The following is a 57,157-nucleotide window of genomic DNA, read 5'->3' as shown; positions in this document are numbered from 1 at the left end:
AGATGAGCAAGGACGAGGTGATTTTAATTAACCAGTCTGGTCGCGGTGATAAAGATATCTTTACCGTTGCGGATGCGCTGGATGATGATCACTGGAAAGAATTTATTAAGGTAAAGGCCGAGCATTATGGCGCTGAATGATTACATAGCAAGCCGCAAGCAAAATAAAGACTTGCTGCTGATGACCCACGTGGTATGCGGCTACCCCTCTTTTGACGCTAATTTAAAAGAGCTGGAAATCATGGCTGAAGCTGGGGTGGATTTCGTAGAACTGCAGTTTCCTTTTTCTGAGCCCTCCGCGGATGGCCCGTTATTTGTGAAAGCCAATCAAATTGCTGTCGAAAGTGGTGTGACCGTAGAGCAGTGCTTTGAGTTTATGGCTAAAGTGAGTCAGCGCTTTGATTTTAAAGTGTTGATGATGGGTTATTACAATACGGTATTTAAGATGGGCCACGAAGCTTTTGTGGATGCATTAAAAGCCGCCGGTGGCTGTGGTTTTATCGTGCCCGATTTACCACTGGAAGAAGCTGGCACATTGCATGAGTATGCCAAAAGCCAAGACATCGCTCCTATCGTTTTGATGACACCTACCAATACCGATGAACGTTTGCAAACTATTGCCAAGGCAGCTGATGGTTTTGTATATGTAGTAGCTCGCCGTGGTGTAACTGGTGGTAAAACTGAAATGGATGCTGAGGTAGGTGAGTTTCTCGATAAATGTCGTGACATTTCACCTGTTCCGACGGGTGTCGGCTTTGGTGTTTCTGCTAAAGAAGATTTGGATTTCTTAGCCAAGCATGCTGACATGGGCATTATCGGCACCGCAGCACTAAAAGCCTGGGAAGAGGGCGAAGAAAAAGCGCTAAGGGAGTTTTTTGGAAGCCTAGGCCTCCTCTAAAAGCCAAGCCTTTTAGAGAGCGCCGCAGGCGGGGTCAGAACAGAAGGTTCTGACCCCACTCGAAGCCAAAAACTCAATGCTCCAGCCAGCAAAACGAAGTTTCAAACACTTATCTCGCCAGAGATAAGTTTCTCAGTCTCTTCAATAATAAAACTCTCACCATCAACAAAAGCCCACAAGCACCATGCACCCAAGCATCCTAAAAGCCCTAAACTTCCAAACCCCACCAAAACTCATCATGTTCGACTTAGATGGCACCCTAGTAGACAGTGCCTACGATATCGCCGCTGCTGTAGACAAGGTGCTAGTCAAAAACCAACACCCCGCTGCCGGTGAGCAAAGAATTCGCCAGTGGGTGGGTAACGGCGCCGAGCGTTTAATACGCAGAGCCTTAGTCTGGTTACAATGCCTCGAATCTAAAAAAGAACTGACGGGCGATCTATTTGAACAGGCAGCTGATAAATTAGATGAAAGCCAAGTACAAAAATACTTGCAGCAGTTTTTATTGGCCTACCAAGCTGTACCCATTGCGAAGACGGTGCTTTACCCAGGTGTAGAAGAATGTCTGCAAACTTTGCATAAGCAAAAAATAAAGATGGCTGTTATCACCAATAAGCCAATCGATTTAACTTGGCCGATTTTGAAGGGTTTGAACATAGATCACTACTTTGAATTAGTTCTAGGTGGCGATAGTTTGCTGGAAAAGAAGCCACATCCATTACCCTTGTTGCACGCTATGGAAGTGCTTTTAGCACGTTCGTGCCAGTGCATAATGGTTGGGGATTCGAAGGCGGATATTTTTGCTGCCCAGGCAGCAAAGGTGAAAGTGGTCGCGGTAGATTATGGCTACAGTAATGGCACGCCCGTACAAACATGGCAACCAGATTGTGTGACTAGTAATCTTTCCGAAGAGAAATAGATTCGGTTTTGTTGCTATTGTAATTAATCGTAATGTCTTTAGTAGGGCACAGATTTTTTAAAAACGACATGACGCCTAAAACTTCTTGCTTAGTTGAATCAGGCGTCAGTTCATTCCTAGTTGGGTTTTTTAAACCTTGACTGACCTTTTATTCCTTTTCTTCTCCTCAACACGAAAAAATTTGATATACCTAAGTTGTCTTCGAGGCATGTTTAGGGATCTGAAAATAGTTTTCGAGACAATTAATTTCACCGGGAAAATAATGTACTAGCGCCGGTCTCTTTTAAATTAACACAAGGAGATGAGCTATGAGTTATATAGTTTATATTTTAGAGTGTGCCGACGGCAGCTTTTACACTAATCACACTGATGATTTAGAAGCCCGACTTAATGAAATTAACGAAGCTATCAATACGCGTTGTTATACTTACAAACGATTACCAGTAAAGCTGGTTTATAAAGATCAATTTCCGTCAAAAGATGAAGCCAAAAAATCCGAGCGAAGAATTAAAGCGTGGGATCGTGATAAAAAGCAGGCGCTGATTGATGGCGAGTGGGACAAGATAACCAAGTTAGCGAGACCCAAAAACCAAAAGCTTCATTGAAGAAACAAACCCCGGGGTCAGAACCCAAGGGTTCTGACCCCAATTCGAAGCCTTGAACCCAATCGCTGCCATCGAATAATAGTAGTGCCCCGGTAGTAAAGCTTAACGCGGCTTCAACACAGTGGTCATCCGATTTCACCCAGAAGGCGGCAAAAGGAACTTGCCCATAGGACCCCGGCTGATATTCCCTCCAGCCGGTTTTTTTATTTTATAGGGGCTTGAAAAAGGCAAAAGAGAAGTCTTATGCCTAAGAGCTTTATGGGTAAGGCAATTTTGCAAAGATCCCCCTCTTCTCATTCTATAAAAAAGCCAGTAAACTTTCGCTCACCTTCGATCTGCAGTCAATTTTAGTCTGTGGACAATTGTTAATTGCAGGCACCTTCAATTTGCGTGCACCTTAAGGAGCTAAGGCTGTGAATAAGCCTATGCATATCAACTACCACGCCCTCAGCTGGCGATGGCGCCCCTAAGCGAACCTTTAGCAAAGATCGTTATTATCTTTGCACCTCTAAAAAAACATTTACACATTAATTATTTAGCCGCAATACAAACGACGGCTAGCCCCTATAACTACACTCGAGCTTTGTGTGCTCTATATGTAGCTATTGGGTTTTTAGCAAGGCAATATCATGAGCTCTATTGACGTGAAAGCGCTGGCTTCGGCCGGTTATAACCGTGTACCTGTTCAGCGTGAAGTGCTGGCCGATCTGGATACTCCCTTATCCAGTTATTTGAAGCTGGCCCAGGGACCCTACAGTTACCTCTTTGAGTCGGTGCAAGGGGGCGAAAAATGGGGGCGTTATTCCATCTTAGGTTTGCCCGCACAAACGATACTTACTGCGCGAGGTGACCTGGTAGAGGTACGTCGGCAAGGAGAGCTGCTTGAAAGTTACACTTTAGCGGATCCGCTTAATTTTGTAGAAGAGTTCAAGGAACGCTACCGTAGTCCTGATATACCAGGCTTGCCGATGTTTACCGGTGGTTTGGTGGGCTATTTTGCTTACGATTGTGTGCGCTATGTTGAGCCCAAACTAAAGCCTTTGGTGAATGAGGATACCATCGGAACGCCGGATATTTTGCTGATGGTTTCAGAAGAGATATTAGTCTTTGATAACTTGGCCGGAAAAATAATCTTAATCAATCATGCTGAAATCAGTGGTGATGAAGCCAAGGATTTGGCTGCTATTGCAAAATCCGAAAAAGCTTTGTTAAAGCTAGAAGAAAAACTACGTGCTGCCACGCCCGCCACCTCAGCAATGTCTTTGCAAGCGAAGGGTGATACTGAAACAGATTTTCGTTCAAGCTTTGGGGAGCAAAATTTTCACCAAGCCGTGGATAAAATTAAAGACTATGTCTTAAGTGGAGATACCATGCAGGTGGTGGTATCACAGCGACTTTCGCTGCCCTTTGAAGCTGAGCCTTTAAATCTATATCGTGCATTACGCAGTTTAAACCCATCACCTTATATGTATTTTCTTGATCTCGGTGACCACCACGTAGTGGGTTCAAGCCCAGAGATTTTGGCGCGCTTAGAAAATAATGAGGTTACCGTAAGGCCAATTGCAGGAACCCGCCGTCGTGGTAAAAACGAAGAAGAGGATCTGGCACTAGAGCAAGATTTAGTAAGTGACCCTAAAGAAATTGCTGAACACTTAATGCTTATCGATTTAGGACGTAACGATGCAGGTCGTGTATCAAAAATTGGTAGCGTAAAGCTTACCGATAAAATGGTCGTCGAGCGGTATTCCCATGTTATGCATATCACCTCAAACGTTACCGGTGAGGTGCGTGAGGATATTAGTGCCATGGATGTTCTGCGGGCCGCATTGCCAGCAGGGACTCTATCTGGAGCGCCGAAGATTCGGGCGATGGAGATTATTGACGAGCTGGAATCGGAAAAGCGTGGGATCTATGGTGGTGCTGTGGGCTATCTTTCTTGGAATGGCAATATGGATACGGCTATTGCGATTAGGACTGCAGTGATTAAAGATAAAACACTTTATGTACAAGCAGGTGCTGGAGTGGTTGCGGATTCCAAGCCTGAGCTCGAATGGAAAGAAACTATGAATAAGGCTCGCGCTATCTTTCGGGCTGCCGAAATGGTGCTCTAGCGCAGCTCTGAATAATGCAGATTAGCTCATCGAGCAGATAAACGGCGCAAAACCTTAACTCGGTGAACCGTTTATAGGGAATTCAGTTCGGATTAAGCGGTCTGAGTGAAGTATAGGGTGTATCTACTTTGGAAGGAGAGTTCGATGAGAACCTTAGTTTGTGTATTGTTAGCCTGTTTTGCGTTCAGTGTTTCTGCCGAAGAGCTTAACTACAATGTCGTGAATATCAACGCCAGCGCCAAAACGGAGCTGGCCAATGATTTAATGGAAGTAACTTTAAGCAGTTACCACCAAGAAGAAAAAGCGGAGCGTGCCTCAAGTCAGGTTAATCGTGATATGGCGTGGGCAATAGATTTGCTAAAAAGAGCCCAAAACATAAAGTATCAAACTCGGGGCTACAATACCCACCCCAATTACAATCGAAGCAATCGCATCACTTCTTGGACGTCGAGTCAGCGCGTGGTTATTGAGAGCGATGACTTTGCTGCCATGGGTAATTTGTTGGTCAAATTACAAGAGCGCTTGAAAGTGGAAACCCTGCGTTTTACCACTAAGGATGAGACGCGTGATGCCGAACAAGACGAATTAACAAGTCGCGCATTAGCCGCTTTTAAGAAAAAAGCGGCTCTTGTGCAAAAGGCGATGGATGCCAAAGATTATCGTGTTGTCAATATGTCGATTAATCAGCAAGGGCATCACAATCCTCCGTTTTTACATGCTAGGGCAGAAATGAAATCAATGACGATGGATAGTGCGGCGCCTCATGTTGCAATGGAAGCTGGTGAATCTACCCTAAGCACCCAGGTGCATGGTTCGATTCAGTTGGTGTATTAATTTAGGGGCCGAGCTAGCCGTTGCCTAGGTCAGTTATTTTTCAGTCAGTTGGTCTTTAGGCCGCGATACTATTAGGCAGTTTCATTGAAACTGCCTTTTCTTTTTGGGCGCCCTTATTGTTACACGATTATGGGGAGTTCTCAGCGAATTTGAGCTCTCCCCCAAACATTAAAGCCCAATACTTTAGGTGTGGAGGGCAGGTAGGCACTATCTAGCTGTTTTATTTCAAATCCGCTATCACGTAGCATTTCAACAATTGGGCGATTCATATTGCAGCCCCCGGCAAACTTGCACCAGGTAGGGTTATATTTATCTTGTTTGCTGCGAACATGATGGTCAGGCGCTCGGCCGTGCTCAGCAAAGAGTAAATCGCCGCCTGGTTTTAAGACGCGGCGCATTTGCTCTAGAGCTTGTTGCCAGCCAGGAATCGTACAGAGGGTAAAGGTCAATACAATTGAATCGGCGCTGTCGTCTTCTAAGGGGATTTCTTCACCCGGTAGGCCTAACCACTCAACGTTAATAGGTGACTTGGCGAGGTTCTTCTGAGCTTTGCGGCGCATGCCTTCAGAAGGTTCTAAGCCCCACACCATATCAACTTTATCTTGCTCATAAAAAGGTAGGTTAAGCCCGGAGCCCATACCTATTTCTAAGACTTTGCCATAGGCCTGCGGAACGACCTTTTTGCGCTGATAGCGCATAGGTTTGGTATTGCAGGCCAGATCCAACAAGTGGGGAAGGACATATTTATCGTAAATGCTCATGCTATCGCCTTATTATTGTATTGCCGTTGCGTTTACTGATGGTTAGTTTTTGGAGCACTAATATACCATAGCTTAAAAAAGCTACAGTGACATGACGATTACTTTTCGTTGACAGAAGCTTGCCAGCGCTCCAGTTGGGCAAGACCTTCTTGTAAGGGAATACTGGGATAATGATGATCCCTTAGGTAGTGAATAAACTTCAGGCTATGAAACGCGTCAAACCAGTTATGGAACTCCGAAATAAGTTTGTCTGCTTTTACATTTTGCTGTTTTAGATGACGTAAAAACTTTTGTAGGCCCTGGTTTTCTAAAGCTGATTTTATTTTCGGATCTAGATCGGTCGATAGAATTTTCAAAGGATCCTGCAGCAGGTCTTTTAACGTATAAAAACACATGGGATGGTAGCTGGCGTAATTGCAGATGAGTAGCTTCTTTTCGATAATCTCACTGACGGCAGGGCCGGTCCCGAAAGGCGCCCGCTGGGAGAGTCGTGAATCGATATGAATTATTTGTTGGCCTAGAAAAGCAACATTCCCTTGCTTTGCAAGCTTGTTTAATAAGTAGAAATCTTCACCGGCAGCTCGTGGTGGAAATCCTCGTACTTCACAATAGGCCTGGTAGTGAAAGGCTAGGCATGAGCCTATGGTATAGAATGCGTAGGGTGATCCAGCCCAAGCGAGTCCTTGTTGATAATAATGTAGGCCCTTTTCGTAGAGCTTTGTACCCTCTGTGATAGCTTGCCTTGTTTGCTTATCTAAGGATTTATCGTCACAAGGGCTATGCTCAAAGGCAAAATGCGCAGCTACAACATTCGATTGGCCGTGGCCAGCTCCTTCGAGTTCACTGCTGTCAAAATAGTTGCAGGGCCAGGCGCAATCGGCATCGCTACTGTAAATCCAAGGGCTATTGATTTTCCCAGCTGCGATTAAATGCGCGATGATGTCGGCTGCAATTTTTCGGGCGAGGCCTACGCCTTCCTTGTGGGGGATGGCAAGGCCTTGGCTAAAACGATCTATAAGCAAGAGGGCGCTGTGATTTGGCCATTGTAAAAGATGTAAATGGTTTTTCTGCCAGCATTCTTTCCCGCTTTTCTTTGCCTTGTCCCAAAGAGCCTTGTTTTGACTTCTATCATCTTGACTGTCCCCTTGGTTGACCACTAAAACCAATAGGGTATTTCCTTGTGCAGTGCAAAATCTTTGGCAGTTTTCGATCAGCGATGACGGTTCATCTTTCGCTGGGATAAGCATGGCCCTTTGAAAACTTGCGGGCCAGTCTTGTAGCAATTGCGTTTCACTGGCCGCGTAGCGTTGTAGGTATTGTTGTACGCTCTTTTTCATAGCGACTAATTCATGGCGGTTTAGTTCGCAGCTGCGATTAGTGTAGGGCGGATCGAATCGGTAGTTTTTCAACAATTGCCGCTTCAATATCTAATAACTCATCTAGGCGGCTTGCTACGCTGTCTTGAGGGAAATACAAGCATGCAAGATCTTCAAAAAGACTGTCATGTTTTGCTTCACTGGCGGCTATGTTGCGATAAAACTTTTTTAAACTACCTTCGGGCAACGCTTCGGCTACCAAGCCAAAGCGCTCGCAGCCACGCGCCTCGATGACGCTGCCGAGCAATAGGCGGTCTAGAAAATAGGCATCACTGCCTTTGCGAATCGATTTACGAAACTCATTTACGTAAGCGTCTTTACTATCGGCTTGAAGTGTTAAGCCGCGCTCGTGCATGATCTTCACCACCTGCTTAAAGTGCACCATCTCTTCAATACTTAAATCGATCATGGCGTTTACCAGCTCAATTTTGTCTGGATAGTGGCTGAGCATGGAGTTAGCCATACCGGCGGCTTTCTTTTCGGCTGCCGCATGGTCAATTAAAAAGCTGTCTAAATCCTGTAGGACGGCATCGGTCCAAGCTGTTGGGGTGGCAAAGCGTAGCTTGCTCATGGTGATGGCTATTCCTTGGTACAAAAGGGGGCATTATAGCCAGTTGCAAGGCAAATTTGCGCTTACAGTTGGCCCAAATGGCTGCTTTATCTCTAACAGCGCCCTATAATGGGCGGCAAAACAGGTGTTTTGTGGCTGTGCTGCTGTCTAAAAAACAAGCGCTGTGATCTTCACTGCTAGCTTCAACACTCGCTAAACCCAATTGTGCATAATCTGTACTGCAAAGGTGAAACAATGATTATTAAACCAAAAGTTCGTGGCTTTATTTGCACCAACGCTCACCCTAAAGGCTGTGCTGCCCACGTCAACCAGCAAATTGATTACTTGAAAGCGCAAGGCCCCATTGAAGGTGCCGCCAAAAAAGTATTGGTGATCGGCTGCTCTACGGGTTATGGCCTTGCTTCACGGATTGCCGCGACTTTTGGCTCTGGCGCTGATACCTTGGGTGTCTGTTTTGAAAAGCCGCCAACCGAGCGCAAAACCGCATCAGCCGGCTATTATAATACGGCGGCATTTCATGCCGCTGCTAAAGAGGCTGGGGTTTACTGCGAAACCATCAATGGCGATGCCTTCTCAAATGAGTGTAAAGCTCAAACTATCGAGATGATTAAAGCCGATATGGGCAAGGTGGATTTGGTGGTATACAGCTTGGCATCACCTCGCCGTACAGATCCCAATACTGGTGAAACCTATAACTCAACCTTAAAGCCGGTGGGTAAAAGCTATACCGCGAAAAATCTAAATACTGACAGTTTGAAGATCAGTGATATCACTCTTGATCCAGCCAATGAAGAAGAAATCGCCAACACCGTTAAGGTTATGGGTGGTGAAGATTGGGAAATGTGGATGCAAGCTTTGGCTGATGCCGATGTGTTGTCCGAAGGCGCTAAAACGGTTGCTTATACCTATTTGGGTGAAAAGTTAACTTGGCCTATTTATGGTCACGCTACCATTGGTAAAGCAAAAGAAGATCTAGATCGTGCAGCTTTAGCGATTGCTTCCGCGCATGATGGCTTGGCTGTACAGGCCAATGTTGCGGTTTTAAAAGCGGTGGTTACACAAGCTAGTTCAGCGATCCCTATCATGCCTTTGTACATTTCTTTGATGGCCAAGGTGATGAAAGAAGAGGGAACCCACGAAGATTGTATCGAGCAGGCCTATCGCTTATTTACTGAGTGTTTGTACAATGATTCGCCGCGCTTGGATGATGGTAATCGTTTCCGTGTTGATGACAAAGAGCTGCGACCTGAAACCCAGGCGAAAATCGAAGCCCTTTGGCCACAGGTTACCGAAGAAAACTTGTTTGAGCTGACCGATTTTAAAGGCTACAACGAAAACTTCTTGCGTCTATTTGGTTTTGGCTTGGACGGTGTAGATTACGAAGAAGATGTTGAAACCTTAGTTGATGTCGAGCTGAAATAAGCCAACTCTACATTGATGACACAAACCACTTAACGGCCGGTCATTCCGGCCGTTTTGCTGTAAAGCAAAATAAACTATGCTGCTAGGCAGAGAAAATAACAGCTGCCTACGACAAAAAATGATAAGTGTATAAACACAGTTAAGCAGCGCCTGTAGATTGTGAGAGTTTGATTAGGTAACACCATGGCACAGATGGAATCCAAATTGCTCGAGATTGAGATCGAGCCAGGCACTGCCAGTAAGCTTAGCCCCTTGTTGCGTCGTGTCACCGCCCCCAATCCGAGCGTGATGACCGGGCCCGGCACCAATAGTTATATCGTCGGCAATAAAGAATTGGCCGTCATCGATCCTGGCCCAAGCATCAGTAGCCATGTATCTGCCCTATTAGGCGCCTGCGAAGGCGCGAAGCTACGTTGGATCATAGTGACCCATACTCACCCTGACCATTCGCCTGCAGCGATGCTTTTGGCCGAGGCGACAGGTGCAGAATTAATTGGGGCGACCATAGAAGATGATGGTCATCAAGATACTAGCTTTAAGGCCGATCGTGAGTTGAGTGATGGGGATTTATTTAGCAACGATGAATTTACCTTGCGAGCGGTGCATACGCCTGGTCACGTGGGTAACCATTACTGCTTTTTTCTAGAAGAAGAGAAGACGCTTTTTACTGGCGATCATATTATGCAAGGCACCACTGTAGTGGTGATACCACCCAGCGGTGATATGGCCGAATACCTGCACTCATTGGAAAAGCTCAAAGAATTGCATGCTGAGTTTCTGGCGCCCGCTCATGGCCACGTGATGTTGGATGCAGAGTCAGTCATTCAAGGTTTGATCGATCACCGTATGGCGCGTGAAGCAAAAGTGCTGGCGGCATTTGAGCGCATTGCATCAGGCACTTTGGAGCAGCTGCTCCCTCTTGTATATGACGATGTTGACCCCAAGGTTTTGCCCGTGGCTAAAATTGCCTTATGGTCACATTTGCTGAAATTAGAAACAGATGGTCGGGCGCAAAAGCACGCAGCTGAAACAATAGATCGTGAAGTTTGGACCCTGCTGTGCTAAATAAAAACTGCCCTAGACTGTAACGGAGAAAAAGATGAAGTATCGCCAACTTGGTAATACCGATGTTGATGTTAGTCTGATTTGCTTAGGTACCATGACCTATGGGGAGCAGAATACCCAGCAGGAAGCTTTTCAACAAATGGATTATGCCTTTGAGCAAGGCGTGAATTTCTTTGACGCTGCAGAGATGTACCCTGTTCCACCAAGACCAAGCACCCAAGGCAGTACTGAAACAATCGTGGGTAACTGGCTGAAAGAGCGTGGTCTGAGAGATAAAATTACCTTAGCCAGTAAAGTAACGGGGCGCGGTGATAATAACCCAGGAATGGAGCATGTACGTGGCGGCCCGCGCTTGAGTGCCGATCATGTCCAACTAGCCTGTGAAGGTTCTTTAAACAGGCTGCAAACAGATGTTATCGATCTGTATCAGGTGCATTGGCCTGAGCGCCCTGCTAATTTCTTTGGGCAGCTGGGTTATCGACACCGTGAAAGTGACGATATCGCCATTCACGAGACTTTGAGCGCGTTGGCCAAATTGGTGGAGCAGGGCAAGGTCCGCTATATCGGTCTTTCTAATGAAACGCCTTGGGGCGTGATGGAGTATCTACGGTTGGCCAAGGAATACAACTTGCCAACCGTTGTGAGTATTCAAAACCCCTACAATTTATTAAATCGTAGCTTTGAAGTGGGTTTGGCTGAAATGTCGATTCGTGAAAAGGTGGGCTTATTGGCTTATTCACCATTGGCGTTCGGCGTTCTCAGTGGTAAATATCTCGGCGGCAAGCGACCAGCCGGTGCGCGCTTAACCTTGTTCGAGCGCTTTTCCCGTTATACCAATGCTAATTCCACGGCGGCTACTGAGGCTTACGTGAGTTTGGCAAATGAGCTGTCGCTAGATCCTGCACAGATGGCTTTGGCCTTTGTGAATCAACAGGCGTTCGTAAGCAGCAACATTATCGGCGCCACCACTATGGAGCAGTTGCGTAGCAATATCGCCAGCGTGGACGTTGAGCTCGATAAAGAGGCGCTAAAGGCTTTAGATAAACTGCATAGTAAATACCCTATTCCTGCGCCGTAGCAATTTTGGCTATGCCGCTCTAAAAGAGCAGGACTTGGGGGTGGCTCTTCTGCTCCCAAGGCGCAACTCGTCATTGTGGTGCTGATCTTTAAATGATCAATCTTCCCCCTGTCTTTGGCTACAGCGCCAAATTTGATTCGATACGCTGATATTTTGCTGTGAATTGTGGCTTTATCCGCGCGACATGCACCGCAAGCCTTGTGCCAAAGCGGGGGCGCCAGTAACATTACCGCTTTGCCATTTTAGTAGCCGGAGTAAACAATGATTCAAGGTAGTATGGTTGCCCTCGTCACCCCAATGGATGCCGCTGGCAACTTGGATTGGGACAGCCTCGCCAAATTGGTCGACTGGCATGTAGAGCAGGGCACCAATGCCATTGTGGCTATGGGTACTACCGGTGAATCCGCTACTTTGGCTGTACAAGAACATATGGCGGTAGTAAAGGCTGTTATCGATCAGGTAGCTGGTCGTATCCCCGTTATCGCCGGTACCGGCGCAAACAGCACAGCTGAAGCGGTAGAGCTTACTGCTGAAGCTAAAGATCTTGGCGCAGATGCCTGCCTATCGGTAACGCCGTATTACAATAAGCCAACCCAAGAGGGCTTATACCAACACCATTTGCATATCGCCAAGGCCGTAGAGATCCCTCAAATTCTATATAATGTGCCGGGTCGTACTGGTGTAGACATGTTGGCTGAGACAGCTCTGCGTCTAGCTGAGGTGGATAACATTGTTGGAATTAAAGAAGCTACTGGTGATATGGATAGGGCAAAGGCCATTATCGATGCCAAGCCTGCTGACTTTGCGGTTTATTCTGGCGATGATGAAACGGCTGTCGAGTTGATGCTAATGGGCGGACATGGTGATATCAGTGTAACGGCGAACGTTGCCCCTAATTTGCTGTCCAAGCTTTGCCAACTTGCTATAGCCGGCGAAGTCGAACAGGCGCGCGCGCTGCAAGAAGAGCTTATGCCGCTGCACCAGTCAATGTTTGTTGAATCCAACCCGATACCGGTGAAATGGGCGGTAGCGGAGATGGGCTTGATGCAGCATGGTCTGCGTTTGCCTATGACCCATCTAGCAGAGCAATATCATGCACAGGTACGTTCAGCGTTGGCAGCGTTGAAACTGATTTAATTAATAGCTATTGGGTTTTCGAACCCTGAAGGCATGCTGCTAGGCTCAGTGTTAGAGTCATCAGTACAGAACAATAAGAGCCTAAATCTTAGGACCAAAACGAAGGATAAACAGCTAATCATGTATACAAGACCTTTTAAGCCCCTATTGCTGGCGGCAGCTGTTGTAGCTGTTAATGGTTGTAGCTATCTGACTGGGGACGATGGCATGTTTCGTGATCGTGGCAATGACTACCAAGATGCGGTAGAGATTGCGGCGATGAAAATGCCCGAGCAGGTTGATAAAGCCTCTACCCAAGAGTTATATGTGATTCCTCCTGTGTCGCGTGCTAATGCTCAAGCGGATGAAGAAATTACAGCTTTAGACTTTGCCGTTCCGCGTCCTTTGCCACTCGGTGCTAGTGCTTTTGGTGAACACGTTAAAATTCAAAAATTAGCTGACCGTCGCTGGATTTTGGCAGGCTTGCCGCCCAGTGAAATTTGGCCGAAGGTTCGCCACTTCTTAGGAAGCAATGGCTTGCGAGTGGTCTATACCGATGCCATCAACGGTATCATCGAAACGGGTTGGTTGCAGTTTAAAGAATCCACTGAGACCAAAGATCGTTATCGCATCCAGATGGAGCAGGGTGTTCAGCCTGATAGCACTGAGATTCATGTCTTGCACCTAAGTGTGCCTTCTGAGGTAAAAGGTGATGGCCAGGTAAATTGGCCCAAGCGCTCGATTAATGCAGAGCGTGAAGCTTGGTTGGTTGATGAGCTTGCGGGTAACTTGGCTGCACAAGGTGACTCGGGTGGCGCAACTTCATTGCTCGCACAAACCATTGGTGGTGGCGCAAAGATTGCCATTAAAGATGTTGATCGCGAACCTGTACTGAGTATGGCATTAGGATTAACCCGCGCTTGGGCGACGCTTGGTCATGCGGTCACTCAGCAGGGTATGGTGCGCTATGATGAAAACGCTAATACAGGCGTTTACTACATTAATTTTGGCACGGTTAATACCGCTGAAGAAGAGCAGGGTTTCTTCTCTCGCATGTTTAGCTTTGGTGATGATGAAGAGGAAGTCGAAATACCTGTTAGCGAAGAAGTTGCAGAAAAATCACCCTATACTCTGAATGAAATCTTAAGCAATCTACCGCTGCAAGATCCAGATGTGGCTAACTTGTTTCCAAAACTGGAAGGCAGTGACGAAGCTCGCAAGCTAGAAGATGTGCCTGGTTATCTATTGATTATTGCAGGTGAAGACGGCGATCTTCAGGTTCACATACGTGATGCTTACGGTCAGCGTTTAGCTCGTAAGGACGCCGATGATTTGCTGAAGCACATTCGTCGTAATTTGATTTAATTATGGAGTCGATGTGAGGTTTGCATCACTCGGAAGTGGCAGCCGTGGTAATGCCACGGTTGTTCAAGCGGGCCGCAGTTGCGTATTAATGGACTGCGGTTTTACTATTAAAGAGACCGAAAAGCGCTTGGCCGCGCTTGATCTCTGCGCTAGCGATATTGATGCTATCGTAGTCACTCACGAGCATGGCGATCATATCAAAGGTGTTCCTGCATTCGCTCGTAAACATGGCATGCCGGTGCATATGACCCCAGGTACTTATCGTGCTCGCGACCTGGGAAAAATTCCTGAACTCGTTCTGATTGAAAATTATCAAAGTTTTCAGCTTGGTGATTTGCATATTGAACCTGTTGCCGTTCCGCACGATGCGAGGGAACCCGCGCAATTTATTTTTAGCTACCAGCAACTACGCTTGGGGGTGCTTACAGATTTGGGCAATGTGAGTGCTCATGTTGAGAAGTGCTACCAAGACTGTGATGCGTTGTTGCTTGAGGCCAATCATGACTCTATGATGCTGGCGATGGGGCCTTATCCTCCATCGCTCAAGGATAGGGTTGGCGGGCCATGGGGGCATTTAAATAATCAGCAGGCTTTGCGATTTGTTAAATCGCTCGACTTAATTCGCTTGCAGCAATTGGTGATAGCTCATATTAGTGAGAAAAATAATGCCCTGAGTAAAGTTCAGGAAGTCTTTCAGGACTTTAAGGGGCAGCTAGAAGAGTTGCACTTTGCCAATCAAGATGAAGGCTTTGATTGGGTATATGTGGGGCAAGCGCTAAGCGAGAAAATTGCCGAGCATTCATAATCAGTTGCTAGTAAGTACAAAGGCTGTCGGAACAAGGAGCGGCATCATGCCAATGGGTCGATCACAGCTGCTGCTAAAATCGTTTAAACTTCTGTCGCTAGCTGCAGTGCTTATCCTGGCGCTGCTTACCATTTTTTTATATGTACTAAATTACAATTACTCTCTTACAGCAAAGCTGCTTGGACTTTGGCGCAATGACATCAAGCATCTTGAGTACCAAGCTTTCGAGTTTAGTTCAGAACAAGGGTTTTGGTGGCTAAAGAGCCCTTCTTTTTCATTTCAGCATCAAGCTGGTGAGCTATCTACCGAGCAACTCAACATTAAGTTCAGGCCTTGGCATTATTGGCCAAAGGAAATTCAGCTGAATCGTTTAGAGTATCGATTGCTAGATGTATCTGCAGAGCAACAAAATGATGCGGCCATAGAAGATAAGCAAACGCCTCTCAGTCAGACCTTTGAAGATAGCTTGCAGCAACTGCGTGATTTGAAGCCCTTTAAACTGCGAGTGGATACACTGCAGTTATCCCACGAAGAAAATAGCTTATTGGCCAAGCTAGATTGGCAGCATGGGGAACAAGAGAATTTTCAACTGTCGGGGCAGATCAGTGCGGCAGAGGTAAGACCTGAGCCCTTAGCATTCGAATTGCAAGTACAACAAAGCTGGCAAGAGGATAAACCTATTATTGCTGGCAGTTTTGGTTTGCAAGACATTGCTTCGGCCAAGCTCACCGCTCAGTTTATAGACAAACAATATCAAATTGATTGGCAAGGTCAGTGTTCAGTCAGCAAGCTTTTGATCCTGGCGAAAGAGCTTCCATATTCTGAATTAGCGGATCTAGATAGCGTTCGGGCAATCAAAGGCGAGGACATCAGTGCTTTCGGTAAGATTCAGCTCGATAATGATTTTACGCCGCTTCAATTTAGCGGGGTGATCCCGCCCTTTAGCGAACAATCTATTGAACTAAAAATAGCCGAGCTTGAACTCGAGGGTAAGTTTGTTTTACAAGAAAAGCTTGAATTACAGTGGCAGCCGCAGGAGCTGTCATTTGCCTTGGGTCAGACTTCTGTTTTTGTTGACGCCAACAAGCTCGGTAAACTTCAGCTAAGGCTATCATCACAACAGACTTGTAACTTAGACAGCTGCTTGATTGATGTGCAGGGAAACTCAAGCAATAGTGACTTACAGGCTTGGCATTCCTTGGGCCTGTTGCCAGAAAATACGAGCGGATATGTAGATTCGTTAGGCTGGTCTGGCCCCCTTCAAATGCGTTTAGCAGAACGCTCATTACAATGGCGCGGTGATAGTAAGATGTTGCTTAGTGAGCTGCATTTAGCCCCATCAGAAATCTCGCAGACAAAAATCGAAATTAACCAACTAGAAGCCAATGCAAATATGCAGGGTGGTTCATTCATGGTTAATGTAAGTCTGCCTAAATTAAGCATAGAGGCAAAACAGCTGAACTTAGCCCCTGACTTACTTAGCGAGCGGGTAACCGTATTACTCGAAGATCTTACGTTCGACATGGCCAAGTCATTTGAATTGAGTGGAAAGTGGAGCTTGAACGTAGGCCTGAGTGAGCTTCAGCAAACGCGTGTAGCAGGCTTGTTGGCTGATGGCGAGTTAACATTTGATGGCCGGCAATGGCTATTTAATGGCCTGCTTGCCAGTGATATGGCTCGTCCTATTTTGGCCGTTCAAGGTTCTCATAGGTCGCTAAAGAATACAGCTGAAGGGAAATTACAGTGGCAAATGAAATTGGACGATTTTACGGCCACAGACGGATTGGCGCAGCGTTTTGCACATTGGCCGCTAGATGGGAACCTTCTTAATGGTAAGCTGGATGCATCGGGCCAACTCTCTTGGCAGCTAGGTTCAAAATTTCATTGGAATACGACTGGCGTACTTACGTTTGAAGAGCTCGGCGGTGTCTATCAAGACGTCGGTTTTCTGGGCCTGCAAGGGCAGCAGCACTGGCAACTAGACTCCCGCGAGTCGGTAGATATTCATGGTGCGATAGCTCTGTCGAGTTTAGATATTGGCTTAGAGCTTAAATCATTAGCGCTGCAATACCAGTTAAGTGAGTTAGACGCCATCACTGTAAAAGATTTTAGGGCCAACTTACTTGATGGCAAGCTTTCAAAGCAAGAGCTGCAGTTGCGCTTTGAGGATGGCTTGCTGTCCAGTTCTAAGGGCTACTTGGATATAGAGCAAGTAAAGCTGCAAAGTTTACTGTTAGCGGCGGATTATGACGGCCTCGATGCCACTGCGACTTTGAGTGGTCGCTTACCCTTTGCGATAAAGGCAAATCAGTTGTTTATCGAAAAGGGTAAATTGTCTGCAATAGAGCCTGGTTATATTCGTTATTCTGGTTTAGCGGACAGCGGAAACCCTTTAATGGATGTGGTGTCTGAAGCTTTAAGCAACTACCACTATGAGCAGTTAACAGCGGATGTAGAGTACGATGACAGTGGTTATTTGCAAATGGCCGTAGTGTTGCAAGGCAAAAATCCTGAATTTCAAGATGGACGCCAAGTGAATTTGAATTTAAATATCAGCGATAATGTACCCAATCTCATTAAAAGCCTTCAGGCTGGGCGTATTGTCACAGACGTGATCAGTGAAAAGCTAATGCAGTAGCGATTTTGCTGTAAGATCAATCGAGTTTTGTTTAATGGAGCTAAAAGATGAATAGAGCTTTGTTTGTTTTGGCGATGGTTTTTGGGCTTGCGGCTTGTACCCCAACGGTACAAGTCGCTGTGCCTGATAAGCCTATCGAAATCAATCTAAATGTAAAAATTGAGCATGAAATCAAAGTTAAAGTCGACAAAGAGCTTGATGGTATGTTTGAAGAAGATAGCGGACTATTTTAACGGGGGAGCTATGAAAAAATTAATGATTGCGGCCTTAGCGGCTTTATTTTCAGTACAGGTTTTTGCAATTGATTTAGCAAGTGCTAAGGCGAAAGGCCTGGTGGGTGAACGTAGTGATGGTTATTTAGGTTATGTTGTTAAGCCTGCTAGCACTGATATTCAGCAGTTGGTTAAGACTATTAACAATAAACGCCGTGATAAGTTTCGCCAAACAGTGGGCAAAACTGGTGCGACCTTAGACCAGGTATCTAAACGCTTCGCCCAGCGTGCGTATGAGAAAACCGCTAAAGGTAATTATGTGCAAAATGCCGCTGGCCAGTGGGTCAAGAAATAAGGCCGTTCACACTGTTCAATGTTTGCGCAGTTCTCTCTCGCCCCCTATATTTAATGGGGGCTGACAAACACCCCAAAGCTGTGAACAGGTTTATCCACAGAATCTGTGCATAACTGAGTTGTGGGTAAATTCGCATAACTGGGTTTTTGTATCTGGTTTCAAGCGGAATAAAATCTTATACTGCTGATCGGCTTTAAAAGGACTGTGATGCCAATGCTGTTTGGCTCACTTAAGCAATTAAAACAGAATAAGAGCTATTTCAGGGGATGCTATGAGTGGGGATGATCGCCGGCGTTTTGAGCGAAAACCGACTTCTATTCGTGTCGAAATTACTCATCCTGCCTTTGGCACTATTATTGGGTTTGCTAGAGATGTCTCTGACGGCGGAGCATCCGTGCTGATTGAAAATCAACCTTTGCCTCCTGTTGGAACCGTGGTGCAAGTGCGATTTAAAAAGCTGGTGGGAAGTATTAATAGTGAGCCCACTGCGATGAGGGTAATGCACCAGCATCGCAATGTGGTCGGCTTAATGTTTGCGCCTCATTAGCGCCACTCTCTTAGCGATTTCTAAGGGCAGCTCTTCGCTTTAACTTCTATTTCTTGTTTGGCTCGTAAAGCGGCCACCTGGCTACAGTCCACAGAGCTGTTTTTATCAAGATTAACTTCTTTCAATTGTGGTAAGCGGTTGAGTTCTCCAATATCGCGAATATGATTTGATGACAAATCTATTTGAGCAAGACTGACAAAGATCGCTAAGCCGGTAAGCTCAGTAATATCCGCATGGCTGCAATTCAAGTAATCTAGCTGTCCCGCATGCTGTATTTGCTCATCATTTATGCGTTGACTTACGCAGTTTCGCAAATTCTTATCGGGAATGTCATAGGCCCTGAAGACTTCACGTGCCTGCCCAATGGCCTGCTCATTAATGCTCAAGCGGTAGCCATCGCAAGCTGCTAAGCCTGCTGCTGTAGCTGCGAGTAGCAGAGATCGTAGAAAGGTAGATTTGCGTGCCATTTGGGCAACCCTTATTAACAAAATTGACCACATGATAGGCGCTTCCAATAGGGAATGCTATTGATAGCTGGACTATACTGAACAGAGAACTAAATTTTGGCTTAAGCAATCTGTTAATTAGCCGCTAACGAATGTGAAGATACAATGTGATAAGCAGTTTATGTCCAGCGAAATAGAATTATCAGAATTACGACGGTTTGAGCCCTTCGACTCCATGAGCGAAGACCAGTTGTCTATTGTTTGTAACCACAGTCAGCGCCGAGTTTTACGTTCTGGGGAGGTGGTGTTTTGCGCCGGTGATAGAGATGCGCAGGACTACTTTCTGCTAAAAGGGCAACTGCAGCTAGTGTCTAATGATCAGAAAAGCCGTGTGTTCAGCGACGAAGACCCGATGGCTTACCGTCAGGTGTCAAAATTGCGACCGAGACAATATACGGTTTCTGCAATGGGTGCAGTAGAGCTTTTGGTGGTTAAGTCCTTTGATTACGACAGCCCCAAGAGCAAAAGCATGGATTCGCCTGATTATCTTGAGGCGAGCCTTTTAGATTATGGTGTTGATGAGGTTTCGGAAGAATCGCAGGGCGATATTGATTTATTTCGCGAAGTGCAAGCTGCATTAGAAAGTGATGATTTAAAACTGCCTAGTCTGCCCCAAGTAGCTATTCGAATTGGCGAGCTGGTTGAATCAGATTTGGCCAGCGCAGAGTCCGTAGCCGATTTAGTGAACACCGATCCTGCTATAGCGGCGAAACTGTTACGCATTGCGAATAGTTCCCTATACGGCTCTTTAGGGCGCTGCGAAACAACTCGCGATGCCATTGTAAGGCTTGGCTTGGGCGCAACTCGACAACTGGTTATGGGATTTGCGCTACGTGATTTGTTTAATAGCGACGATAAAGCATTGCGAGCTAAGTTACGGCAGAGTTGGATAGAAAGCCTTGAAGTTGCTGCTTTAGCGATGGTGATTCGCGAAATGCTGATTGCCCCTACTTACTCATCAGAGGAAGCTCTGCTTGCAGGTTTGTTGCATGATATTGGTGTGGTGGGCCTCTTAGGTTTGTTCTTGGCTCAACCGGGCCTACTCAAGGAGGATGCGGATATCGATGGTCTCATAGCCGAGTTTAAAGCCGATGTGGGTGCAGAGATATTGCGTAAATGGCAAATTGCCGATCAGTACATAAGTGTTACTGAGCAAGCTGAAAACTGGCAGCGCACACACTCTGCATCAGCCGACTTGTGTGATTTAATACAGGTAGCCATTTTGCATCGCTACCTTAATAATCGAGTACCACTGCCGATGGCCAGGCTAACCGAAGTCCCTGCTATAAAGAGACTCCCCCTTAAGGAGAGTTACTCGCCAGAAACCTCGCTGGAAATTTTAAAGCAGGCAAAGGAAAAGATCTTAGAAATAAAAGGTCTATTTGATTAATTAAGGTCTTTTTTCAGCTAGTGCAAGAATTCTAAATCTAATGCTTAGCGCCAAGCCATACTGAGTGACTCGGTATGGCTGTTCTCTGGAACTAACCACACTTCTACTCTTCGGTTTTTAATTCGTTTGGAGCTGCTATTGGTGGCAACCGGTTTGAATGCGCCAAAGCCTGCTACTGGCAAGGTACTAATTCCCTGGTGGCGCAAAGCGGACTTCACTGCTGATGCGCGAAGTTTAGAAAGAATGTGAGCGCGACGCTCACTTTGTTTTTCATCGCCAAAACCAATGAGCAATAAGCGCATGTGGCGATTTTCGGCAAGCTGTAAAAACTGGCTCAAACGAATAATATCTTGGCGGGCTTTATTGTCTAAAGATGCGCTGCTTGGTTTGAAGCGAAAATTTAGGCTTAGGCGTTTAGCGCTGTGCGTTAACTTTAGATATTCATTCGGACCCTGACGATCCTCTAGATTATCTACCGCTACAGGGTTTTGTGAAATGAATCCTACCTCTTCAACAACTTCCTGTCCCATCCGTCCATGTACAAAGGATAAAAAATCACTGACAGCCCAGTTGCGAGAAGAGGGGGCGGTGTATAAATGTAAACGACGGGCTAAGGGGTAATCTTCTGTTGCGATAGTCATATGCAGTGGTTGTAGGGCAACAGTATTTTCATCTGATACCGAAAGCGCTTTGGCCTGTCGGACTGATGCGAGACCGACAAAACCAATTCCTTGTGGATCGGCGGTTACAGTATCAGAAAGTAAGTCATTCGATTCAAAGCGTTTAGCGGATTCAGATAAAGGAATCTTTTTAGCTAATACTAGATTTTTGAAGGTGTCCCAAGTGCCCGAGTTGTTGTCTCGGGCATATATATTGATAGCACCGGAGTAGTTCGAACTCAGTTGGTTCCAGTTATGAATTTCACCTGAGAAAACTCTGGCTATCTGCTGTACGCTGAGCTGAGAAATCGGGTTGCTTGGATGAACGATAACCGCGATGCCATCAATAGCGATGACGTGCTCGGCTTTAAGGTTGAGCATATCCCCAAGTGCTCGTAGCTTTTTAACCTCTTTGCCTTTGATGGGGCGGGATGACATGGCGATATCAGCGCTATCGTTATGTAAAGCTCTAAAGCCTGTGCTCGAGCCATGCGCGGCGATATCTATATATACTTCTCTACCTTGTAGTTGTCCGCTAATTTTATATTCATTTTCTACATTGCTGGGTAAAATACGCACTTCTTGTACGCCATTATGTTCAAGGTAAAGCTTGGCGAGGTTGGGCCCTAAGCTTGCACCAATTGTGTTGGAGCCTTTCATGGTGAATAAGGCTTGCTGAGTAGGATTAAACGCCCAATTTTCATTGGCGTACAGCTGGCCAGCCAAAGATAGTAAAATGAGGGAAAAGCAACAGCTAAACAGTTGGCGTAAAGAAATCATATTGTGTGTATCTCGGTATGTATTGAGACCTCTTGCCGAAAGCAAGCAAAATTTCGGTTAAGGTTCTAAGTAATAGTTTAGTAAACAGGCATAGCAACTATTGTTTGTATGCAGACATTGATGTGTCTGGGGCTAACTTAAGCATCTTAAATGACAGTTTTATGAAAGTTCTGTGAATAGGGCGAAAGCTTGCTAGCCAATCGTCAATTGCCGATCAGTGGAGTTAATAAACGATCAATGCTTAATGATTTATCGCTAAAAAACCTTCGGGGTATTGTGGTTTTTGATTCTACGTTAACAGGACGAGCACAGCAGTTAGCGGAAGAGTTTCAGCTGCCTTTGTTTGAACAATATGAATTACTGAGGCAAAAAAGTAAGGCGCGCACGGCGTACTGCAAAGAACTGCTTAGAGAATCGCCGGAGCAACGCTTTGTTTATTTTCTTACAGCAGAAGGTATACAGCTGCTTGATTTGAGTAATGCCATGACGATCATGGTGGACTTTTGCCACGGTAAAGCCAATCATCGAAGAATTTACGGTGGCGGCACCGGGCAAATGATTGCCAAAGCTGTCGGGATAAAAGCTAAACTACGCCCTCGAGTCCTCGATGCCACGGCGGGTTTGGGGCAAGACAGCTTTGTGCTGGCCAGTCTTGGCTGCCAGCTCACCATGTTAGAGCGCTCTGCTATTGTGCATGTATTGCTAAAAGATGGCCTGGAACGTGCCGAAATAGAAGCGCGCGATGACGCTGAGTTAAGTGAAGTAATCAGCCGGATGCAGCTGATCAACGCAAATGCCCGAGACCATCTACTTGCCCTTGCGAATGATGCCATAACTTTGGAGCAGCGCCCACAAGTGGTATACCTAGACCCAATGTTCCCGGAGCGAAAAAAGTCCGCCCAAGTTAAAAAGGAAATGCAGAGCTTTCACCATGTGGTAGGCAATGACCTAGATGCTGATGATCTACTGGAGCCTGCTAAGGCCGTGGCTTTGGCGAGGGTGGTGGTTAAACGCCCTAAAATTGCGCCTTTTTTGGGCATGCAAAAGCCCGATCACCAACTTATAGGAAAGAGCAGTCGTTACGATATATACATCAATCAAGCGCTAGAAAAATCTTGATCATTGAGCGGTGCTGGCTAGTGGTATATAAAGTGCAGAATTCGCCCAATTAGCAGGCGTATTTGTGCCAGCATGGCAATCACAAAACCCATTAGAACAACGGCAATGCTCAATAGCAGTACTATTTCTCTACCTAAAGACTCCTGCAGCAGTTGGTAGCTGCCATAAATTGCCACTAGCCCCACAAAAAATAAGCCTGCACCCAATCGAAATTGCTTAAATATCTGTCTTTGGGAGGCAGTGTAGTGCTTATATAGCACCGCTTTTAGGGCCAGCCAGTAGTATTTGAGGTTTTTAGGGCCTGGATCAATCATTGGCACACAGGTTTCCTTGCGCTGAGACGGCGTTGATACATATCAACGCCCATACCTAAGTTTAGTAATAATCTGGGCTTTATCGAGCCTAACCCTATGTACCCAAAGGGCATAAAGGCCGAATGAGTGTTAGCAGGCCTTAGTAGTGCCATTTCTCGACTCTACTTCGCCTCTTGTGGATTAAGAGATAAAGAGCTTACCTTGCTTTAAAGCATCGGTAACAAACAAAAAAACTTGAATTGCCTGGAGGCGCCACTATGCACCCCGTGTATCGCCAGCTGTGTTCAGATCATCGCCACATACAACGATTGCTCCACTGTATGAGAACCATCATTAATCCATTGGGCGCCGAGGGCGTGAGCCCTGAACGATTAGAGTTGCTGCTGGATATTGTCGAGTATATTAAAACCTATCCAGAATACTGGCACCACCCTATTGAAGATCAAGTGTTTTCTCTATTGCTACTCAAACGCGTGCCTGAGAGTGAGTTGTTGCGAGAAATTATTTGCGATCATGGTCGCATGGAAAAGCAAACCGCTGAGTTGGAACACTTTTTACGCAGTATTGCTCAAGGTTGCGTGGTTCCAATTAAAAATTTAAAAACCCTGGCCGAGTTGTATATTCACAACCAAGCCGACCACATAGAAAAAGAAAATAAGTGGGTTTATCCGCTTATGGAGCAGCACTTGCAAGATGAAGACTGGCAGTGGATCGCCGAGAAGCTGCCTGCTATAGAAGATCCGCTATTTGGTGAAAAGCGTCGAAAAGACTACGAGAATCTGTACAGTAATATCGTTGCCGCAGAGCAGGATTTACTGCAGTTAAGCCGTAAGGCGGCTTTGTAGCGACTTACTTCATCCATTGGCGGGCTTTTGCTTGATCGCTATCTTTGGCGTCAAGCCAGCGCTCGCCATGCTCTGCGCATTCTTTTTTCCAAAATGGCGCTTGCGTCTTTAAGGCGTCGATAAGAAATTCACAGGCCGCGAAAGCATCGGCTCTATGGGCTGAGCTAACAGCCACCCAAACGATTTTGTCACTTGCTTGCAATGCTCCAACCCTGTGGATGATTTTTGCTCTGCTGATTGCCCAGCGATCTGATGCTTCTTGCAACAGCTTGTTTAATACGGCTTCGGTCATGCCTGGGTAGTGTTCCAACTCTAGGCTGCTGACGCTATCGCCTTCGTTGAAGTCTCGAACTTGCCCTAAAAAGCTGACGAAGGCACCACATTCACTATTGTTTTCTCGCAGGTACTGATATTCCTGTGCGATATCGAAATCTTCGGTCTGTACATAAGCTTCCAATAAACTGCTCATCGCTAGCCTCCCGTTACTGGTGGGAAGAATGCTAATTCGTCACCGTCATTAAGTTCTTGCTCGGCAGATGCGATGGTTTGATTTACAGCAAGCATTAATTTGCTATCCGATAGTGTGCTGGACCAAGGCTCGCCGCGTTGTTTCAGTTGTTCTATAACATCTTGCACGGTACATGGCTTTGCGAATACTAGCTGTTCGCTATCGAGCCCAAGTACTTCTCGATATCTGGCAAAATACAATAGTGTGATCATGTCTTTATTCGCTCTCCCAGTGGCCAGATTTTCCGCCTTTCTTCTCTAGCAGCTTGATCTCTTCAATGATCATTCCTTTGTCAATTGCTTTGCACATATCGTAAAGGGTAAGAGCGGCAACCGAGGCTGCACTTAGGGCTTCCATTTCCACCCCAGTCTTGCCGCTAACTTTGCAAAGGCTTTCGATATGAACGCATTGATTGCTAGGGTCTAACTCGATATCAATGCTGACTTTGTTAAGCATCAAAGGGTGGCAAAGTGGGATAATATCAGAGCATTTTTTTGCAGCTTGAATACCGGCAATTCGCATGGTTGCCAGTACGTCGCCCTTAGCGGCAGTTTGATCGGCGAGGGCGCTTAAAATGGCGTCGCTGCAAGCGACTCGGGCATAAGCTCTGGCCAGTCGTTGGCTATCGTGCTTATTGCCGATATCCACCATATGGGCTTCACCCTTGTCACTTAGGTGGCTAAATTCAGACATGGCAAATCTCTAAGTTAGGCTAGGCCGAACATTATTCAATAGTCCGGCCGATGAGTCCATAACTCAAATATCTCGCCTTTTATAGCTAAAGTGGTAGGGCTTGCATGTGCTAGATAATCTTAGAGTAGCGAGGTTGTTGACTGCTGGCGATTAGTTGCGCGTCTTGCGGTCGCTTAAGATAAGCATCAAATACCATGCAGACGCGGCGAATAATCAAACGCCCAGCGGGGCTTACCTCTAGTTGATTGTCGTCTAGCCTGCTCAATAAGCCGTCACTGTAAAGTGGCTTGAGTTCGTTTAGCTCAAGGGCAAAATAAGCGCGAAAGTCGATATCAAACTCATCGCCGATAGCATCGAAATTCAGTTCGAATTGGCAGATTAGGCGATTGATGACATGCTGGCGTAGCAAATCGTCCTTACTGAGCTCCAAGCCTTTGGCAATAGGCAGCTCTCCATGCTCTAGGGCTTTGCTGTAGCGTGGTATATCTTTTAGATTTTGTACAAAGATATTATCGATGGCGCTAATGGAAGAAACGCCAAAGGCGAACATGTCGCAACCGCCATAAGTTGCATAGCCTTGGAAGTTTCGTTGCAAGCTGCCATCGTGCTGAGCCTTACAGAGCTCATCATCTGGCTTGGCAAAGTGATCCATTCCAATATACTGGTAGCCATTACTGCACAGGGTGTCGATGGCTAAATGCAGCATGGCGAGCTTCTCTTCTGCAGCGGGTAGGGCGCTGGCATCCATCTGCTTTTGGGTTTTAAACAAATGCGGCAAATGAGCATAATTGAATAGGGATAATCTATCTGGACCTAGCTGTATCACCTTGTCCAGTGTTTCGGCCAGAGTTTGACAGTTTTGAAAAGGCAGTCCGTAGATTAAGTCCATGCTGATAGAGTCGAACTGTTCAGTTCGGGCCCTATCGACCAGTTCTTTCACTTCCTGCACACTATTGAATCGGTTTACGGCAGTTTGCACGGTTGGGTCAAAATCCTGAACCCCCATACTTAAACGGTTAAAGCCAATTTCTCTTAATAGGCTAATCGTGTCGCTGTCTGTAGTGCCAGGGTGTAACTCGATAGAATACTCACCATCATCGCTAAACTGAAACAGCGACTTACTGTGATCCATCAAAGAGCGCATCTGATCGTGACTGATATAGGTAGGTGTTCCACCACCCCAATGAAGTTGTTTGACCTTCCTATCCGAGTCAATCCAGCGCGCCAGTAAGCTCATTTCCTGATGTAGCTTTTCCAAGTAGGGTTCGGCGCGTTTTTTATTTGCAGTAACTATTTTGTTGCAGCCACAGTAGTAGCAAATCGTGTCGCAAAATGGGATATGCATATACAGCGACAAGGGCCTGGCCGCTTGGTTGCTGCGCGCAATGGCGGCTTCTAGCTCCGCTGTGCCAAAGTTGTCGTTAAAGTGGGGCGCTGTAGGGTAGGAGGTGTAACGAGGGCCCGCTAAATCATGTCGCTTAATGAGCGACTCATCCCAGCTAATATCTGTCATTTTGGTCCACTTGCTTAGAGATCATAAAATCGCCAGCTTGAGCTGGTCTATTGTTGCCATTTTATGAGCTTGGCTTGTTTAGCGTGCTGATTTACATCAAGACTTGGTGGAGTGCTGTATTAAATTTGAACAGCACTTTATCTGAAAACTGAATATTAGACTAAAGACGTGCTGGTTTTTTGCCCTTTAGCCACTATAATTCGCGGGCTTTTTATTTAGGCTGAGTTGTACTCTGCCATTCGCTGCTGAGGTTGATGTTTATGAAGCGTATGGGACGCAAAATCAAACTGTTGATTACAAATCATCGTGTAATCACCCAAGGGCGTTTAGGTGCCCGTCTTAAGCAAGGGGATATATCTAGGCAGGGACGCTGGTTTTAGCAAGTAGGGCTTAGCTTTAGGCTTTGGCGCCTTTGCTAAAACAAAGACGCCGTGCCACATCCCTAAAATCGATAGGATGCTGAGAGTGCGAATAGACGCCAGTCCTTCTGAGTGGCAAGCGGGTTACTATTCTCTAGGCTTGATAGCCAGCCGGTTCCTTTGACCTTGTGAAATTCCGCCCTTAGCAGAAAATTGTCGCTAACATCCCAGCGTAAGCCTAAGGTCCAGTCCTTTGCATAACGTGAATGAGCGGGCAACCCTGTAGCTGCCGCAAATTGCTCTCCATTTCGATCATTCTTATCCCAAACTAGGTCGTCATAGCGAATGAATGCTTCCCAGGCAGGAGCTAGGCGATAATCATATTGTAGAAAGTAGCTGTGCCCAACGGATTTGACATTGGCAGGCAATACCGATGCGAAAAGTTCTAGTCGGCGATTGGCAAACTCGCCTGTTAGGCTCCACTTCTCTGCATTGTACTGACCAAAAATTAATAAAGGCTTAAAGTTAAAGCCTGCAGATTCGATCGGATCAACTTCAGCCGGCTCGTAATTAACATCAATAGAGCCAGCTGCAAGACCGACGCGCACTCGATCTAAGTCGTAACTGTAAATTGCGCGTGCGAACCAAGTGCTTCTATCGCCCTCAAGTCCACCTGGGTTATCGGTAAAGAATATTGCAGGCTCCAAGTCAGGGTCTCTGGTTCTAGGCTTTACTGATAGTAATTCGAAATTCAAACCACCATCGCTAAACTCCTGCTGGTAATACAGGCTGGCGCCATCTGAGCTCAGGGCTAGGTTGCGGTTAACATCAAAATAGATAGATTGCGGTAGTAGGATACTTGGGCGTGTATGTACAACATCGCGGGTGTCGTTGTACATGCCATATGGATTGAGCAGGCGCCCTAATTTCAAGCCGGCATGCGCCGAGTCACTGCGCCAGAAATTATAGTCCAAGAAGGCATAGTCTACTCTTACTTTGCCATCATCTGTTGCACCGGCATCTCGCGCGAGAATTTGACCTGCCAGTTTGAGGTTAGGGCTTAACTGCCAAAGACCATTCAAACCTGCCTCGTAGAACTCAAAGCTGGTATCTTCTGAGTTGCCAAAAAAGTTATTGTCGTCACTGTGCAGTACGGTTTGAGTGACAAAGCCGTGAACTTGAATGTTTCCTAGATCAGTATCGAAATTCACCGCCATCGCTGGGGCGGCCGCTATCTGTGCCAATACTGAGAAGGCTGTGATGGCTGTTTGCAATCCTTTCATTGAATTTCTAATACCTTAACGTTTTGGTCAATATTGTGTTGCTGAATGTAGCCGATGGCGTTTTCTGTTTCGGCAATTAATTTCAGCATCTCAGTCTCTGAGTCGACTACCGTGGGTGCTAAACCAGTCCCTGAGTAGACCCGGCGCTCCCATATTCGACGTAGACTGTATGGATAAGTTTGCAGCACATCCTTAGCAAAACGAACGTGCAGGGGATCTTTGTCTTTAAGTACAAAGACTTTGATTTGCTTACCGTCCTTCCATGTGGTGGTTCGCATCCCAAAAATAGATTTTAAGCGCGGAGCCGAAAGGCTAGCGGCATCGACTTTTTGATGAGCAATCACCGCAATATAGGGTGGGTTTGCAACGGCGCTCTCGAGAATACATAACATCAGCAGCAGGCTGCTAAGTAAGTATCGCCGCAAAGACTCGCAGGCACTGCCAAGAAACGCGGGCTTATTTCTAGTTGCTATTTTTTGCATAGTCCGTATTTTTTTTAATGGCTGTAACTTTTTTTGAATTTTTACTTTTTTTATCTAAGTGAAGAATGTCTTCATCCTTTAAAAGCTGCTCGGCGGGTTTGCCGATATAATAGCCTTGGGCGTAGTCGATGCCGAGTTCTCTGATGAGCTCAAGAGATTCTGCATTTTCCACAAATTCGGCAACCGTTTTTTTACCCAGGCCCTGTGCAACATTATTGATGGCTTGCACAAATAGGTAATCTTCCTTGCTGGATGCTAAATTGCGTACAAATGAGCCGTCGATTTTTACATAATCGACAGGCAGCTCTCGTAGGTAAAACCAAGAGGCGTAACCTTTACCAAAGTCATCAATAGAGAACAAATAGCCCATACGCTTACAGCTATTGATGATATCGGCCGTAATGTGAACATCTTCAACCGCTGCGGTCTCAGTAAGCTCAAATATAATTTTTCCGTGAAGGCTGTCACGGTTCATGGTGACCTGAGTAAGGCTTTGTATGAATTCTCCGCTAGCCAATGCCTTGGCGGAGATATTGATTGCTATGTGTATATCTTGCCCTTCGCTTTGGAATCGAGACAAATCTTTGATTGCCTGTTGCACAACATATTGGTCTAACTCCATAATCAAGCCAGTTTGTTCTGCGATGGGGATAAATTGCCCAGGCGGAATAATATTTCCACTTTCGTCAAGCATGCGAACTAAAGCTTCATAGTGAGAAATACTATCGTCATTTAAGTTGTAAATTGGCTGGTAATAGAGCACCAAGCGTTCTTCATCTAATGCGCTTCGAATTCGAGCTTGCCAGTCAACGGTTTTTACCAGCTCGCCTTTGCTGCTGCTGGAGGCAGAATACATTTGCCAATTGCTGCGACCATTATTATTGGCCTTGGCCTTATACATGGCTAGATCCACATTGGCCATTAACTCTTCAACACCTTGCCCATGAGCTGGAAACTTTACGATTCCGATACTGATGGAGATCTTGTGCTTTAAACCGTTTAAATCTACCTCAATACTGCCGACGATATCGCAAAGTTTCTGCGCCAAGGTAATAATGCCTTCGTCGTTAATCTCTTCAACTAAGAGTGCAAACTCATCCCCTCCGAGTCGGGCGAACACGTCAATATTGCGTACGCCTAGAGATAGATGGTTTGCTACTTCGCAAAGCAGTCTGTCTCCAGCTGGGTGCCCTGAGGTATCGTTAATGACTTTAAATTGATCGATATCGAAGAAGAATAATGCTCCAGCGCGTTTATTACGATGACTGCGTTTTAAAATCTGTTCAAATTCACGCTGGAAGTGGCGGCGATTGAAAAGCTTGGTAAGGTGATCATGGTCCGCAAGCCAGGCTAAATTATCTTCGGCCGCTTTGCGACCGCTAAGATCAATGCCTACTGTTAAGATCATTTCTTCTTTGCCTGGCAGCAAGCTATGCTTCCATTGCATGTAATAGTTTTGCCCGCGTAATGACAACTCGCCCTCATGTTGAAAGCTGTTGCCTGGCCCTTGGCTTAGGCCTGCAATACCGTGATTTACAATGTCGTTACCATTAAAGCCAAAGCAGTCCATAAAGTTTAGTGGTTCTTTGCTTTGATTGTCGGCGCTCATGGCAACCCCAAGCAAATTACAGCCCTCATTATTAATGAGGTGAATCTTGCCATCTTTGTCTTGGGTTAGGATGATAGCCTGGACGTTATTGATCAATGTTGTAGCGAAGTTCTTTTCTGTCAGAAGTTCTCGGCTTCGTATTTTTAGTCCCCGGGTTCGAAGCTTTATTTGCTCATCCATTTCGGCGAGCTTTTCGGCTAGATCTACGCTGGAATCCTGCAAGTTATGAATTTCATTGCGCAGTAAAATCGAGCTTTCTGAAACCTTAGGGAGTAACTCAAGTCGATTCCTGTCATTGCGTGCTAATTCTGGAAGGACTGTAGCCACTTTTTTGAGTTGGCTCATTGGGCGCCAAAGTATCCACAGAAGTGCGATCTCCGCGCTAATTAGAATTACTAAGGCCGCCCACAGCAATGTCTGGATGGTGGAGTTCAATTCATTTAAAGGAACACTAACATCCTCAATAATTAGAACCGAAGCTTGCTCTGATGGACGTTGACCGCTTAAATTTATTGCCGCGAGCTCCAAATTTTGTTCTTTAAACTCTAATACTCTTCGCTGGTTAATTAGGTTTTCGAACGCTGTTTCTGAGCTGAGAGCTTGTAAGGCTTGTTGTGCGCTCTGGCCACCTGTTAGGGCGACGATGTCGTGCTGCCAGAAGGGAAGGCCACGAAGAGTGGTTTGGGAACTATTCGGCGCGCCATTTTGCGGAATTAAAATTCCCACGTCGGCCGCGGTAGACTGTTGAAATTCGATCACGGCGTCGACCAATGACTTGACGAGGATCATGACACCGTTTTGATTGGTATCAATAAGAACTGGTACAGCGACGACCTGCCAGCACGAATGTCGGCATAAGATTTTATCTAGCGGCGATTCGGATAAGTAAACAGCGTTGAGCCACTCTTTAGGAAGTAGCGATTGCATCGTTGGGAGGCCAAGGTGTAGCCATGGTTCTTGCTCACTGCCATAAAGCAAAACGGCATCAACTTCCCATTCAAAATTCAATTGATCCCAATTTGAATGAATAGTATCACTTAGACGTTCTCGCAGAGAGTTCGGTTCGGTTCGCTGGGAGGCTTGTCCTTGTAGATGGCCAGCAAGGTGTAATAGTTGGCCTTGGATGGACAGCAAGGCGGTATCAATAGAACGTTGACGATCCTTTAAAATTCTCTCTCGTTCCTGAACAAAGGTCTCTTCAAGATTCTTTTGGCCAAAGCTAGTAATTAGGCCGATTCCCAAGAATAGAATTAGGCTAACGCTAATAGCTACTTGCCACTTTAAACTTAAAAAACCCGCTCGCATTTAGCTATTTCCGCTATACCTATAATTCGCTAATTGTTTAATTTCGACTATATCCCAAAGCACTACACTTGTTAGTGCAAGGTTAGCTGAAATCTACTGGTTTCCTAACCTAGTTCTTGCCTCCCTGTTTTCTGAGCTGACGTTCAACAGCGTTAACAATCAAGCCATTCTTTAATCTTAGTTCTTTTTAGACTTTATTGACTGATAAATTATATCCGATATATGTCGCTTACGCTCGTGCCTAGCAGGCTACACGCTAAAAAGTGGCGCTACTTTCCGCCTGCGGCGTAGAGGCTTTTGGCGACACTTGGTTACAATGACCTAGGTGTCGCAGGAAAAAGTCATGATATTGATAGTGCTAAAGAATGACTTTTTAGAACTGTTATCTTCTAAATTGCTATTCCAGGCGTCAAATTCCTTCTGACTTACAAAGTTGTCCTGCAAGGCTTTTTCCATCATTACAGTGTGTTGTGATAATAACAGCCATAATTGAAAGTCATACGACTGCAAACTTTTAATTTCAATCTCTACGTTTTCGATACCCGCTGCTTTAAATTGGCCTGGCAAACGCCGTGCTGAATAGCCATTGTTTAAAAACTCGTTTGCAAAGTAGTGACTTAGCCGGCGCTCTAATTCATCAAGCCCATTGTTTACCGACATACTTGCCCAATCTGTTTCCACAATTACCATTCGTCCGCCTGGTTTTGCAATGCGTAGCATTTCTCGTAAGGCTTTCTCAGGCTGCTCTAGATGCATGAATAGGCGCTCGGCCCGAACTGCATCAAAGCTATTGTCTTCGAAGGGTAATTCGTAGCTATTGGCGTGCTGGTGTTGCGTCCTGTCACTGCATTCCTTTTCCTTGGCTAGCTTATCGGCTTGCTCGACCATTTCTTTATCATAATCTACACCGATAATATTTTTAATTTGGGGGTGCAGTTGGGCAATGGTGGTGGTGTCAATGCCGGTGCCGCAGCCTACGTCGATTAATGAGTGGATGTTGTTTGCCTGCAGTTTTTCATAACTATTTAATTTTATTGGTGCAAACATTTGCGCGGCTTGGCTTAAATAATCTTGGTTTACATAACCTTTGTTTTTGTTCATCATGGATTCTGCTTTGTTGATAAAGTGGAAAAAGATAAACCATATCTTAAAAAAATAATATTACTTTGACATAGCTTATTAAAAGTATTGTTGTAGTCTGTGAAAGAGTAGGATCTCCTTGGGGTCGACTGTGGGTGTTTGTTTTCACAATCAGTTTGGAGGGAGTAAGATGACGTTGCTAGACCATTTTAAAAAATTTTATGATGTAAAAAGAGCTTTTAGTCCACAGGATTTGGAACAGTGTTATCGAATTCGTCATAGCGTTTTTTGTCGCGAGCTTAATTATTTTGACGCCGATGACTACGAGATGGAAGTTGATGAGTATGATGCCCACTCTGAGCATGCGCTATTGTTACATAAGCCAAGCGGTAGAGCTGTTGCCTGTGCTCGAATTATCGGTGGCAGCATGGAGATGCCCGAGAAGCAATTACCTTACGAGACAGTTTTTAAGGATCACTTAAATCGTGAGCTATTTGACCCTGATGTTTTTCTGCCGGGAAAAATTATTGAGTTTTCTCGATTAGCTGTATTGCCGGAGTTTAGGGGGCAGGTGCGCCGGGATGCTACCCTTCCAGAAAATGCTGATCTATTGGAAGCTTGTAAGGCTCCTGTGGTGCTTTTAGGCCTGTTTTCTATTTGTGTTTCTCTGTTTGTAAATTCAGAAGCGGAATACGGTGCGGCCATGATGGAGCCCCGATTAGCTCAGCTTATTAAACATTCCGGCTTTAAGTTTGAAGAAATTGGCGATCCTGTTAAGCACTGCGGTTGGCGGTCACCGTTTTTGTTCGAGCGTGAAGTCTTTATGCGCAATATTAGTCGAGAAGTTTCGGATCTATTTAGGGAGATCGATCAGCGATTGTGTGAGGATAAGGCCAATCAGCTATTGCCGGAAAATGGTGTTGAGAAAATAGCTTAACTTGCCTGCTCTCATTCGAGAGTCGAAAGTTGGTATGCAGCTATTGCACAAGCTGTTGCAAGGTTCATGGAGGAGTTTTTGCCTCGCATAGGGATGTGAACAGCGGCTTCGCAGGCATTCAGCAGCTTTGTGTCTAAACCATGATTTTCAGAACCCGGTATTATGCAAATACCCATTGAGTTAGGCTTTTTTTGAAAGTCAGTAATAGCTTCACTTTGCAGGCTTAATTCAAGTGCAACGCTTGCTATCTTTGAGGTGTTCAGTATTTCAAAGACTTCTTGATAATTTTGGTGTTGACTGTAGCTTACATGGAGTTCGGCCGAGCGTGAGGCCTTGCGTAATTTGCGATTTGGTGGTGCTGCTGTGCTGCCGCTCAAATAGATGTGTTGGCAGCCCAGGGCGTCAGCGCAACGAAAGATAGCCCCTACATTACTGGGTGACTCGATATCATGCAGTAAAAAGAAGATTGCCGTCTTATTGGGGCTAGCTTGTTTGTGCTCATGATGTTGCAGTTGTCTATCTGTCATTGCCATAGTCTAAATTGATATCGTGTGCTATTGCCTGTTGTATAAAGAGGTCTTCAATTTCGATGCGGTTTCGCAAGCGTTTTAGTTTATTGAAGAACATCTCAGCTTCAGGGTAGCTGCGCTGGAGATACATAAACCATTGCTTTAAACGGTTGCCGCAATACTTTTCGGGGTATTGAGTCAGCCCTTTTTTAAAAAAGCTGTGCAATATAGGCAATATATTGTTCCACTGCCAGGGGATATGTTGGTCGGGGTTTTTTATTTGTAAGGCTAAGTCCGGGCGAGCTAATAGCCCTCGGCCTATCATAAAGTCCACACAGCCACTTTGTTCGGCGCAGCGTCGCAAATCCTCAGGGCTCCATATCTCGCCGTTGGCGATAACTGGAATGCTCAGTTGTTCTCTTAGTGGTCGCAATTCGCTCCAATAGGCCGGGGGCCGGTAGCCGTCGGCCTTGCTGCGGGCATGAACCACTAATTGTTGAGCGCCGCCCTCTGCAATAGCCAGTGCATTGTCTAATCCTAAGCTGCGGTCTTTAAATCCTAAGCGAATTTTAGCCGTTACATCGATGTCGCGAGGTACCGCGCTTCTGACGGCTTTTACAATATTGTGTACCCGCTGTGGTTCTTGCAGCAGCTTAGCGCCACCGTCATTGCGGTTTACCGTTTTGGCTGGGCAGCCAAAATTTAGATCAATACTGTGAGCTCCAAGGCTTGCGGCTTTGGCGGCATTGTAAGCCATGGCCTCAGCATTGCCGCCGAGCAATTGAAAGGCCACAGGAGTATTGGCTTGAGTTTTACTTTGCTGTTCCAGTTCTGGGCACAGTTTAATAAAGACTCGTCTTGGCAGCCGCTGCTCACAAATGCGCAGAAATTCGGTAACGCAAGCATCAAGACCGCCAATATCGGTGAGTATTTGGCGCATCTGGAAGTCGACAACACCTTCCATTGGGGCTAACAATAAACGCATAAACTTCGCTGAAAATCGAGCATTCTACTGTAATTGTTGCGGTATCTCTAAGTGCGTGCGGTGCAAGTGGGGAATTTCTTGTAGTTTAGGGTGATGGTTTAGGTGGTTTCAGACGAAACGGGTTTTGTAAGTCATTGAATCATAAGAAAAATGTTTTTTGTAGTGTTTTTGTAGTTTTGTAGTAAGCGCGAAAATTTGCTTACCTTGACCGATCAAGATACATTCTCCAAGCTCACTGATTTGGCCCCCTAGTGAGCCGCGAGCCTAAATGGCGAGTCGTTAAAGGGCTGTTAACAAAAGCCTTCATTCTGCTTCTGTCTATATGAAGCGGATCAAAGAGCGTATAAGAGAAACGTATAAACTTGCCTTGTGCGAGCTTCATATGATTTCGAGGAGACCACCATGTCAGCAAGCCTAATGCAGCAGGGTTTTGACCTGATGCTATTCGGGATGGGAACGGTATTCGTATTCCTAACCCTGCTCGTGATATCTGTGACGATCATGTCGTCGCTTATTCAGAAGTTTTTTCCTGAAGCGGAACCTGAGGCGAGGCCAGGCCCTGCACCTACGACCCCTGCCCAAGTTAACGATCCAAAGTTGATCGCGATTATTCAGGCCGCTATTGAGCAGCATCGAAACAAATAACAGCCCACTAGAAATTAGGAAGCCAGCGCTAGCTAGGCACCAGTTAAAGGCACCATTATGAGCGAAAACAAAAAACCACTAGGCATTACCGATGTAGTTTTACGTGATGCCCACCAGTCCCTATTTGCCACCCGTATGCGTATCGACGATATGCTGCCCATTGCTGAGAAGCTTGATCAAGTTGGCTTCTGGTCTTTGGAAACTTGGGGTGGAGCGACCTTCGACGCCTGTATCCGTTATTTGGGTGAAGACCCTTGGGAACGTATTCGTGAGCTGAAAAAAGCCATGCCGAATACCCCTATGCAGATGCTGTTCCGCGGCCAGAATATTTTGGGTTATCGTCATTACGCTGATGATGTTGTCGACAAGTTTGTAGAGCGCTGTGCGGTAAACGGTGTTGATGTCTTCCGTGTTTTCGATGCCATGAACGATATGCGCAATATCGAAACCGCACTAAAAGCGGTTAAAAAGCAGGGTAAACACGCCCAGGGCACCATCGCTTATACCTTAAGCCCAGTGCACACTATTGATATGTGGGTAGATCAGGGCCGCTTAATTGAAGATATGGGCGCTGATTCTATCGCCATTAAAGATATGGCGGGCTTGCTAACGCCATACGCGGGTTATGAGCTAGTCACTAAGCTTAAAGAAGCCTGTAATATTCCAATTCACATGCAGTGTCATGCCACTACTGGCCTTTCTACTGCGACTGCACTGAAGTGTGTAGAAGCGGGTATCGATAATATCGACACCGCTATTTCTTCAATGTCCATGACTTACGGTCACAGCCCAACAGAATCGATGGTTGCTATCTTGCAAGGGCAAGATCGTGACACGGGCTTGGATTTGACGCTGCTGGAAGAAATCGCCAACTACTTCCGTGAAGTGCGTAAGAAGTACGCCAAGTTTGAAGGCTCATTGCGCGGTATCGATGGTCGTATTTTGACAGCTCAGGTTCCTGGCGGCATGTTGACCAATATGGAAAACCAGCTGCGAGACCAAGGCGCTGAAGACAAATTCGCCGATGTGCTGAACGAGATTCCGCGTGTACGCGAAGATTTGGGCTTTATCCCACTAGTTACTCCAACTTCACAGATCGTAGGTACTCAGGCGGTTCTAAATGTTCTAACCGGTGAGCGTTATAAGTCAATCTCCAAAGAAACCCAGGGCGTATTGAAAGGCGAGTACGGCGCAGCACCAGCGGCTTACAACAAAGAGTTGCAAGATCGCGTTTTGGATGGAGCAGAGGCGATCACTTGTCGTCCAGCGGATTTGCTAGAACCTGAATTGGACAAGCTCACTGCAGAGTTACAGGAGTTGGCCAAAGAGAAGGGCGTCAAGTTAGAAGCGGGCGAGCGTGAAATTGATGACGTTCTAACCTATGCCCTGTTCCCGCAGATTGGTTTGAAGTTCCTAGAAAATCGTGGCGATGCCTCGGCATTTGAACCTGTGCCTACCGGCAAAGAAGGTTCTACGGTAACTAACGACGCGGGTGAAGAGGTTTACACCGTAACCGTTGAAGGTGCTTCTTACACTGTAACAGTAGCTAATGGCGGCGACCTAACCGGTATTGCCCCTGTTGGTGGTGCGGCAGCAGCGGCTCCAGCAGCTGGCGGCGCGGTACCGGCCGGCGGTGATCCAGTGCCTGCGCCATTGGCGGGTAATATCTTTAAGGTATTGGTCAGCCCAGGCCAGCAAGTAAATGAAGGTGACACCATTATTATTTTGGAAGCCATGAAGATGGAAACCGAAGTAAGTGCACCTAAATCCGGCACCATTGGCAGCATCAATATCAAAGAGGGTGACTCTGTTGCCGTTGGCGATAACCTGCTGACCATCGCTTAAGTTTGGAGGTGATCTAAATGGAAGCGTTACTTGGATTATGGGCAGATTCTGGTCTAGCTCAGTTTTCGGGGCCTGGTCAGGTCGTCATGATTGCTATTGGCTTGCTGCTATTGTGGTTGGCCATTAGCAAAAACTTTGAACCCCTGTTGTTAGTACCTATTGGTTTCGGTGGTATCTTGGCCAACATCCCAGGTGCGGGTTTGGCCTACTCGGCGGTGCAGAATGCCCTGATGGGTGGTGGCCCAGAAATGATGGCAGCTATCGCAGGTGCTCTTGAGCTTGCAAACTATGAAACCTACGCCGATATTAAAGCGGCAATGGGCGATGCCTCGGCTCAGCAGATTTTGTTAGCCGAACAGATTGCGGCCAATGCCGGCTATGAAAGCGGCATGCTGTACAAGTTCTACTCAGTTGCGATTGGTTCAACCATTGCACCGCTGTTGATCTTCATGGGTGTTGGCGCCATGACCGATTTTGGTCCTCTACTGGCTAACCCGCGTACTCTGTTCTTAGGTGCAGCAGCTCAGTTTGGTATTTTTGCAACGGTATTGGGGGCAGTTGGCCTAAGCGCTATGGGCATTATGGATTTCTCCATCGCCGATGCGGCGGCCATTGGTATTATCGGCGGTGCAGATGGTCCGACAGCTATCTATGTGGCCTCGATTCTATCGCCAGAATTGCTGGGAGCAATTGCCGTAGCGGCTTATTCATATATGGCGCTTGTGCCTATGATTCAGCCACCGATTATGCGCGCCTTAACCACTGAGGAAGAGCGTAAAATTGTGATGACTCAGCTACGTCCAGTATCGAAGCGCGAGAAGATTGTATTCCCAATCATCGTCTTGATTGCGGTTGCCTTGTTGCTACCTTCGGCGGCACCACTGCTTGGCATGTTCTGCTTTGGTAACCTGATGAAAGAGTGTGGCGTGGTTGATCGTCTATCGGACACCGCTCAAAATGCGCTGATCAATATCACTACCATCTTCTTGGGCCTTTCTGTGGGCTCTAAGTTGGCGGCCGATGTTTTCCTAGACGCCAAGACCTTGGGCATTATGGCGCTAGGTGTTGTGGCCTTTGGTATCGGCACCGCCATGGGTGTATTGATGGCTAAGCTGATGAACAAGTTCAGCGAGCAGCAAATTAACCCATTAATTGGTTCGGCAGGTGTGTCGGCCGTACCTATGGCAGCGCGTGTTTCTAACAAGGTGGGTCTGGAATACAATCCACAAAACTTCTTGTTGATGCATGCGATGGGCCCGAACGTAGCCGGTGTAATCGGCTCGGCGGTTGCTGCAGGTGTAATGATCTCTATCGTGCAAGGAATGGCGACTTAAGTTACTGTTGTTGCAGCTCTAAAAGCCCAGGCCTTGGCCTGGGCTTTTTTGTTTTACTGCCTTTTAAGTGCTGACAGCTGCTGGGCTAAATACTGAGTTAAGATCCTATCACGCGATTGCGCCCTTCGTTCTTGGCGGCATACATCAAACTATCCACTTGATTTACAATATCGATACTTTCTTGTTCGCCATTGGAGCTCAGTACGCCCATACTCAAGCTGATGGGGGCGAGTGAAATGGCTACTACCTCACGAATTTTTTCAGCGACCACAGTAGCTGAGGCTAAATCGCTTTCGGGCAATAAAATAATGAACTCGTCGCCGCCCCAGCGTGCAAAAATATCCACGTCACGTAATTGCTGGCGAACTTTTAAGCTTAATGCCTCTAATACCTTATCGCCTTCGCTGTGGCCTTTGGCATCGTTCACTGCTTTAAAGTGGTCCACATCGAACATGATTAAGGCCATTTGATGATCAAATCGTTGGCAGCGTTTACGTTCGTTGTCGAGCTGTTTGGAAAAGTAACGCCGATTAAAAGTACCGGTTAAAGGGTCAATTGCGGCAGCCTGTCGTAGCTCTTCAATTAATAGTGCACGCTCAGAGATATCTCTTAAGACTGCTGTCATTTCGCTATTGGTACCAACTTGTATTTTAGAGATGGTAATTTCTAGGGGAAACTCACTGCCATCCTGGCGTACGCCCATGACCGATGCGCGGGTATGCATGGGCCTAGATAAGGTTGGTGATTCTCGAAAGCCCGCAACATGGCTGGCGTGATTTTCGCGGTATCGGGCTGGAATAAAACTACTGAGTGATTTGCCGAGCGCCTCTTGCTGAGGAAGTCCAAACATTTCGCTGGCAGCCTTATTGAACATTTTAATGTTTTGCTCGTCATCAATTGTAATAATGCCGTCGTAGGCAGAATTAATAACGGCCTCAAAACGCCGCATGCTGGTTTGCAGGCTATGCTCTAGGCGTTTTTTCTCGCTAATATCAATGCAGGTGTTTAGAACTCGCTGCTGACCTTCGCTATTTATTGGTGTGTAAATAAAGCGCCACCAGCAAGTTTGGCCGTGGCGCTCAATGGCGATTTCTACTTCTCTGGATTCTAAGAGGCGACAGCATTGCGCCATGGCTTGTTTGATATCGCCGATAATGTAGCGGGGTAATATTCCCTGCAGCTCGTTGCCGAGTTGCCGGGTGACAGGGCCATCGAGTACCTCTTGGTACAAATCGTTAGCACTGATCAATTGATAAGTGTCTGCACTTCCCTGTTGCCAGATAGATACCGGGGTACCAATAGCATCCAATTGCTCGCTAATATCTGAGTGTGAACCGTTAAAGATCATGATATTCCCACCAAGGTGTAGGGCCGACCGAGAAAAAGCAAGGCAGTATAGTGATGGTAGCTTGAAGAGCAAGACCTTAAAACTATCTTATGTGCCTTTCCTATATCGGCTCGGGAATACTTCTCTTGAACTGGTTCTTTAGTATTAGTTTTGCTGGTCAATTAGCTTTAATAGATAGCAACGTGCTCTTCTCGGTTATTCTTAAAGGCTCTGTACATGCCTTTGGTGTTGAAGGAGTAGGCTATATTGCCTTGCCGATCCAGAACGATTACCCCTCCTGAGCCTTTGATGTTGGCTAGCTCTTGTTGAATAAGTTGATCCGCGGCGGCCTGAATGCTCAAATTTTGATATTTCACTCGCGCACAGATGTCGGCAGCGACATTGAATCGGATAAAAAACTCACCATGCCCAGTGGCTGAGACGCCGCAACTGCGATTGTCTGCCCAAGTTCCAGCACCGATAACGGGTGAGTCGCCGATGCGGCCATAGCGTTTGGCTGTGCGCCCCCCTGTTGAGGTGCCGGCCGCAATATTGCCATACTGATCCAGTGCGACGGCGCCCACTGTACCCATTTTATAATCAATTTCTAGATCCTTGTCTGTTTGATTCCAGCTAGTTTTTAGTAAAGATTGTTTAGCCTTTTGCAAAGACTTAAAACGCTTCTCAGTATTAAAGTAAGTGTTATCGACTAAACTAAGCTGCTGTTGTTCTGCGAATGCTTCGGCGCCTTGACCGGCCAAAAATACATGATCAGATTTCTCCATAACTGCCCGCGCAAGAACAATGGGGTTTTTAACCGTTTGCACTCCGGCAACGGCGCCAGCTTGTAGCTTCTTACCCTCCATGATGGAGGCGTCGAGATCATGTCGCCCCTCAAAGTTGTAAACAGCTCCTTTGCCGGCATTAAACAGTGGGGAATCTTCTAAGATGGTGATTGCCTTTACTACCGCATCTAAGCTAGTTCCACCGTTGGCAAGAGTTGCGTAAGCCTCGTTGCGTGCTTGCTCTAGTTTCAATTTATAAGCACGTTCTTGTTCGCTGCTAAGTTGAGCTGCTTTGATATTGCCTGCACCACCATGAATCACGATGGCGATGTTTTTGCTGTCGATTGCTGCAGAGCTGGCGCTCCATAATAATAAGCTTAGTAGCGTTATGCTGATTTTAGACATTTGAAATTTACTCTTAGTTTTCATTTTTGACTCTTAAGAAAAACAACAACTGGCCGATACTGCCTGCGAGGGTTGTTTGGGAGAAGCAGTCAACGCCCGTAGCCATGGAAGGCTGACGTTACTCATAGGAGTGTATTGTGAATTCGATCAGTATGAAAGCCTTACTGGGCTACTTGGCTGTACTCATTGTTAGCGCTATTGCAGCAGTTTTTCTTTTTGCAGATGCGGATGATGTTGGGCAGCGTACGGAACATTTCGTAGGTGAAACTCTTCCCGCCGTATCCGCTATTGAGCAGCTGGGGCAGCAAGTGGATAAAATTCTTATTGGGTCTTATGCCTTCTATAGTACCAGCATAGATGACGAGCAGTATCAGCGGCTTACTTCAAAAGGCTTTGGGCTCATCAATAACGCTTTGCAGGTCAAAGCGCTGGCTGCAGAGAAAGGCGAGCTTTCCCAGGGGGTGGCTCGTATGCGATCCAAGTCTGAAGTCTTATTAAGTAATATGTCGGGTGATGAGGTTGATTGGGATTCAGCTCGTATTACGCTGTCTGAACTTCAAAAAGAAATTGATCTCTCCCATAAGGATCTACATGAGATTAAGCTCTCACTGGAGCGCGAAGCGAAGGACAGTGCAGCGATGATCCGAGCGGATGTTGCTGAGATCACGAGCTTGGTGACCATTATGTTATTGTCTATAACGGTTGTGGCGATCGGAGCATTTTGGCTAAGTCGCCAGACAATTTCCAAGCCGATATCTAATTTGGCGGACAGGCTAACCGTAGTTGCCGAAGAGTTGAATCTTCGTGAGCGGCTGGTAGTGGGCGGCTCAGAGGAAATTAGTCGAGCATCCTCCAGTGTCAACAATTTATTGAATAGTGTTAAAGCGGCCCTCACTGATGTGCAAAAAGTCAGTCACGGTGTTGCTTCAGCCTCGGAAGATATGCAGGGGCATTCCGGCGATACAGATAAACAAGTTGTACAGCTCAATGGTGAAATTGAACAGCTAAATCTGCGTATGAAAGACCTTCGATCTTCGGTTGAAGAAGGCTTGCAGCGCTCTGAAGAAAGTTATAAATCCGCACAAAAGGGCGCGGAGGTTGTTGAGGGCGGAGCAACGCAAGTGCGCGCGACAGCAGGCAGCGTGGTGGAGTTGGCTCAAAATATTGAAGCCTCCTCACAACAGCTCGGTGAACTGCGCAAAACCGGTGATCAAGTTTCCAGTGTCGTTGGCACCATTGCGGAAATTGCAGAGCAAACTAACTTGCTGGCATTGAATGCTGCCATTGAGGCCGCTAGGGCAGGGGAGTCGGGCAGAGGCTTTGCTGTGGTTGCCGATGAAGTTCGTACCTTGGCCAATCGTACTCAGCAGTCAACCGAAGAAATCAATAGCATGTTAACGTCTTTAGTGAACGCCATCACTACTGTGGTTGCTTCTATGGAAAGCAACAGTGATCAAGCTGAGCAGTCAGCCCAGATGGCGCAGGCTACAGTGGCGACTTTAAATCAAATTCAAGAGACCATTTTGGATCTGAGTCAGTCCAGTCGTACAGTAGCCGAGTTGAATAGTGGTGCCAGTAACAATGCGCGCTGTATTCAAAGCCAAGTAGAAGAGTTTTCAGTTTTGGGGGCAGCGGTTCAGCATGGTTCTACAGAAGCCAAAAAGACGGCCGGTGATTTGAGTCAATCGGTAAGCAGATTAAATGAATTGGTAGGCCGCTTCAGTTTGTAAAACTGAGCGCAGCAAAAGGGCCTGAGTTTAGGCCCTTTTCTTGGTTTACTCTGACATCGTCAGGCGCATTGATAAATCTACGGCTTTACAATCTTTGGTCAAAGCTCCGATGGAGATAAAGTCGACACCTGTCTCGGCGATTCCCACTAAAGTGTTTTGATTAACGTTACCAGAAGCTTCTAGCTTGGCTTTGTGTGCGTGGCTGCCATTAATGCTTACAGCCTCTCGCAGCGTGTCGTTGTCAAAATTATCAAGCATGATGATGTCGGCCCGGGCCTCTAAGGCCTGCATCATTTCGGCGATTGATTCCACCTCCACCTCGACGGGTTTACCGGGCTGATTAATTTTGGCTTGACTAATAGCCTGTGCAATACCGCCGCAGGCGGCAATATGGTTTTCTTTAATTAGGTAAGCGTCAAATAAACCAATGCGATGGTTATGGCAGCCACCTTGGCTGACGGCGTATTTTTGTGCCATGCGTAAGCCGGGAATGGTCTTGCGGGTATCCAAAATACGGACTTGCGTATGCTCCACCAGTTGTGCATAACTTAGGCAGCTGCTGGCGGTGCCAGAAAGTAGCTGCAAGAAGTTAAGTGCTGCACGTTCCCCGCTTAGCAAACTGCGAGCTGAGCCTCTGAGGGTGTATAACAGGCTGTCGGCGCTCACTTTATCGCCATCTTGTACATGCCACTCAAGCTCCACACTCGGATCCAGTTGGCGAAAAACCTCATTCACCCAGGCGGTACCACAGATCACGCAATCTTCTCTCGTAATCACCTTGGCGGTCGCTTGTTGATTGGCGGGAATCAAAGCGGCGGTGATGTCGCCATCACCAATGTCTTCTTGCAATGCAGCACGTACATTGCTGCTGATTTCTTCTGTGAGCGAGCTCAGCTCCATTGCTTGTCTCTTCTGTAAGTTACAAAGCCAAATATTATACCATAGCTGTTGTAAGTCTTAATTGGGGGGGTGAAGTTGGCGTAGGCTCAGCGTTCGGCCTTGTTGGCTAAACTCCAATTGCCCGAGGGCGCTCATACCCAGCAGTATCTCATTGCCTTTCATTCCTGTGGATATGCTAGCCGCGACGTTTTCTAGTCGAATATCACCCAGTTCTAGCGTATCTATACGACTCATATAAACTCGAGATCGGCCGTTGGCGGTTTGCGCATACCCTGCTTGGCCTTTTGGCATGCCCAGTTTGCGGGCAAGTGCTTCAGGTACGGCAACTAAAGTAGCTCCGGTATCCAATAAAAAGCGAACATCCTTGCCATTAACCTTACCTTGGCTAAGGTAATGTCCCTGTCTATTCGCATTTAGCTCAACTAGGATCAGCTGCCCTTCTCTTTGACTTAAAGGCTGATAGCGCTGTTCTTGGCGATTTTCCAGCCAACTATTAAAACCAAAGCTCAGCAATACTAGAAAGCACAACCAAGCTAAATACATCATGCCTCGGCCCATTTTGTCGGTGCCCGGATCAGGAGGGGTTTCTTGCGTTGCCATACTGCTGCCTTTAAATGGTTTTCGCTCGCCGGTTGATTTAAGTGATACCCGGTAAACTGGGTGCCAGCTTATAGCCGCGAGAGTGTGCTTCAAGTCAAATTATTATCAAACATTCTAACAGTACGTCGTTTTTATGCCCATTTGTGAATATTTAATACTATTATCTTAGAGGAATGGCGGCATAGGAGGCCGGAATTCCATGTCCAACAATATCAAATTTTGTTGGACAAATTATGCTCACCTAGGGACTCTGCTTACCAGGCTCAGTAATTTATGGTTAACAGCAAAGACAATGTGATACCGCTTAAGGCCAATAAGCCCAGCGTGGATAACTCCAAGTTGCGTGATGCTGCCTTAAAAGAACCGGTTCACAAACCCGTTGAACAGTTGCCTAGAGGGCTACAGGCTGTGCACCTGTTGCTTTCTAAGGTTTTGCAACAAGGCATGAGCCAGTTCTTTAACCAAGCCGACGATGCCCTGTTTGAGCGTGCTGAGTTGGCGGGCAGTAATCTTGAACAGAACAGCTTTTTTGAAGCTATGCGCACATTGCGTATGGCTAAGGCAAACCTGGCTCAATCAATGTTTGAGGCCCTGCGTAAAGCCTTTGTCGAGTTACAAAACACAAGTGCTAGCAATGTAGCGGCCATTGATATCTATGGCGATCATGACTTGTTCGCCGATGATGTTGCTTTGGTATCTGAGGATGACTTGGAAGAAGAGGTTGCTGTTAAGGCTATGGTGAGCGCCCATAAACAGCAACATCAGCAAAGCTTAGATCACCTATGGCGCCGCTGTTTTTATTTGCTGGGGCGGCAAGGTGAGGATCATATTGAGCGACTCCCTTGTGATGCTCACAAGCTAGTAACTTGTTTCGCGGCACAGTTAGATGGCTTAGCTGTCGCAATAAAAATTAAAATCCTGTTATTAAAAATCTTTGAGCGCAGCGTCCTTCAGCAGTTTGCCAATGCCTATAGCTTGCTGAATCAACGCATGGCCCAACAAGGGGTGTTGCCTGATTTGCAACGACAAATCAGCCGTGAAAGACGCGCAAAACTCAATACGCGCCGAACTCGTGTTCGTGCGGATACCAAGGTACAAGGCCATGCACTTGGTGAATTGCATGAGCTAATTACGGACGAAGATGCATTAATCCCAACCCTGAATAGTAAAGTTGAGGAAAACGTATTAAGCAGCCAACACATTACCCAACTGCTTGAAAACTTCCAACATCAAGTAAATGCACCTCTACAAAGCCAGCAAGATGCACGAGCGCTCAGTGAAAAGTTATCTGCTTTGATACAAAGCCAGGGGCAGGTTTCTCAACTGGATCGAAATATTATTAATCTCGTCCATATGCTGTTTGAATATATATGGGAAGATCCAAACTTAGCAGCGCCCATGAGAGCGGTGCTTTCTCGTATGCAAATTCCTTTATTAAAAGTCGCTTTAGCTGATGCGGCCTTCTTGCAGGCTGGTAGTCACCCTGCAAGGCAGTTGTTAAATGAAATGGCGCGCTGTGCTCTAGGTTGGCAAGAATCCGACGATGCTGAAAAGCGAAAGCAAGATACTCTTTTAGAGCAGTTAGAATTAATCGTGCAGCGCGTTCAGAATGAATTTGTAGAGGATGTAACCCTGTTCACAGAGTTGCATCACCAGTTGAAAAAGTTTCTTGATCGAGAGCAGCGTCGAGCAGAATTGGTTGCTCAGAGAACGGTTGATCAAGTTAGAGGGGAGGCGCTTAATGCTCAGGCTAAAGCTGCTGTTGAACAAGTTTTAGGTAAAACCTGTAAAGACTTACCCAATGTTGCTCAAGCTTTGTTAAAGCAGGCATGGTCAAGAGTTTTACAAATGGTTTATTTAAAGCAGGGGGCCGAAAGTGTCGCCTGGAGTGAAAAGTTGGACCTGGCGGAGCAACTGGCCAATATAGTGCGGGACAGTGCTCAGCGCAATAATGAAGCCGAGCTGACTTTGTTGGTTCGAAAAATGGAAGCAGATTTGGCGGATGTTGGGTTAGATAGTTTCCAGAGCCGAGGCTGGTTTGAGGCTGTTGAAAATCATGTACGGGATCAAAAACCCCGTCAACAGGTAAGCTTAGACTTGGACGAAGCCTGCTCCGTATCGGCGAAATCTGAACCTTTAGATCTGCCTAATTTAAAAAGCCAAGCTGAAGTAGCCCCTGCCTCTGAGCAAGATTCTGCCGATGAACACAAAGTCGCGCGTGAGAGCTTGGCGCCCAGTGATTATGCGATGCGTCAAGCTAGAAGGCTAAGCCAGGGCGCTTGGTTACAGTGGAAAAACGAGTCAGAGGTGCAGCGTTGTCGTCTAGCGGCCATCTTGCCCTCAGTAGGGCGTTACGTTTTTGTCGATCGACAAGGTAAAAAGGTTATGGAGTTAAACTTGGATGAGCTGGCTTGGTCAATAAAAGATGAAAAGTTAAGAGTGCTAAATGATGGCCAGTTGTTCGACCGTGCACTACAAACAGTAATCGGCGATATGCGCCGACGTAGGTCATAGCTTACTCGTGGTTTAACTGAAGCCAACTGAGAATAGAAAACCTTGGGCAAGCTATGGCAGTTTTAGCTTATAGCTTGGCAAGAACGGCTTCAGCGCTACTTTGATCGAGGCCTTTAGCATCTATAGCAAGATGGGTAACAATACCATCGTCAACAATCATGGCGTAACGTTTCGATCGAACGGTACCCATATTGAATCCCTGAGCATCCATATCAAGGCCTAAAGACATGGCAAATTTTCCATTGCCGTCGGCTAACATTGTGACATCAGAGCTGCCGCTCGCCTGCCCCCAAGCATGCATAACAAAAACATCATTGACCGATGTGCAATAGATTTCATCAACACCTTTGGCCTTTAGTTCCTCAGCCAGTGCCACATAGCCAGGTAGGTGAGCGGCCGAACAGGTGGGCGTAAAGGCGCCTGGAACTGCAAACAAAACGACTTTTTTACCTTTGAATAGTTGATCACCATTGAGGGCAATAGGGCCATTTTCTGTCATGGTTTGAAGGTCTACGGATGGTAGGGATTGCTGTTCGCTGATCATTATTTGCTCCAGTTCTTGCAGTTATTTTCTTGGCAAATCGTAGTATAGTGTAAAAATAATAACGATCACTAGCTTAACTTTGGGAGTTTACCTGTGAGTATTTTAAGCTATACAACACCGGCGTTCATCATATTGATGTTGCTAGAAATTATCTACGACTGGCGAAAAGGAACTGGCTATTATCGTTTAAACGATACCGTTGGAAGCTTGGCGACAGGTGTGTTGAGTCAAACAAATCGTCTAATCGTTTTTTCATTAGGGCTTTGGGCTATGTCTGGCCTAAATGGTTCTTTAATTCCGCTGTGGTCGGAAGAGTCGATTTTGACTTGGGTTTTTGCCTTTATCATTTATGATTGCAGCTATTACTGGAAACACCGCTTTAGCCATGAAATTAACTTTCTTTGGGCGGGACATGTTGTGCATCATCAAAGCGAAGAATACAACTTGAGTACCGCTTTGCGCCAGCCGAGTACTCATATTATGGGTTGGTTGTTTTCAATACCGTTATTACTAATCGGTATTCCCTGGCAAGTAGTCGTCGTCTGTGCTGCTTGGAATTTGGTTTATCAATTTTGGGTGCATACGCGGCATATCAAACGTTTGCCGGGTTGGGTAGAGGCAATTATGGTTACGCCTGCCCATCATCGTGTCCATCATGCTCAAAACCCTGAGTACATCGATAAGAATCATGGTGGGGTTTTTATTATTTGGGACAAGATTTTTGGTACGTTTCAAGAAGAGCTTGATACTGTTCCTGCGATCTATGGTGTTCGGCGCCCACTGTTGAGTTTTAACCCTTTCTTTGCAAATTTTCAGCTCTGGTGGCAAATGTTACAGGACGCTATCAATACTCAAAGCTGGAAAGATAAGCTTCGGGTCTGGTTTATGCCAACCGGTTGGCGTCCGCTTGATGTCGAGCATACCCACCCCATAAAAAAATACCCCTTGGAGAGCTTTCAAAAATACAACCCTAGCTCACCGTTATGGATGAAACTCTATGCCGGCCTGCATATTTCCTTGGCGGCTTTATCGACTTTGTATCTTGCAATGTCGGCTGAGAGTTTTAGCCTGCTACAGTTATATTTGCTGTGGGGATTAATGAGTGCTCCTCTACTTACGGTCACTAGTATGCTCGATAATCAAGATATTCGTTGGGAAACGCTACGTTTGGTATTGAGCTGGTTTTGTTTGGTTTATTTTTCACAGTATTTTGATAGCGCCTTATGGTGGGTGGCACTGTCGAGTCAGGTGATAATGTCTGTGACGATAATTTGGGCTCTATGGCCCAAAAAGCTCGCTCAGGCCTAGTTACCTTGTTTATTCATGTTACTCGTAAAGTTGAGTGATAGCATTGCCTTTGTTTTTGCTCAGTTTATCAAACTCTAGGCGCAGCATGTCTAGGCTAACAGGCTTTCGAATAAAGCCCGTCATACCACATTGACGGGCTTTGTCTTCTTGTTCTTTTGCTCCTATGCTTGTTACCGCAATTATATGTATTGCTTCTAGGGCATGACGTTTCTCAAATTGCCTGATTTTTTTGGTGGCCTCAAAACCGTCAATTCCTGGCATGTCGCAATCCATCAGTACGACGGTATATGGGCGCTGCATCTCACAAATGGCCGTAGTAACTTCGTAACCATTATTTCTGAATTCACAGTTGATACTTAGCCTGTTTAAAAGGCTGCGCATTACTTGGCGATTAACAGCGTTGTCTTCAGCCACCATAACGCGGTGGTGTTGATAGCTTTTCTCCGTATTGATATCTAGCGATAAGTTAAATCCGCTTGCTGAAGGCGCAGTATTTGAGATGCTGACATAGTCGTCATCGGGGCTTTGAGTGGATAATGCCAGCTTCTTGAGCGTCATCTTTAGTTTATCTCTATGCATTGGCTTAGCTAAACACTTGGTATCCCACCTAAAATTTTCTAATGCAACATTTGGCTGGCGCAGGGTGTAGGAAATGAACACCGCAGGAGGAAGTGAATTATGAAGCTCGCGCATAAAATGATTATTGATAAAGTTATAAGTAAACTTGCAATCCATATCTACTATGCAGCAATCAAAGTCATGCCGTTCTAAATAGCTTTTATCAATGATTTCTATATTGCTTATGTGGCTGGAGCGCATTTTCCACTGTTCAAGCTGACTTTCAAGTAGTTCAATACGTTTTGATTTTGGGGCAATTATCAAACAGTGGTAATCACTTAAGCTTCTTTCTGTAGCTCTAAGAGTTCTGGGGGCGGGTTCTAGGCCTACGGAGAAGCCAATGCTTACAAGGTTGTTAATAATCTTGTATTTAAGTTCACCATCGATACTTTGTAGAAGTTGCTGAGCTATTTCTAATCCTTTCATTCGCTGAGCATCTGTGGGTGAATTAAAAAATGAATTGATATTGTTTATATGATCATCGATATCGGTGTTGATTCTATTTTCTACCCAGACGACAGCATTAATCTCGCCGTTGGTTTCGGGCTGGCTAAGGGTTGATATAATGTTGATGTCGCTATTGCTGCTAAAATTGACGGCATTTTCAAGTAGCCTAGATACAACCTTCCTTATTTTTATGGGGTCCCCTATAAATTTGTGGCTAGTGTCGTATTTAGGGTCATACAAAAGCTCTAGGTTTTTATTGATGGCTTGTTGAGAGTAGCTTTGGCAGCTGCTGATAATGCAGTCTTCTAAGCTGAAGGTCTCGCGAATTTCTTCTGTAAAACGGCTGCTATTCGAATTGTAGTCTTCAAAGTTATCAATTAGCCGAACTAATTCGGCTCCCGATCGATCGATAATGTCCACGCAATGTCTTTGGGTGCCCTCCAGCTTAGTATTGCGGATTAAGTCGATCATGCCTGTTAGGCCGTTCAGTGGTGTCCTTAGGCTTGAGGCGATGTTATTGATGAGTTGATCAGTTTCAATCACTTTAATATCGTCGAGCCTTTTACGTTGCTCGCTTTGTAACTGTTGTTGTACGCGTTTCACCGATTGCTTGCTTAGAATATAAACTGCAAAGAGTAGATTTAACACATAAAGTACTCTTGCTACGATATGGTTGTCATATTCTTGGCTCATGCCAAAAACATCGTTATAAAACAGGTAGAAACATATACCAATGCAGGGTATTCCAGAGGATACGATGGTGATTGTACGGTAGGATATTGAACGCAAATTAACACTAATGATTAGCAAGATAAACGCCGCTATTACCGGGAAAATGTATATTCGATTGGGGTGCGGCAATTGGCCGCTGTATAATTCGAATAGGTATGTTCCGGTTAGTAATAAGCCGAAGTAGAAAAAAAACCTACACAGTTTGTCATTTATTTTTCGAGGGGATTCCGACTCAATATTTGTGAATGTTCTGACAAAGAGAGCCCAGCACATTACGTAAGGGTAGGTAAACAGCTCCAGGTTGCCATGCTTTATCCAGTGCCGATCAGATACGGTATGAAATAGCCCGTCTATATGCGCAAAACACATACCAGCGAGAAGAGATGACGTAAGAAAATACACATCACTGCGATTAATGTGTTGTCTAACAACAATAAAATATACCGCAATGAGTGCTATTAACGTGGCATAGAAGGCACTCTTTACTATGGTGTCTTTGATTATGTTTTCGTAGAAATCATAATCGGATAACAGGCTGATTGGTAGGTTGAATGTGCCGCTATGTTTCAGCTTTATTAAATACTCTTTGATTTCATAACTTTTTATATGGATTTGATACAATTCTGGTATGGAGTAATCTCTATCAATATCGCCAAGTCTCATAGCTAGTTGATAGTTGCCGTTATCATTACGCTCATATATATCGATAACATCAAACATTGAGTCGTTGTTAATCAGGAATGCCTCATGATCACGGCCGGCCATCTCTCTGAGGCTAAAAGTAACCCAAATAGCATTATTCGTGGCTGCCTGTCTGAATTCTTCTGCCGGCTTGAACAGTCTTTCGTCAGGCAAATTCCTGCTATGAAATTGATTGTCAGTATCGGAATAAAAACGTATTTTGCTGCGTAGGGTATTGCCGCCTTCTATTGGCCACTGAATGGCGTTGTCTATGCTCCCTTGAGCGAAAGAGAGTGAACTGGCTAGAAAAGTTATGCACAACAGCCCTAACAATATAGAGCTAGAGAGCAGGTTGTTTGTTTTAAGAGGAATCTTTAACACTAAATACTACTCATATTCCTTGTTGAGCAAAGTGCAGACTGACGGCCGTGTCAACCTCAAGAACCCACCTGCTGTACTCCCTTTGCGTGATAACTGAAGTACACACAGGAGGCCGCAGTACATTCATGTTAACAAGCTCTTATATGACTAATGTAATTACTCCAATAGCATCGGTAAATATTCGGCAAGCTAAATAAGCATAAAGTATGTAGTTTGATAATGCTTACCTTGAGGTTAGCTGAGCCAAGCTGGGTAGGCGCGGTAGCCACTAAGGTTTAAGCTGGCCTGTGAATGGCGAACCTCTTAGTTTGGGGGCGTTAATAGGAAAAGTGTTAATCTATTTACAGGAAATAAAAACAGCCCCGGGAGTGGGGCTTCAAGCGTCGCAGAGTAAATGCACCTAGGGTGCAGGGGGTATAAAAAAGGTAATGCTTAGGAGTTACTCAAATCATCCTTAGCAATCAAACCCAGTAGGGTAAAAACTACTGGATATAAAATAGAAGTAACAAGCATCTGACTGACCTCAATTAGTTTGGGCTCACCTGTGAGCCATTCGACAACGGTTTCTAGTATACGGATGTCTAGCTAAAGTAGGCTCAAGCTGGGTAAAGAAGCGTATTGCTTGGTTGGGCCTGGGTTAAGGTTTTATCTGGTTTCGTAGTTGATAGTGTTTTTAAGGCGCTTTAGCGCCGGGCGGGTGAGTTTGGTACTCGCTGAGTGCTCTGAGTGAAAGCTTTTTTTCAAAAAAACCGGGAGCTTTAGGTGTTCATTTTCGAGAGGCATAAAAAAAGCCCCGGGAGTATGGGGCTTCAAGCGTCGCAGAGTAAATGCACCTAGGGTGCAGGGGGTATAAACAGGTATTGCTTAGGCCTTACTTAAATCGTCCTTAGCAATTAAACCCAGTAGAGCGAAAACAACTGGATACAAAATAGAAGTAACTAGCATCTGACTGACCTCAAATTAGTTGGGCTCGTCTGTGAGCCGTTTAACAATGGTTTCCATTATAGGGATGTCTAACTAAAGTAGGTTCAAGCTGGGTAAAGAAGCGTTTTGCTTGGTTGGGGCTGGGTTAAGAGTTTGGGAGCTGCTGTTTTTGGCGGTGTTTTTAGGGCGTTTTATCGTGCTTTAGAAGGCTTCAAGCTGGTGCTTGGCCAGCCATGATGACCGGCCAATATTAAATAACGAATGTGCTCTGCGTCTTTACATGCCATTACGCCAGGTTTTTAGGTCGACAATGCCGCTGGCGCGAATGCCTTCGTAGGCTTTGCTGTATTCAGCCAATAAGGCCAAGCTGTAATCGATTCTTTGGCGCAGCTTTGAATCTTCTTCATCGGCCAGCTCTTCGTTCAGCACCGCCCCAACGTTGCGGATAATCAGGTGCTCAGGCATATAGCTGATTCGATTATTTTTATAGCTGCTCATGCGTAGCTCAGCGATAGGGTAGGCGCCACCAACGGCGGCTGATACGGCCACAAGCAGGGCTGGTTTGTGGGCTAGCTCGCCATTTCCCCACATCAAAAAGAAGTTCTTAAGAGCCGCAGGCACCATGCCGTGGTACTCAGGAGCAATGATGATAAAAGCATCGGCTTGTTTTAGCTGGTCGGCGATGGGCTTTAACACGGCTTGCCACTGCTCGTCACCGCTCCAAATACTGGGATCCCAAAGCGCGAGCGGTTGCTCTCCTAAGTCCAGTATTGAGCTTTGCTGGCTTAATGACTGCTCTTTAAGGCGATTCTGTAGGAACTTGGCGACCTTTAAGCTCTGGGAGTTGGGCTGCTGGCTGCCGCAGATAATGGCTAGATTCATAAGACGACTCGCTACTGGTTTTGAAAGACCGCAAGCTTAGACCAGTATACGTACTAAAGCATGTCCTAATTTACTGTTTCTGAGTTTTTTAGAGCATTTGCGCAAGCAAAGGCCGAGCTCCAGGCCCATTGGAAGTTAAAACCACCTAAATGGCCGGTGACATCGAGCACTTCGCCAATGAAATATAGCCCCTGCTGTGATTGAGCTTCCATGGTCTTTGAAGATATTTGTTGGCAATCTACCCCGCCAAGGGTCACCTCAGCGGTGCGATAGCCCTCTGTGCCTGAGGGCTTTAATACCCAATGATTGAGCTTGCTGGCTATCTCTTGTATGCGTTGATTGCTAAATTCGGCCATGGCCAGTTCAGCTTCCTTAGGCCACCACTGCAGTTCCAGCTGTTTGATAAGAGCTTTGGGTAGCAGCTCGCGCAGTACATTTCGTAATTTAGCTCGGCCCTGTTTGCTTTTCTCGGCGAGCAAAAATGGCTCCGCTTCTAGGCTCGGCAATAAATCCATAGCGATGCTTTCACCGCTATGCCAGTAGTTTGATAGCTGCAGACTGGCAGGACCGCTGAGGCCCCGATGGGTAAACAATACGGCTTCGCTAAAGCTTGCTCGGTCGTTGCTAAGGGTAACATCTAGTGCGATACCGGATAGGGATTCAAAAATCTGCCCTGCGTAATCACTAAAGGTAAATGGCACTAAGCCCGCCCGGGTAGGTACTATTTCAAGGCCAAATTGCTTGGCGATTTGGTAACCCAAATCACCGCCCCCCATGCTGGGGATAGACATGCCACCAGTCGCAATAACGAGCTGAGGGCTTTGCAAGCCACCTTTGTTAGTACTTAGCATGTAGCCTGTATCATCACGCCATTTTACTTCGATAATCTCGCAGCCATTGATTAAATTAACACCTGCTTGTTCGCACTCATTGAGAAGCAGATCGAGAATGTCTTTGGCGCTGTCATCGCAAAATAGCTTGCCTAAATCTCTTTCATGATAAGGGATGCCATATTCAATCACTTTGCCAATGAAATCCCAGTTGCTGTATTGGCTAAGTGCCGATTTTACGAAGTGTGGGTTGTTGCAGATAAAGTGCTTGGCTTCAACTTCTAGGTTGGTAAAGTTGCAGCGTCCGCCGCCGGACATAAGGATTTTTCGACCGGGGCGTTTGGCTCGCTCTAGTAGGTGAACCTTTAGACCGCGAGCAGCCGCCTGCCAGGCGCACATAAGCCCAGCGGCACCAGCACCTATAATAATGACGTCAGTGTTTATCACGGCTTCTGTTGTTTAGAATTTTTGCGGTTTAAAAACTTATCGACATACCAGCAACTGGCTTCAATATTCAGTTGCTCTTCGCGCGCCCAGCGCAGGCCGGCGCTTACCAGGGCTTGTGCTGCGCCACTGCCGCGCATATCAGCAGGCACAAAGGTGCGATTAAAGTCGACGCGGCTTTTATCGGCGGATAGCTGATACTCTAAAACAGCTTGGCTGTTGGGTATGATAAAGCGGCAGCTGCTTTCTTGATGATCGATTAAAAAACTTTCGGTGCTGGTCATAATACGATTGTTGTTTGCTATGGTTCAGGTAAATTAGCCGGCTGAGATAAGCTTGTATTTGTAGTGGCCTTAACGGCCGCGGCAAGCTTATCAGGTTATAGCGTTTAATGCCGCAGGATCTAAGATTCGGATGCCGTCGCGGCTTTTCTCAACGATGCCTTCTTTTTCGAGTAGGCTTAATTCTTTGTTGATGGATTGACGAGAGGCACCTAGCATCTTGCCCAGTTCTTCCTGTGACAGGGATTGTTTGATAAATATCTGCTGCTCATCACGCGAGCCTAGCATGGTGGCCATTAATACTAAGCGGCGCGCCAATCTTTGTCGAAGTGGGCGCAAGGCACTATCTTCGATAAACATAAAGACCATGCGCAAACGCATACATTGCATTTGTAAAATGGCTTCATTAATTTCTGGATGACGCAAACGCAGCTCATTAAAATCCGCTTTATTCAGTACGGCCAGTTCGCAATCTTCGCGGGCTTCGGTGTTATTTGCACGTCGCGAACCTTCAATCAACCCGATTTCACCAAAACACTCCCCAGGTTGCATAATGTGCAGCAAAATTTCTTTGCCTTCGGCGGTAACATTACTGGATTGAATACTGCCACTAATGACTTGATAGGTAGCATCGGCCTCTTCGCCAAAACGGTATATGGCTTCGCCAGCCTTAACCAAGCGAGGCTTCATGGCGCAATGAACCTCGGCTTTTACATTTTGCGGTAGCTGTGCAATCCAGTTTAGGGGGCTGTCACCATGGCTTGTAGCCGGGGAATCCTGAGTCATGAATGTAATCTTTGCTGGTGGTCTTGGTGACTTGTCGCCTAACTGACAGAGTCTAAGAAGGGCTTATTCTAAACTAGCCAGCCTAAAATACTCTAGGGCTGTGTTGCTAAAGACTTATCACCGGATGCAAGCAGTCGTAGCTAAAACTTGATCTTAAGGGAGACGCTCATGTCGATGAATGGCGCTGAAGCTTTGTTGAAAACCATGATAGATGCAGGGGTAGAGGTTTGTTTTGCCAATCCAGGTACCTCTGAAATGCAGCTGGTTGCCGCAATTGACAAAATTCCGGGTATGCGGCCTATCTTGGGCTTATTTGAAGGGGTAGTGACAGGCGCAGCCGATGGTTACGGTCGCATGGCGGATAAGCCTGCGGCGACCTTATTGCACTTGGGTTCTGGTTATTCAAACGGTATGGCGAATTTACACAATGCCAAGCGTGCATTTTCCCCGATCGTTAACATTATCGGAGAACACGCGGTTGATCATATCCCGCTTGATGCTCCGCTGACTTCGGATATTGAAGGGCACGCGGCTCTTCACACCAATTGGGTGCGCACCAGTCAGAGTGCTGTTGCAATGGCAAAAGACGGTGCCGAGGCTGTAGCGGCCTCTTACGCTGGACGCATCGCCAACCTGATTGTACCGGCCAACTATGCCTGGA

Annotated in this window: 53 protein-coding genes (2 of these 53 only partly in view); 27 read left to right on the top strand and 26 right to left on the bottom strand. The window is 46.2% G+C overall.

Going from position 1 to position 57,157, the window contains the following annotated elements; genetic code table 11:
• The 6 genes from trpB to Q1A41_RS07465 all read left to right on the top strand — a co-directional run.
• Window positions 1-140, top strand: the final stretch of a protein-coding gene (gene trpB / locus Q1A41_RS07490) for a tryptophan synthase subunit beta (RefSeq protein WP_299976588.1). 1,114 nt of this gene lie to the left of the window's left edge; the window shows 140 of its 1,254 coding nt (coding positions 1,115-1,254); its start codon lies beyond the left edge, outside the window; its stop codon occupies window positions 138-140.
• Window positions 127-897: a tryptophan synthase subunit alpha gene (gene trpA, locus Q1A41_RS07485; RefSeq protein ID WP_299976585.1), complete on the top strand. Its 771-nt coding sequence runs from the start codon at window positions 127-129 to the stop codon at window positions 895-897. Before trpB ends, trpA begins: the two co-directional genes overlap by 14 nt.
• A 184-nt stretch (window positions 898-1,081) precedes the next feature.
• Complete coding sequence (locus Q1A41_RS07480) at window positions 1,082-1,816, top strand: phosphoglycolate phosphatase (RefSeq protein WP_299976581.1); 735 nt, start codon at window positions 1,082-1,084, stop codon at window positions 1,814-1,816.
• A gap of 308 nt (window positions 1,817-2,124) precedes the next feature.
• A complete protein-coding gene (locus Q1A41_RS07475) occupies window positions 2,125-2,421 on the top strand; it encodes a GIY-YIG nuclease family protein (RefSeq protein WP_299976578.1) in 297 nt (98 codons plus the stop codon).
• A 629-nt stretch (window positions 2,422-3,050) separates the two neighbouring features.
• Complete coding sequence (gene trpE, locus Q1A41_RS07470) at window positions 3,051-4,532, top strand: anthranilate synthase component I (protein ID WP_299976574.1); 1,482 nt, start codon at window positions 3,051-3,053, stop codon at window positions 4,530-4,532.
• Between the two features lie 144 nt (window positions 4,533-4,676).
• The gene (locus Q1A41_RS07465; protein WP_299976571.1) at window positions 4,677-5,366 is read left to right on the top strand and encodes an SIMPL domain-containing protein; all 690 of its coding nucleotides are present in this window, start codon (window positions 4,677-4,679) and stop codon (window positions 5,364-5,366) included.
• Between the two features lie 140 nt (window positions 5,367-5,506).
• Here Q1A41_RS07465 and Q1A41_RS07460 read toward each other — a convergent pair whose 3' ends face one another.
• From Q1A41_RS07460 to Q1A41_RS07450, 3 genes are all read right to left on the bottom strand, one after another.
• Window positions 5,507-6,127: a class I SAM-dependent methyltransferase gene (locus tag Q1A41_RS07460; RefSeq protein ID WP_299976568.1), complete on the bottom strand. Its 621-nt coding sequence runs from the start codon at window positions 6,125-6,127 to the stop codon at window positions 5,507-5,509.
• Window positions 6,128-6,225: 98 nt separating this feature from the next.
• A complete protein-coding gene (locus Q1A41_RS07455; RefSeq protein WP_299976565.1) occupies window positions 6,226-7,464 on the bottom strand; it encodes a hypothetical protein in 1,239 nt (412 codons plus the stop codon).
• A 37-nt stretch (window positions 7,465-7,501) separates the two neighbouring features.
• Window positions 7,502-8,074: a tRNA-(ms[2]io[6]A)-hydroxylase gene (locus Q1A41_RS07450; protein ID WP_299976562.1), complete on the bottom strand. Its 573-nt coding sequence runs from the start codon at window positions 8,072-8,074 to the stop codon at window positions 7,502-7,504.
• A 234-nt stretch (window positions 8,075-8,308) separates the two neighbouring features.
• Between Q1A41_RS07450 and fabV the strand changes: the two genes are divergently transcribed.
• The 10 genes from fabV to Q1A41_RS07400 all read left to right on the top strand — a co-directional run bounded on the left by fabV (window position 8,309) and on the right by Q1A41_RS07400 (window position 18,677).
• On the top strand, window positions 8,309-9,496 hold the full coding sequence (gene fabV / locus Q1A41_RS07445; RefSeq protein ID WP_299976559.1) for an enoyl-ACP reductase FabV: 1,188 nt from the start codon (window positions 8,309-8,311) through the stop codon (window positions 9,494-9,496).
• Between the two features lie 183 nt (window positions 9,497-9,679).
• Entirely contained in the window at window positions 9,680-10,561 is an 882-nt protein-coding gene (locus tag Q1A41_RS07440; protein WP_299976556.1) for an MBL fold metallo-hydrolase, read from the top strand.
• 34 nt (window positions 10,562-10,595) lie between these two features.
• Window positions 10,596-11,639: an NADP(H)-dependent aldo-keto reductase gene (locus Q1A41_RS07435; RefSeq protein WP_299976552.1), complete on the top strand. Its 1,044-nt coding sequence runs from the start codon at window positions 10,596-10,598 to the stop codon at window positions 11,637-11,639.
• A gap of 261 nt (window positions 11,640-11,900) precedes the next feature.
• On the top strand, window positions 11,901-12,776 hold the full coding sequence (dapA, locus tag Q1A41_RS07430; RefSeq protein ID WP_299976549.1) for a 4-hydroxy-tetrahydrodipicolinate synthase: 876 nt from the start codon (window positions 11,901-11,903) through the stop codon (window positions 12,774-12,776).
• A 120-nt stretch (window positions 12,777-12,896) separates the two neighbouring features.
• Entirely contained in the window at window positions 12,897-14,120 is a 1,224-nt protein-coding gene (gene bamC, locus Q1A41_RS07425) for an outer membrane protein assembly factor BamC (protein WP_299976547.1), read from the top strand.
• Between the two features lie 13 nt (window positions 14,121-14,133).
• On the top strand, window positions 14,134-14,925 hold the full coding sequence (locus Q1A41_RS07420; protein WP_299976544.1) for an MBL fold metallo-hydrolase: 792 nt from the start codon (window positions 14,134-14,136) through the stop codon (window positions 14,923-14,925).
• A 46-nt stretch (window positions 14,926-14,971) separates the two neighbouring features.
• Entirely contained in the window at window positions 14,972-17,563 is a 2,592-nt protein-coding gene (locus Q1A41_RS07415; RefSeq protein ID WP_299976541.1) for a YdbH domain-containing protein, read from the top strand.
• A gap of 47 nt (window positions 17,564-17,610) precedes the next feature.
• Window positions 17,611-17,796 (top strand): YnbE family lipoprotein, encoded by a 186-nt coding sequence (locus Q1A41_RS07410; RefSeq protein WP_299976538.1) that lies wholly within the window; start codon window positions 17,611-17,613, stop codon window positions 17,794-17,796.
• A 10-nt stretch (window positions 17,797-17,806) separates the two neighbouring features.
• On the top strand, window positions 17,807-18,130 hold the full coding sequence (locus tag Q1A41_RS07405) for a YdbL family protein (RefSeq protein ID WP_299976534.1): 324 nt from the start codon (window positions 17,807-17,809) through the stop codon (window positions 18,128-18,130).
• Between the two features lie 271 nt (window positions 18,131-18,401).
• Entirely contained in the window at window positions 18,402-18,677 is a 276-nt protein-coding gene (locus Q1A41_RS07400; protein WP_299976531.1) for a PilZ domain-containing protein, read from the top strand.
• A 20-nt stretch (window positions 18,678-18,697) separates the two neighbouring features.
• On the opposite strand, the gene Q1A41_RS07395 is transcribed toward Q1A41_RS07400, so the two are convergent.
• Window positions 18,698-19,144: a hypothetical protein gene (locus tag Q1A41_RS07395; RefSeq protein WP_299976528.1), complete on the bottom strand. Its 447-nt coding sequence runs from the start codon at window positions 19,142-19,144 to the stop codon at window positions 18,698-18,700.
• A gap of 160 nt (window positions 19,145-19,304) precedes the next feature.
• On the opposite strand from Q1A41_RS07395, the gene Q1A41_RS07390 reads away from it, so the two are divergent.
• On the top strand, window positions 19,305-20,573 hold the full coding sequence (locus tag Q1A41_RS07390) for an HDOD domain-containing protein (protein WP_299976525.1): 1,269 nt from the start codon (window positions 19,305-19,307) through the stop codon (window positions 20,571-20,573).
• Between the two features lie 44 nt (window positions 20,574-20,617).
• On the opposite strand, the gene Q1A41_RS07385 is transcribed toward Q1A41_RS07390, so the two are convergent.
• Window positions 20,618-22,012, bottom strand: coding sequence for a substrate-binding domain-containing protein (locus tag Q1A41_RS07385; protein WP_299976522.1), 1,395 nt, complete (start codon window positions 22,010-22,012; stop codon window positions 20,618-20,620).
• A 237-nt stretch (window positions 22,013-22,249) separates the two neighbouring features.
• Here Q1A41_RS07385 and Q1A41_RS07380 point away from each other — a divergent pair, with 237 nt between their 5' ends.
• Window positions 22,250-23,131 carry a class I SAM-dependent methyltransferase gene (locus Q1A41_RS07380; RefSeq protein WP_299976519.1) on the top strand — a complete coding sequence of 294 codons (882 nt, stop codon included), beginning with the start codon at window positions 22,250-22,252 and terminating at the stop codon, window positions 23,129-23,131.
• Window positions 23,132-23,148: 17 nt separating this feature from the next.
• On the opposite strand, the gene Q1A41_RS07375 is transcribed toward Q1A41_RS07380, so the two are convergent.
• Window positions 23,149-23,445 carry a hypothetical protein gene (locus Q1A41_RS07375; RefSeq protein WP_299977811.1) on the bottom strand — a complete coding sequence of 99 codons (297 nt, stop codon included), beginning with the start codon at window positions 23,443-23,445 and terminating at the stop codon, window positions 23,149-23,151.
• 257 nt (window positions 23,446-23,702) lie between these two features.
• Between Q1A41_RS07375 and Q1A41_RS07370 the strand changes: the two genes are divergently transcribed.
• Window positions 23,703-24,290 carry a hemerythrin domain-containing protein gene (locus Q1A41_RS07370; RefSeq protein ID WP_299976516.1) on the top strand — a complete coding sequence of 196 codons (588 nt, stop codon included), beginning with the start codon at window positions 23,703-23,705 and terminating at the stop codon, window positions 24,288-24,290.
• Between the two features lie 4 nt (window positions 24,291-24,294).
• Here the strand turns inward: Q1A41_RS07370 and moaE are convergent, their stop codons facing one another.
• The 8 genes from moaE to Q1A41_RS07330 form a co-directional block, all read right to left on the bottom strand.
• The gene (gene moaE / locus Q1A41_RS07365; RefSeq protein ID WP_299976513.1) at window positions 24,295-24,759 is read right to left on the bottom strand and encodes a molybdopterin synthase catalytic subunit MoaE; all 465 of its coding nucleotides are present in this window, start codon (window positions 24,757-24,759) and stop codon (window positions 24,295-24,297) included.
• 2 nt (window positions 24,760-24,761) lie between these two features.
• A complete protein-coding gene (gene moaD / locus Q1A41_RS07360) occupies window positions 24,762-25,010 on the bottom strand; it encodes a molybdopterin converting factor subunit 1 (protein WP_299976510.1) in 249 nt (82 codons plus the stop codon).
• 4 nt (window positions 25,011-25,014) lie between these two features.
• Complete coding sequence (moaC, locus tag Q1A41_RS07355; RefSeq protein ID WP_299976507.1) at window positions 25,015-25,491, bottom strand: cyclic pyranopterin monophosphate synthase MoaC; 477 nt, start codon at window positions 25,489-25,491, stop codon at window positions 25,015-25,017.
• Between the two features lie 109 nt (window positions 25,492-25,600).
• The gene (hemN, locus tag Q1A41_RS07350; RefSeq protein ID WP_299976504.1) at window positions 25,601-27,004 is read right to left on the bottom strand and encodes an oxygen-independent coproporphyrinogen III oxidase; all 1,404 of its coding nucleotides are present in this window, start codon (window positions 27,002-27,004) and stop codon (window positions 25,601-25,603) included.
• Window positions 27,005-27,446: 442 nt separating this feature from the next.
• The gene (locus Q1A41_RS07345) at window positions 27,447-28,646 is read right to left on the bottom strand and encodes a hypothetical protein (protein WP_299976501.1); all 1,200 of its coding nucleotides are present in this window, start codon (window positions 28,644-28,646) and stop codon (window positions 27,447-27,449) included.
• Window positions 28,643-29,038 (bottom strand): hypothetical protein, encoded by a 396-nt coding sequence (locus tag Q1A41_RS07340; RefSeq protein WP_299976498.1) that lies wholly within the window; start codon window positions 29,036-29,038, stop codon window positions 28,643-28,645. The genes Q1A41_RS07345 and Q1A41_RS07340 overlap by 4 nt, the downstream gene beginning before the upstream one ends.
• A gap of 70 nt (window positions 29,039-29,108) precedes the next feature.
• Complete coding sequence (locus Q1A41_RS07335) at window positions 29,109-32,042, bottom strand: EAL domain-containing protein (protein WP_299976495.1); 2,934 nt, start codon at window positions 32,040-32,042, stop codon at window positions 29,109-29,111.
• Window positions 32,043-32,363: 321 nt separating this feature from the next.
• Complete coding sequence (locus Q1A41_RS07330) at window positions 32,364-33,146, bottom strand: methyltransferase domain-containing protein (RefSeq protein WP_299976492.1); 783 nt, start codon at window positions 33,144-33,146, stop codon at window positions 32,364-32,366.
• 166 nt (window positions 33,147-33,312) lie between these two features.
• On the opposite strand from Q1A41_RS07330, the gene Q1A41_RS07325 reads away from it, so the two are divergent.
• A complete protein-coding gene (locus Q1A41_RS07325) occupies window positions 33,313-34,059 on the top strand; it encodes a PEP-CTERM/exosortase system-associated acyltransferase (RefSeq protein ID WP_299976489.1) in 747 nt (248 codons plus the stop codon).
• A gap of 11 nt (window positions 34,060-34,070) precedes the next feature.
• Here the strand turns inward: Q1A41_RS07325 and Q1A41_RS07320 are convergent, their stop codons facing one another.
• Entirely contained in the window at window positions 34,071-34,586 is a 516-nt protein-coding gene (locus Q1A41_RS07320; protein WP_299976485.1) for a TrmH family RNA methyltransferase, read from the bottom strand.
• Window positions 34,576-35,553, bottom strand: coding sequence for a tRNA-dihydrouridine synthase (locus Q1A41_RS07315; protein ID WP_299976482.1), 978 nt, complete (start codon window positions 35,551-35,553; stop codon window positions 34,576-34,578). The genes Q1A41_RS07320 and Q1A41_RS07315 overlap by 11 nt, the downstream gene beginning before the upstream one ends.
• Before the next feature lie 402 nt (window positions 35,554-35,955).
• On the opposite strand from Q1A41_RS07315, the gene Q1A41_RS07310 reads away from it, so the two are divergent.
• From Q1A41_RS07310 to Q1A41_RS07300, 3 genes are read left to right on the top strand one after another with little or no spacing between them, the layout of a single operon-like run.
• Complete coding sequence (locus tag Q1A41_RS07310) at window positions 35,956-36,198, top strand: OadG family protein (protein ID WP_299976479.1); 243 nt, start codon at window positions 35,956-35,958, stop codon at window positions 36,196-36,198.
• Between the two features lie 57 nt (window positions 36,199-36,255).
• Window positions 36,256-38,043, top strand: a complete 1,788-nt coding sequence (gene oadA, locus Q1A41_RS07305; RefSeq protein ID WP_299976476.1) for a sodium-extruding oxaloacetate decarboxylase subunit alpha — start codon at window positions 36,256-36,258, stop codon at window positions 38,041-38,043.
• A gap of 17 nt (window positions 38,044-38,060) precedes the next feature.
• The gene (locus Q1A41_RS07300; protein ID WP_299976473.1) at window positions 38,061-39,377 is read left to right on the top strand and encodes a sodium ion-translocating decarboxylase subunit beta; all 1,317 of its coding nucleotides are present in this window, start codon (window positions 38,061-38,063) and stop codon (window positions 39,375-39,377) included.
• A 97-nt stretch (window positions 39,378-39,474) separates the two neighbouring features.
• On the opposite strand, the gene Q1A41_RS07295 is transcribed toward Q1A41_RS07300, so the two are convergent.
• The gene (locus tag Q1A41_RS07295) at window positions 39,475-40,725 is read right to left on the bottom strand and encodes a sensor domain-containing diguanylate cyclase (protein ID WP_299976470.1); all 1,251 of its coding nucleotides are present in this window, start codon (window positions 40,723-40,725) and stop codon (window positions 39,475-39,477) included.
• Window positions 40,726-40,892: 167 nt separating this feature from the next.
• Complete coding sequence (locus tag Q1A41_RS07290) at window positions 40,893-41,918, bottom strand: isoaspartyl peptidase/L-asparaginase (RefSeq protein ID WP_299976467.1); 1,026 nt, start codon at window positions 41,916-41,918, stop codon at window positions 40,893-40,895.
• A gap of 113 nt (window positions 41,919-42,031) precedes the next feature.
• Between Q1A41_RS07290 and Q1A41_RS07285 the strand changes: the two genes are divergently transcribed.
• Complete coding sequence (locus Q1A41_RS07285) at window positions 42,032-43,624, top strand: methyl-accepting chemotaxis protein (RefSeq protein WP_299976464.1); 1,593 nt, start codon at window positions 42,032-42,034, stop codon at window positions 43,622-43,624.
• 45 nt (window positions 43,625-43,669) lie between these two features.
• Here Q1A41_RS07285 and nadC read toward each other — a convergent pair whose 3' ends face one another.
• Together nadC and Q1A41_RS07275 are read right to left on the bottom strand one after the other, a co-directional pair.
• The gene (nadC, locus tag Q1A41_RS07280; protein ID WP_299976461.1) at window positions 43,670-44,524 is read right to left on the bottom strand and encodes a carboxylating nicotinate-nucleotide diphosphorylase; all 855 of its coding nucleotides are present in this window, start codon (window positions 44,522-44,524) and stop codon (window positions 43,670-43,672) included.
• 57 nt (window positions 44,525-44,581) lie between these two features.
• The gene (locus tag Q1A41_RS07275; RefSeq protein ID WP_299976458.1) at window positions 44,582-45,124 is read right to left on the bottom strand and encodes a TIGR02281 family clan AA aspartic protease; all 543 of its coding nucleotides are present in this window, start codon (window positions 45,122-45,124) and stop codon (window positions 44,582-44,584) included.
• A gap of 273 nt (window positions 45,125-45,397) precedes the next feature.
• Here Q1A41_RS07275 and Q1A41_RS07270 point away from each other — a divergent pair, with 273 nt between their 5' ends.
• Window positions 45,398-47,638, top strand: a complete 2,241-nt coding sequence (locus Q1A41_RS07270) for a DUF1631 family protein (protein WP_299976455.1) — start codon at window positions 45,398-45,400, stop codon at window positions 47,636-47,638.
• A 67-nt stretch (window positions 47,639-47,705) separates the two neighbouring features.
• Here the strand turns inward: Q1A41_RS07270 and Q1A41_RS07265 are convergent, their stop codons facing one another.
• Window positions 47,706-48,182: a peroxiredoxin gene (locus Q1A41_RS07265; protein ID WP_299976453.1), complete on the bottom strand. Its 477-nt coding sequence runs from the start codon at window positions 48,180-48,182 to the stop codon at window positions 47,706-47,708.
• A gap of 93 nt (window positions 48,183-48,275) precedes the next feature.
• Between Q1A41_RS07265 and Q1A41_RS07260 the strand changes: the two genes are divergently transcribed.
• The gene (locus tag Q1A41_RS07260) at window positions 48,276-49,490 is read left to right on the top strand and encodes a sterol desaturase family protein (RefSeq protein WP_299976450.1); all 1,215 of its coding nucleotides are present in this window, start codon (window positions 48,276-48,278) and stop codon (window positions 49,488-49,490) included.
• Between the two features lie 18 nt (window positions 49,491-49,508).
• On the opposite strand, the gene Q1A41_RS07255 is transcribed toward Q1A41_RS07260, so the two are convergent.
• From Q1A41_RS07255 to Q1A41_RS07235, 5 genes are all read right to left on the bottom strand, one after another.
• Entirely contained in the window at window positions 49,509-52,349 is a 2,841-nt protein-coding gene (locus Q1A41_RS07255; protein WP_299976447.1) for a response regulator, read from the bottom strand.
• Between the two features lie 1,200 nt (window positions 52,350-53,549).
• Window positions 53,550-54,155, bottom strand: coding sequence for an NAD(P)H-dependent oxidoreductase (locus Q1A41_RS07250; RefSeq protein ID WP_299976444.1), 606 nt, complete (start codon window positions 54,153-54,155; stop codon window positions 53,550-53,552).
• Between the two features lie 65 nt (window positions 54,156-54,220).
• Window positions 54,221-55,432 carry an NAD(P)/FAD-dependent oxidoreductase gene (locus Q1A41_RS07245; RefSeq protein WP_363322345.1) on the bottom strand — a complete coding sequence of 404 codons (1,212 nt, stop codon included), beginning with the start codon at window positions 55,430-55,432 and terminating at the stop codon, window positions 54,221-54,223.
• On the bottom strand, window positions 55,429-55,713 hold the full coding sequence (locus Q1A41_RS07240; protein ID WP_299976438.1) for a GNAT family N-acetyltransferase: 285 nt from the start codon (window positions 55,711-55,713) through the stop codon (window positions 55,429-55,431). The genes Q1A41_RS07245 and Q1A41_RS07240 overlap by 4 nt, the downstream gene beginning before the upstream one ends.
• A 90-nt stretch (window positions 55,714-55,803) precedes the next feature.
• The gene (locus Q1A41_RS07235; RefSeq protein ID WP_299976436.1) at window positions 55,804-56,496 is read right to left on the bottom strand and encodes a Crp/Fnr family transcriptional regulator; all 693 of its coding nucleotides are present in this window, start codon (window positions 56,494-56,496) and stop codon (window positions 55,804-55,806) included.
• A gap of 168 nt (window positions 56,497-56,664) precedes the next feature.
• Between Q1A41_RS07235 and Q1A41_RS07230 the strand changes: the two genes are divergently transcribed.
• Window positions 56,665-57,157: the start of an acetolactate synthase large subunit gene (locus Q1A41_RS07230; RefSeq protein WP_299976433.1), read on the top strand. It continues 1,055 nt past the right edge of the window; 493 of the gene's 1,548 nt are visible here — the first part of the coding sequence; the start codon lies at window positions 56,665-56,667; the stop codon falls past the right edge of the window.

It is taken from the genome of uncultured Pseudoteredinibacter sp., assembly GCF_947502065.1.
Classification (GTDB): domain Bacteria; phylum Pseudomonadota; class Gammaproteobacteria; order Pseudomonadales; family Cellvibrionaceae; genus Pseudoteredinibacter.
The sequence above is the reverse complement of the archived record's forward strand: the minus strand, read 5'-3'. Positions and strand labels throughout refer to the sequence as shown.

What these genes read in the sequence shown, in the direction of transcription:
- trpA (WP_299976585.1), top strand. Translation starts at nt 127, where the DNA reads ATGGCGCTGAATGATTACATAGCAAGCCGCAAGCAAAATAAAGACTTG.
- Q1A41_RS07480 (WP_299976581.1), top strand. Translation starts at nt 1,082, where the DNA reads ATGCACCCAAGCATCCTAAAAGCCCTAAACTTCCAAACCCCACCAAAA.
- Q1A41_RS07475 (WP_299976578.1), top strand. Translation starts at nt 2,125, where the DNA reads ATGAGTTATATAGTTTATATTTTAGAGTGTGCCGACGGCAGCTTTTAC.
- trpE (WP_299976574.1), top strand. Translation starts at nt 3,051, where the DNA reads ATGAGCTCTATTGACGTGAAAGCGCTGGCTTCGGCCGGTTATAACCGT.
- Q1A41_RS07465 (WP_299976571.1), top strand. Translation starts at nt 4,677, where the DNA reads ATGAGAACCTTAGTTTGTGTATTGTTAGCCTGTTTTGCGTTCAGTGTT.
- Q1A41_RS07460 (WP_299976568.1), bottom strand. Translation starts at nt 6,127, where the DNA reads ATGAGCATTTACGATAAATATGTCCTTCCCCACTTGTTGGATCTGGCC.
- Q1A41_RS07455 (WP_299976565.1), bottom strand. Translation starts at nt 7,464, where the DNA reads ATGAAAAAGAGCGTACAACAATACCTACAACGCTACGCGGCCAGTGAA.
- Q1A41_RS07450 (WP_299976562.1), bottom strand. Translation starts at nt 8,074, where the DNA reads ATGAGCAAGCTACGCTTTGCCACCCCAACAGCTTGGACCGATGCCGTC.
- fabV (WP_299976559.1), top strand. Translation starts at nt 8,309, where the DNA reads ATGATTATTAAACCAAAAGTTCGTGGCTTTATTTGCACCAACGCTCAC.
- Q1A41_RS07440 (WP_299976556.1), top strand. Translation starts at nt 9,680, where the DNA reads ATGGCACAGATGGAATCCAAATTGCTCGAGATTGAGATCGAGCCAGGC.
- Q1A41_RS07435 (WP_299976552.1), top strand. Translation starts at nt 10,596, where the DNA reads ATGAAGTATCGCCAACTTGGTAATACCGATGTTGATGTTAGTCTGATT.
- dapA (WP_299976549.1), top strand. Translation starts at nt 11,901, where the DNA reads ATGATTCAAGGTAGTATGGTTGCCCTCGTCACCCCAATGGATGCCGCT.
- bamC (WP_299976547.1), top strand. Translation starts at nt 12,897, where the DNA reads ATGTATACAAGACCTTTTAAGCCCCTATTGCTGGCGGCAGCTGTTGTA.
- Q1A41_RS07415 (WP_299976541.1), top strand. Translation starts at nt 14,972, where the DNA reads ATGCCAATGGGTCGATCACAGCTGCTGCTAAAATCGTTTAAACTTCTG.
- Q1A41_RS07410 (WP_299976538.1), top strand. Translation starts at nt 17,611, where the DNA reads ATGAATAGAGCTTTGTTTGTTTTGGCGATGGTTTTTGGGCTTGCGGCT.
- Q1A41_RS07405 (WP_299976534.1), top strand. Translation starts at nt 17,807, where the DNA reads ATGAAAAAATTAATGATTGCGGCCTTAGCGGCTTTATTTTCAGTACAG.
- Q1A41_RS07400 (WP_299976531.1), top strand. Translation starts at nt 18,402, where the DNA reads ATGAGTGGGGATGATCGCCGGCGTTTTGAGCGAAAACCGACTTCTATT.
- Q1A41_RS07395 (WP_299976528.1), bottom strand. Translation starts at nt 19,144, where the DNA reads ATGGCACGCAAATCTACCTTTCTACGATCTCTGCTACTCGCAGCTACA.
- Q1A41_RS07390 (WP_299976525.1), top strand. Translation starts at nt 19,305, where the DNA reads ATGTCCAGCGAAATAGAATTATCAGAATTACGACGGTTTGAGCCCTTC.
- Q1A41_RS07385 (WP_299976522.1), bottom strand. Translation starts at nt 22,012, where the DNA reads ATGATTTCTTTACGCCAACTGTTTAGCTGTTGCTTTTCCCTCATTTTA.
- Q1A41_RS07380 (WP_299976519.1), top strand. Translation starts at nt 22,250, where the DNA reads ATGCTTAATGATTTATCGCTAAAAAACCTTCGGGGTATTGTGGTTTTT.
- Q1A41_RS07375 (WP_299977811.1), bottom strand. Translation starts at nt 23,445, where the DNA reads ATGATTGATCCAGGCCCTAAAAACCTCAAATACTACTGGCTGGCCCTA.
- Q1A41_RS07370 (WP_299976516.1), top strand. Translation starts at nt 23,703, where the DNA reads ATGCACCCCGTGTATCGCCAGCTGTGTTCAGATCATCGCCACATACAA.
- moaE (WP_299976513.1), bottom strand. Translation starts at nt 24,759, where the DNA reads ATGAGCAGTTTATTGGAAGCTTATGTACAGACCGAAGATTTCGATATC.
- moaD (WP_299976510.1), bottom strand. Translation starts at nt 25,010, where the DNA reads ATGATCACACTATTGTATTTTGCCAGATATCGAGAAGTACTTGGGCTC.
- moaC (WP_299976507.1), bottom strand. Translation starts at nt 25,491, where the DNA reads ATGTCTGAATTTAGCCACCTAAGTGACAAGGGTGAAGCCCATATGGTG.
- hemN (WP_299976504.1), bottom strand. Translation starts at nt 27,004, where the DNA reads ATGACAGATATTAGCTGGGATGAGTCGCTCATTAAGCGACATGATTTA.
- Q1A41_RS07345 (WP_299976501.1), bottom strand. Translation starts at nt 28,646, where the DNA reads ATGAAAGGATTGCAAACAGCCATCACAGCCTTCTCAGTATTGGCACAG.
- Q1A41_RS07340 (WP_299976498.1), bottom strand. Translation starts at nt 29,038, where the DNA reads ATGTTATGTATTCTCGAGAGCGCCGTTGCAAACCCACCCTATATTGCG.
- Q1A41_RS07335 (WP_299976495.1), bottom strand. Translation starts at nt 32,042, where the DNA reads ATGCGAGCGGGTTTTTTAAGTTTAAAGTGGCAAGTAGCTATTAGCGTT.
- Q1A41_RS07330 (WP_299976492.1), bottom strand. Translation starts at nt 33,146, where the DNA reads ATGATGAACAAAAACAAAGGTTATGTAAACCAAGATTATTTAAGCCAA.
- Q1A41_RS07325 (WP_299976489.1), top strand. Translation starts at nt 33,313, where the DNA reads ATGACGTTGCTAGACCATTTTAAAAAATTTTATGATGTAAAAAGAGCT.
- Q1A41_RS07320 (WP_299976485.1), bottom strand. Translation starts at nt 34,586, where the DNA reads ATGACAGATAGACAACTGCAACATCATGAGCACAAACAAGCTAGCCCC.
- Q1A41_RS07315 (WP_299976482.1), bottom strand. Translation starts at nt 35,553, where the DNA reads ATGCGTTTATTGTTAGCCCCAATGGAAGGTGTTGTCGACTTCCAGATG.
- Q1A41_RS07310 (WP_299976479.1), top strand. Translation starts at nt 35,956, where the DNA reads ATGTCAGCAAGCCTAATGCAGCAGGGTTTTGACCTGATGCTATTCGGG.
- oadA (WP_299976476.1), top strand. Translation starts at nt 36,256, where the DNA reads ATGAGCGAAAACAAAAAACCACTAGGCATTACCGATGTAGTTTTACGT.
- Q1A41_RS07300 (WP_299976473.1), top strand. Translation starts at nt 38,061, where the DNA reads ATGGAAGCGTTACTTGGATTATGGGCAGATTCTGGTCTAGCTCAGTTT.
- Q1A41_RS07295 (WP_299976470.1), bottom strand. Translation starts at nt 40,725, where the DNA reads ATGATCTTTAACGGTTCACACTCAGATATTAGCGAGCAATTGGATGCT.
- Q1A41_RS07290 (WP_299976467.1), bottom strand. Translation starts at nt 41,918, where the DNA reads ATGAAAACTAAGAGTAAATTTCAAATGTCTAAAATCAGCATAACGCTA.
- nadC (WP_299976461.1), bottom strand. Translation starts at nt 44,524, where the DNA reads ATGGAGCTGAGCTCGCTCACAGAAGAAATCAGCAGCAATGTACGTGCT.
- Q1A41_RS07275 (WP_299976458.1), bottom strand. Translation starts at nt 45,124, where the DNA reads ATGGCAACGCAAGAAACCCCTCCTGATCCGGGCACCGACAAAATGGGC.
- Q1A41_RS07270 (WP_299976455.1), top strand. Translation starts at nt 45,398, where the DNA reads ATGGTTAACAGCAAAGACAATGTGATACCGCTTAAGGCCAATAAGCCC.
- Q1A41_RS07265 (WP_299976453.1), bottom strand. Translation starts at nt 48,182, where the DNA reads ATGATCAGCGAACAGCAATCCCTACCATCCGTAGACCTTCAAACCATG.
- Q1A41_RS07250 (WP_299976444.1), bottom strand. Translation starts at nt 54,155, where the DNA reads ATGAATCTAGCCATTATCTGCGGCAGCCAGCAGCCCAACTCCCAGAGC.
- Q1A41_RS07240 (WP_299976438.1), bottom strand. Translation starts at nt 55,713, where the DNA reads ATGACCAGCACCGAAAGTTTTTTAATCGATCATCAAGAAAGCAGCTGC.
- Q1A41_RS07235 (WP_299976436.1), bottom strand. Translation starts at nt 56,496, where the DNA reads ATGACTCAGGATTCCCCGGCTACAAGCCATGGTGACAGCCCCCTAAAC.